At 70.8% G+C, this 47,200-nt stretch carries 48 protein-coding genes and 1 pseudogene; 27 read left to right on the plus strand and 22 right to left on the minus strand.

Annotation, left to right across the window (positions count from 1 at the left end; genetic code table 11):
• Window positions 1-268: 268 nt before the first annotated feature.
• Genes HW578_RS02295 through HW578_RS02305 form a run of 3 tightly spaced genes read right to left on the minus strand, consistent with a single transcriptional unit; the run spans window position 269 to window position 3,334 of the window.
• The gene (locus HW578_RS02295; protein WP_198368913.1) at window positions 269-757 is read right to left on the minus strand and encodes a hypothetical protein; all 489 of its coding nucleotides are present in this window, start codon (window positions 755-757) and stop codon (window positions 269-271) included.
• A 31-nt stretch (window positions 758-788) separates the two neighbouring features.
• Entirely contained in the window at window positions 789-2,528 is a 1,740-nt protein-coding gene (locus tag HW578_RS28365) for a thiamine pyrophosphate-binding protein (protein WP_369407794.1), read from the minus strand.
• Window positions 2,525-3,334: a hypothetical protein gene (locus HW578_RS02305; protein ID WP_198368914.1), complete on the minus strand. Its 810-nt coding sequence runs from the start codon at window positions 3,332-3,334 to the stop codon at window positions 2,525-2,527. The genes HW578_RS28365 and HW578_RS02305 overlap by 4 nt, the downstream gene beginning before the upstream one ends.
• 146 nt (window positions 3,335-3,480) lie before the next feature.
• Between HW578_RS02305 and HW578_RS02310 the strand changes: the two genes are divergently transcribed.
• From HW578_RS02310 to HW578_RS02320, 3 genes are all read left to right on the plus strand, one after another.
• Window positions 3,481-4,461, plus strand: coding sequence for a thiamine pyrophosphate-dependent dehydrogenase E1 component subunit alpha (locus tag HW578_RS02310; RefSeq protein WP_198368915.1), 981 nt, complete (start codon window positions 3,481-3,483; stop codon window positions 4,459-4,461).
• Window positions 4,458-5,423 carry an alpha-ketoacid dehydrogenase subunit beta gene (locus tag HW578_RS02315; protein ID WP_198368916.1) on the plus strand — a complete coding sequence of 322 codons (966 nt, stop codon included), beginning with the start codon at window positions 4,458-4,460 and terminating at the stop codon, window positions 5,421-5,423. The genes HW578_RS02310 and HW578_RS02315 overlap by 4 nt, the downstream gene beginning before the upstream one ends.
• A gap of 162 nt (window positions 5,424-5,585) precedes the next feature.
• Complete coding sequence (locus tag HW578_RS02320) at window positions 5,586-6,248, plus strand: peroxiredoxin (RefSeq protein WP_198368917.1); 663 nt, start codon at window positions 5,586-5,588, stop codon at window positions 6,246-6,248.
• 18 nt (window positions 6,249-6,266) lie between these two features.
• Here the strand turns inward: HW578_RS02320 and HW578_RS02325 are convergent, their stop codons facing one another.
• Genes HW578_RS02325 through HW578_RS02335 form a run of 3 tightly spaced genes read right to left on the minus strand, consistent with a single transcriptional unit; the run spans window position 6,267 to window position 9,112 of the window.
• Window positions 6,267-7,553: a TRAP transporter large permease gene (locus HW578_RS02325; RefSeq protein WP_198368918.1), complete on the minus strand. Its 1,287-nt coding sequence runs from the start codon at window positions 7,551-7,553 to the stop codon at window positions 6,267-6,269.
• The gene (locus HW578_RS02330) at window positions 7,550-8,059 is read right to left on the minus strand and encodes a TRAP transporter small permease (protein WP_369407795.1); all 510 of its coding nucleotides are present in this window, start codon (window positions 8,057-8,059) and stop codon (window positions 7,550-7,552) included. Before HW578_RS02330 ends, HW578_RS02325 begins: the two co-directional genes overlap by 4 nt.
• Before the next feature lie 6 nt (window positions 8,060-8,065).
• Window positions 8,066-9,112 carry a DctP family TRAP transporter solute-binding subunit gene (locus tag HW578_RS02335; RefSeq protein WP_198368919.1) on the minus strand — a complete coding sequence of 349 codons (1,047 nt, stop codon included), beginning with the start codon at window positions 9,110-9,112 and terminating at the stop codon, window positions 8,066-8,068.
• Between the two features lie 154 nt (window positions 9,113-9,266).
• Here HW578_RS02335 and HW578_RS02340 point away from each other — a divergent pair, with 154 nt between their 5' ends.
• Window positions 9,267-10,829, plus strand: coding sequence for an acyl-CoA synthetase (locus tag HW578_RS02340; RefSeq protein WP_198368920.1), 1,563 nt, complete (start codon window positions 9,267-9,269; stop codon window positions 10,827-10,829).
• Here the strand turns inward: HW578_RS02340 and HW578_RS02345 are convergent, their stop codons facing one another.
• Both HW578_RS02345 and HW578_RS02350 read right to left on the minus strand, forming a co-directional pair.
• Entirely contained in the window at window positions 10,830-11,033 is a 204-nt protein-coding gene (locus tag HW578_RS02345) for a hypothetical protein (RefSeq protein ID WP_198368921.1), read from the minus strand.
• Between the two features lie 72 nt (window positions 11,034-11,105).
• Complete coding sequence (locus HW578_RS02350; protein ID WP_198368922.1) at window positions 11,106-11,861, minus strand: SDR family oxidoreductase; 756 nt, start codon at window positions 11,859-11,861, stop codon at window positions 11,106-11,108.
• A 121-nt stretch (window positions 11,862-11,982) separates the two neighbouring features.
• On the opposite strand from HW578_RS02350, the gene HW578_RS02355 reads away from it, so the two are divergent.
• Window positions 11,983-13,224 (plus strand): alpha/beta fold hydrolase, encoded by a 1,242-nt coding sequence (locus tag HW578_RS02355; protein ID WP_198368923.1) that lies wholly within the window; start codon window positions 11,983-11,985, stop codon window positions 13,222-13,224.
• Here HW578_RS02355 and HW578_RS02360 read toward each other — a convergent pair.
• On the minus strand, window positions 13,221-13,964 hold the full coding sequence (locus tag HW578_RS02360; protein ID WP_198368924.1) for an SDR family NAD(P)-dependent oxidoreductase: 744 nt from the start codon (window positions 13,962-13,964) through the stop codon (window positions 13,221-13,223). The two genes, HW578_RS02355 and HW578_RS02360, sit on opposite strands and share 4 nt — an antisense overlap.
• 154 nt (window positions 13,965-14,118) lie before the next feature.
• Between HW578_RS02360 and HW578_RS02365 the strand changes: the two genes are divergently transcribed.
• The 14 genes from HW578_RS02365 to HW578_RS02425 all read left to right on the plus strand — a co-directional run bounded on the left by HW578_RS02365 (window position 14,119) and on the right by HW578_RS02425 (window position 29,234).
• Complete coding sequence (locus HW578_RS02365; protein ID WP_198368925.1) at window positions 14,119-15,123, plus strand: TRAP transporter substrate-binding protein; 1,005 nt, start codon at window positions 14,119-14,121, stop codon at window positions 15,121-15,123.
• 67 nt (window positions 15,124-15,190) lie between these two features.
• On the plus strand, window positions 15,191-15,700 hold the full coding sequence (locus tag HW578_RS02370) for a TRAP transporter small permease (protein ID WP_198368926.1): 510 nt from the start codon (window positions 15,191-15,193) through the stop codon (window positions 15,698-15,700).
• Complete coding sequence (locus tag HW578_RS02375) at window positions 15,700-17,019, plus strand: TRAP transporter large permease (protein ID WP_198368927.1); 1,320 nt, start codon at window positions 15,700-15,702, stop codon at window positions 17,017-17,019. Before HW578_RS02370 ends, HW578_RS02375 begins: the two co-directional genes overlap by 1 nt.
• 51 nt (window positions 17,020-17,070) lie before the next feature.
• The gene (locus HW578_RS27650; protein ID WP_232478497.1) at window positions 17,071-17,607 is read left to right on the plus strand and encodes a hypothetical protein; all 537 of its coding nucleotides are present in this window, start codon (window positions 17,071-17,073) and stop codon (window positions 17,605-17,607) included.
• A gap of 9 nt (window positions 17,608-17,616) precedes the next feature.
• Window positions 17,617-18,495 carry a glycosyltransferase family 4 protein gene (locus HW578_RS28370; RefSeq protein ID WP_369407797.1) on the plus strand — a complete coding sequence of 293 codons (879 nt, stop codon included), beginning with the start codon at window positions 17,617-17,619 and terminating at the stop codon, window positions 18,493-18,495.
• A gap of 35 nt (window positions 18,496-18,530) precedes the next feature.
• Window positions 18,531-20,723, plus strand: a complete 2,193-nt coding sequence (locus HW578_RS02385) for a glycosyltransferase family 4 protein (protein WP_198368928.1) — start codon at window positions 18,531-18,533, stop codon at window positions 20,721-20,723.
• Window positions 20,724-20,811: 88 nt separating this feature from the next.
• A complete protein-coding gene (locus HW578_RS02390) occupies window positions 20,812-22,032 on the plus strand; it encodes an ABC transporter substrate-binding protein (protein ID WP_198368929.1) in 1,221 nt (406 codons plus the stop codon).
• Window positions 22,033-22,035: 3 nt separating this feature from the next.
• Window positions 22,036-22,911, plus strand: coding sequence for a branched-chain amino acid ABC transporter permease (locus HW578_RS02395; protein WP_369407796.1), 876 nt, complete (start codon window positions 22,036-22,038; stop codon window positions 22,909-22,911).
• Window positions 22,908-23,852 (plus strand): branched-chain amino acid ABC transporter permease, encoded by a 945-nt coding sequence (locus tag HW578_RS02400; protein ID WP_198368930.1) that lies wholly within the window; start codon window positions 22,908-22,910, stop codon window positions 23,850-23,852. Before HW578_RS02395 ends, HW578_RS02400 begins: the two co-directional genes overlap by 4 nt.
• The gene (locus tag HW578_RS02405) at window positions 23,849-24,616 is read left to right on the plus strand and encodes an ABC transporter ATP-binding protein (protein ID WP_198368931.1); all 768 of its coding nucleotides are present in this window, start codon (window positions 23,849-23,851) and stop codon (window positions 24,614-24,616) included. The genes HW578_RS02400 and HW578_RS02405 overlap by 4 nt, the downstream gene beginning before the upstream one ends.
• On the plus strand, window positions 24,609-25,310 hold the full coding sequence (locus tag HW578_RS02410) for an ABC transporter ATP-binding protein (protein WP_198368932.1): 702 nt from the start codon (window positions 24,609-24,611) through the stop codon (window positions 25,308-25,310). The genes HW578_RS02405 and HW578_RS02410 overlap by 8 nt, the downstream gene beginning before the upstream one ends.
• Window positions 25,310-25,900, plus strand: coding sequence for a cysteine hydrolase (locus HW578_RS02415; RefSeq protein ID WP_198368933.1), 591 nt, complete (start codon window positions 25,310-25,312; stop codon window positions 25,898-25,900). The genes HW578_RS02410 and HW578_RS02415 overlap by 1 nt, the downstream gene beginning before the upstream one ends.
• Before the next feature lie 63 nt (window positions 25,901-25,963).
• The gene (locus tag HW578_RS02420; RefSeq protein WP_198368934.1) at window positions 25,964-28,267 is read left to right on the plus strand and encodes a xanthine dehydrogenase family protein molybdopterin-binding subunit; all 2,304 of its coding nucleotides are present in this window, start codon (window positions 25,964-25,966) and stop codon (window positions 28,265-28,267) included.
• Between the two features lie 199 nt (window positions 28,268-28,466).
• On the plus strand, window positions 28,467-29,234 hold the full coding sequence (locus tag HW578_RS02425; RefSeq protein WP_198368935.1) for a maleate cis-trans isomerase family protein: 768 nt from the start codon (window positions 28,467-28,469) through the stop codon (window positions 29,232-29,234).
• On the opposite strand, the gene HW578_RS28375 is transcribed toward HW578_RS02425, so the two are convergent.
• Window positions 29,231-30,220: a nitrile hydratase subunit alpha gene (locus tag HW578_RS28375; RefSeq protein WP_198368936.1), complete on the minus strand. Its 990-nt coding sequence runs from the start codon at window positions 30,218-30,220 to the stop codon at window positions 29,231-29,233. The two genes, HW578_RS02425 and HW578_RS28375, sit on opposite strands and share 4 nt — an antisense overlap.
• A 97-nt stretch (window positions 30,221-30,317) precedes the next feature.
• Here HW578_RS28375 and HW578_RS02435 point away from each other — a divergent pair, with 97 nt between their 5' ends.
• The 3 genes from HW578_RS02435 to HW578_RS02445 are packed head-to-tail and all read left to right on the plus strand — an operon-like array spanning window position 30,318 to window position 32,532.
• Window positions 30,318-31,307, plus strand: a complete 990-nt coding sequence (locus tag HW578_RS02435) for a Bug family tripartite tricarboxylate transporter substrate binding protein (protein WP_198368937.1) — start codon at window positions 30,318-30,320, stop codon at window positions 31,305-31,307.
• A 59-nt stretch (window positions 31,308-31,366) separates the two neighbouring features.
• Window positions 31,367-32,071 carry an RraA family protein gene (locus HW578_RS02440; protein WP_198368938.1) on the plus strand — a complete coding sequence of 235 codons (705 nt, stop codon included), beginning with the start codon at window positions 31,367-31,369 and terminating at the stop codon, window positions 32,069-32,071.
• Window positions 32,072-32,097: 26 nt separating this feature from the next.
• Window positions 32,098-32,532 (plus strand): thioesterase family protein, encoded by a 435-nt coding sequence (locus HW578_RS02445; protein WP_198368939.1) that lies wholly within the window; start codon window positions 32,098-32,100, stop codon window positions 32,530-32,532.
• 233 nt (window positions 32,533-32,765) lie between these two features.
• Here HW578_RS02445 and HW578_RS02450 read toward each other — a convergent pair whose 3' ends face one another.
• Window positions 32,766-33,164, minus strand: a complete 399-nt coding sequence (locus HW578_RS02450; RefSeq protein ID WP_198368940.1) for a carboxymuconolactone decarboxylase family protein — start codon at window positions 33,162-33,164, stop codon at window positions 32,766-32,768.
• 50 nt (window positions 33,165-33,214) lie between these two features.
• On the opposite strand from HW578_RS02450, the gene HW578_RS02455 reads away from it, so the two are divergent.
• Together HW578_RS02455 and HW578_RS02460 are read left to right on the plus strand one after the other, a co-directional pair.
• Complete coding sequence (locus HW578_RS02455) at window positions 33,215-33,706, plus strand: flavodoxin family protein (protein WP_198368941.1); 492 nt, start codon at window positions 33,215-33,217, stop codon at window positions 33,704-33,706.
• Window positions 33,707-33,764: 58 nt separating this feature from the next.
• Window positions 33,765-35,351, plus strand: a complete 1,587-nt coding sequence (locus HW578_RS02460; protein ID WP_232478499.1) for an ABC transporter substrate-binding protein — start codon at window positions 33,765-33,767, stop codon at window positions 35,349-35,351.
• Here HW578_RS02460 and HW578_RS02465 read toward each other — a convergent pair.
• The 3 genes from HW578_RS02465 to HW578_RS02475 are packed head-to-tail and all read right to left on the minus strand — an operon-like array spanning window position 35,338 to window position 38,863.
• Window positions 35,338-36,162, minus strand: coding sequence for an amidohydrolase family protein (locus HW578_RS02465; RefSeq protein WP_198368942.1), 825 nt, complete (start codon window positions 36,160-36,162; stop codon window positions 35,338-35,340). The genes HW578_RS02460 and HW578_RS02465 overlap by 14 nt on opposite strands.
• Window positions 36,163-36,164: 2 nt before the next feature.
• Window positions 36,165-37,022 (minus strand): hypothetical protein, encoded by an 858-nt coding sequence (locus tag HW578_RS02470; RefSeq protein WP_198368943.1) that lies wholly within the window; start codon window positions 37,020-37,022, stop codon window positions 36,165-36,167.
• Window positions 37,022-38,863, minus strand: coding sequence for a gamma-glutamyltransferase family protein (locus HW578_RS02475; protein ID WP_456308259.1), 1,842 nt, complete (start codon window positions 38,861-38,863; stop codon window positions 37,022-37,024). The genes HW578_RS02470 and HW578_RS02475 overlap by 1 nt, the downstream gene beginning before the upstream one ends.
• Window positions 38,864-38,943: 80 nt before the next feature.
• Here HW578_RS02475 and phnN point away from each other — a divergent pair, with 80 nt between their 5' ends.
• The gene (gene phnN / locus HW578_RS02480; RefSeq protein ID WP_198368944.1) at window positions 38,944-39,495 is read left to right on the plus strand and encodes a phosphonate metabolism protein/1,5-bisphosphokinase (PRPP-forming) PhnN; all 552 of its coding nucleotides are present in this window, start codon (window positions 38,944-38,946) and stop codon (window positions 39,493-39,495) included.
• Here the strand turns inward: phnN and HW578_RS02485 are convergent.
• From HW578_RS02485 to phnG, 8 genes are read right to left on the minus strand one after another with little or no spacing between them, the layout of a single operon-like run.
• On the minus strand, window positions 39,461-40,141 hold the full coding sequence (locus HW578_RS02485; protein ID WP_198368945.1) for a DUF1045 domain-containing protein: 681 nt from the start codon (window positions 40,139-40,141) through the stop codon (window positions 39,461-39,463). The two genes, phnN and HW578_RS02485, sit on opposite strands and share 35 nt — an antisense overlap.
• Complete coding sequence (locus HW578_RS02490; RefSeq protein ID WP_198368946.1) at window positions 40,138-41,280, minus strand: alpha-D-ribose 1-methylphosphonate 5-triphosphate diphosphatase; 1,143 nt, start codon at window positions 41,278-41,280, stop codon at window positions 40,138-40,140. Before HW578_RS02490 ends, HW578_RS02485 begins: the two co-directional genes overlap by 4 nt.
• On the minus strand, window positions 41,277-41,975 hold the full coding sequence (phnL, locus tag HW578_RS02495; RefSeq protein ID WP_198368947.1) for a phosphonate C-P lyase system protein PhnL: 699 nt from the start codon (window positions 41,973-41,975) through the stop codon (window positions 41,277-41,279). Before phnL ends, HW578_RS02490 begins: the two co-directional genes overlap by 4 nt.
• Window positions 41,972-42,730 carry a phosphonate C-P lyase system protein PhnK gene (phnK, locus tag HW578_RS02500; protein ID WP_198368948.1) on the minus strand — a complete coding sequence of 253 codons (759 nt, stop codon included), beginning with the start codon at window positions 42,728-42,730 and terminating at the stop codon, window positions 41,972-41,974. Before phnK ends, phnL begins: the two co-directional genes overlap by 4 nt.
• Entirely contained in the window at window positions 42,727-43,581 is an 855-nt protein-coding gene (locus HW578_RS02505; protein WP_198368949.1) for an alpha-D-ribose 1-methylphosphonate 5-phosphate C-P-lyase PhnJ, read from the minus strand. Before HW578_RS02505 ends, phnK begins: the two co-directional genes overlap by 4 nt.
• Window positions 43,578-44,681 (minus strand): carbon-phosphorus lyase complex subunit PhnI, encoded by a 1,104-nt coding sequence (locus HW578_RS02510; RefSeq protein ID WP_198368950.1) that lies wholly within the window; start codon window positions 44,679-44,681, stop codon window positions 43,578-43,580. The genes HW578_RS02505 and HW578_RS02510 overlap by 4 nt, the downstream gene beginning before the upstream one ends.
• A 3-nt stretch (window positions 44,682-44,684) precedes the next feature.
• A complete protein-coding gene (phnH, locus tag HW578_RS02515; RefSeq protein WP_198368951.1) occupies window positions 44,685-45,260 on the minus strand; it encodes a phosphonate C-P lyase system protein PhnH in 576 nt (191 codons plus the stop codon).
• A complete protein-coding gene (gene phnG / locus HW578_RS02520) occupies window positions 45,257-45,715 on the minus strand; it encodes a phosphonate C-P lyase system protein PhnG (RefSeq protein ID WP_232478500.1) in 459 nt (152 codons plus the stop codon). The genes phnH and phnG overlap by 4 nt, the downstream gene beginning before the upstream one ends.
• A gap of 87 nt (window positions 45,716-45,802) precedes the next feature.
• On the opposite strand from phnG, the gene phnF reads away from it, so the two are divergent.
• On the plus strand, window positions 45,803-46,534 hold the full coding sequence (phnF, locus tag HW578_RS02525) for a phosphonate metabolism transcriptional regulator PhnF (RefSeq protein ID WP_232478503.1): 732 nt from the start codon (window positions 45,803-45,805) through the stop codon (window positions 46,532-46,534).
• Between the two features lie 4 nt (window positions 46,535-46,538).
• Window positions 46,539-47,200: pseudogene (locus HW578_RS02530) on the plus strand (hypothetical protein); the annotation flags it as partial.

Here is a 47,200-nt window from a genome sequence, read left to right on the forward strand (position 1 = left end):
TGCTCTTCCGACCTGCCCGGCCCGGGCCGCCCCCCGCCAGCGCGCCGATCGTGGCCCCGGTGCCTGCGCCGATCAGCCCGCCGCCCACCGCGCGCTGCGTCGGGTCATAGGGGTTGGTGCAGCCCGCGCCGAGCACGGCAAGCGCGCCGAGGGCCATGAGTGCGGTGCGATGCATGCGCGATCCTCCCGGAACCGGCGAACCGACCAGGTTCTCCCGATTCCCATGCTTTAACCCTGGCCCCGACCTGTGGCGATGGCGTGGCGACGCTCAGCGGCCCGGCGGGCGTCCGTAGAACGGTGCGTCCGGCGCGGCGCCCCAGGGCCGCCCCGGCAAAGGCCGCTCGGGTGGCGCGCTGGGCGGGCGGCCGACATAGCGGCCCTGCGGCAGAGGCGGCTCGAACATGCCGCCCTGGGGCGAGACATAGCGTGGCGGGTTGATCGGTGGCGGTCGGATCGGCCGCGGCGGGCGATCCCAGCCGGGTTGGCCGCCCCACCAGGCCGGCGGCGGAACATAGGCGGGGCCGGACTGGTAGGTCAGGCTCGACTGCGGTGCTTGCGGCGGTGCCGCGGCCGCCGGCGGCGGGGCGGGGCGGGGCGCAGGCTCGGGTGCGGAGGGCGCGCCGTAGAACACCTGCGGCGAGGGCGTGCCGTAGAGCACCCGCGGCAGGCCCTGCTCGGGCGCCTGCGCCGCGACGGGCAGCGCCAGCGCCGCCAGCAGGGCGGTGAGGCAGGCGCGCCGGCGCGGCATCGCGGTCATGCCCCCAATATAGCGCGCCTTGCGGCGGAATTCAGACCGGCCTGTCGCCTTTCTCGACGCGCAGGGTGCGGTTGTCCACGCCGGGGAGCATCCGCGCCGGGTCGCGCGTGACGATCACGTCGAGGATCGTCGGCGTGGCGGTGTTCGCGAGCCCCTCGCGGATGGCGGCGCCAAGCTTTCCCGGGTTCTCCACCCTCACCCCATGGCAGCCGAAGGCGCGCGCGGCCGCCGCATAGTCGGTCTCGCCCAGCTCCGAGGACTGGTACTTGCCCGGCCCATAGACGGCGTGCTGCAGCGCCTTCACATAGCCCGAGGCGCCGTTGTTGAAGACGCAGAGCACGTAGTTGGCGCCAACGCGGCGCGCCGTCTCGATCTCGCCGATCGTCATGTTGAAGCCGCCATCGCCGGTCAGGCCCACCACGCGCCGCGTCGCCCCCGCCGCCATCTGCGCGCCCATCGCCCCCGGCGCCCCATAGCCGATGGAGGCGAAGCCGCGATCGGCGATGAAGTGCCTACCCGCTGCCTTTGTGTCGAACAGCAGCCCACCCCAATGGCCGGCGAAGCCGCCATCCGCCACCAGGATGTCGTCGGCCGCCATGGCGATGTTCAGCTCGTTGATCAGGCGGCCGACATTGATCGGTGTCTCGTTGGATTCCAGCCGGTCGGCGGCGCCCGCGCGCCAGGCGGCCATGCGCGGCGCGACGGTGCCGGCGAATTCGGTGCGTTCGTCGGGCAGGGCGCCGCGTGGCAGCGCCATCAGCAGGTCCGACAGCGCGAGGCGCGCATCGGCCGCCAGCGCCACATCGGCGCGCGTGGTGCGGCCGATCTCCTCCGGCACGATCTCGATATGCACCACGGGCACGCCGGCGGGCATCAGGGAGAAGCGCTTCGTCGCGATCTCGCCGAGCTTGCACCCCACCACGATCAGCAGATCGGATTGCGCGATGAAGTCGTTGGCGATGCGGGAATAGCGGCCGAAGACGCCGAGCGAGAGGCGATGCGTGCAGGCGATCGCGCCCTTGCCCGACATGGTGTGCGCGACCGGGATATTCTGCGCCTCGGCCAGCGCCAGCAGTGCCTCATGGGCGCCGCTGACGTGGATGCCTCCGCCGACCAGCAGCACCGGGCGCTTGGCGCGCGCGAGCAGCGCGGCGGCGCGTTCCACCTCGTCAGGGTCGGGACGCGTGCGGCGGGCCTGCGCCACCAGCGTGCCGGGATCGGCCCAGATCTCGTCGGCAGCGAAGTCGTGTTCGCCGTGGCAGACATCCTCCGGCACGTCGAGCACCACCGGGCCGGGGCGGCCGGAGGTGGCGATGGCGAAGGCGCGGCGCACCAGTTCCGGGATGCGCTTCGTGTGCTCGACGCGGATCAGGTCCTTGCAGGCGGGGCGCAGGATCTCGACCTGCCGCGCTTCCTGCGTCATGTTCTTCCATGCGTGCTCGCGGTTGGCGTCGCCGGTGATGGCGACCATCGGGATGCCGGCATTGAGGGATTCCACCAGCCCCGTGACCAGGTTGGTCGCTCCCGGTCCGAGGGTCGCATCCACCACGCCCGGCCGGTTGGTCACCCGCGCCCAGGCATCGGCGGCGAATGTGCCGCAGCGTTCGTCGTTGATCAGGTGGTGCTTGAGCCCGAGCGCGCGGCAGGCCTCGTAGAAGGGCAGCAGCTGAAAGCCGCCCATGCCGAACATCGGGCCCACCTGGTGGGCCTGGAGCATGCGCGCCAGCGCCTCGCCGCCGGTGATGGTGAGGTTGGTGTTGGATGCACTCACGCGCGGCGGTCCTTCATGCTGGCGTCAACGAGCAGGGTGACGGCATCGCGCACCGTCCCGCCGGGCTTCAGCCCCAGCGAGGCGGCGCGCGCGTTGACGGCGGAGACGATGCCGGTTTCGACAGCGGAGCGCCCATCGCCGATGCGCGCCGTCCAGGCGGAATAGGTGGCGGCCGCGATGCCGCGCGCATCGAGCGCGGGCAGGCGCGTGAAGCCCGCGCCGTCGATCCCGCCATCGGCGTCGTTGTACAGCGCGGCAAAGACGGCGGCGCGAGCGGCGCTCTCCGGCCGGCCGCCGAGCAGCGCGCCATGGCTGCCGGTGACCACCACCGTGCCGTCATCGGCCGGTGTCATCAGGGAGTTGGAATCCATGGCGCAGGCGCGCGGGCCGATGGCGAAGCGGGATTCCACGCTGTCCGGCGCATCGACCGAGGGCAGGGGGGCGGCGGCCAGGCGGCGCGCGGCCTCGCGGCACCACATGCCCGGTTCGATGCCGAGCGTCGCGGCGGCAGCGTTCACCTGGCTGACGATGCCGCGCCCGAGCATGTCGAAGCCATCGCCGATGCGCGCCGAACGGTGGGAGCAGCAGGCGGCAGCGATGCCCAGCGGGTCGAGGTAGTCCAGACCGGCGATGCCTGCGCCCTGCAGCCCGACGCCGGCATCGTTCAGCAGCACGCCGGCGACGCGCGCCTTGGCGGCGAGATAGGCCGCATAGACCCCGCCATGCGAACCGCCGACGATGACGCGCCCTTGCGCCTCCGGCCCCAGCCGGGTGACGCTGTCCACGACGATCAGCCGGTCCAGCATGGCCGCGTTCCTTCTCCCCTTGCGGGAGTAGAGCGCGGCCGGCGCACTGGCAACAGGCCCAGTGGCCCGGTGTGAGCGAAGGCGCCGCGGTTTGCCGCGACGGTCGAGGCCGAACCGGGGCACGGTCGAAGGGGAGGGGGTTCGGCATGTCGGGCACGTCCAACGAGACGGCGCGGCGGATTGCGATGCTGCGCGACATGGCGCGCATCCGCGCCTTCGAGCGCGAGGCCGTGGCGGCGATGCGTTCCGGCGAGGCGCCGGGCGTGGTGCACCCCTCGATCGGGCAGGAAGGCGTGGCGGTCGGGGTTTGCACCAACCTCAGGCGCGCCGACCGGATCACCAGCACGCATCGCGGCCACGGGCACGCCATCGCGAAGGGGGCCGATGCACGGGCGATGATGCTGGAACTGCATGGCCGCGCCGGTGGGTCCTGCGGCGGCAAGGGCGGATCCATGCACATCGCGGACTTCGCGGTGGGGATGCTGGGGGCGAATGGCGTGGTCGGCGCGGGCATCCCCATCGCCTGCGGCGCGGCGCAGGCAATCCGGCTGACCGGCGAGGACGCGATGGTGGCCTGTTTCTTCGGCGACGGCGCGGTCAATCGCGGGCCGTTCCTGGAGGGCATGAACTGGGCCGCGCTGTATCGCCTGCCGGTGCTCTTCGTCTGCGAGGACAACGGCTTCGCCGCCTTCACGCGCAACAGCGCGGTGACGGCGGGCGCTGGCCCGGCGGCGCGCGCCGAGGCCTGCGGCGTGCCCGCCACCGCGGTGGATGGCGAGGACGTGCTGGCGGCGGATGCGGTCACCGCCGACCTGGTGGCGCGCATTCGCGGCGGCGCCGGCCCGCAATTCCTGCATGCCAAGTGCTACCGCTGGGAAGGCCATACCGGCACCGACGCCGCTGCCTATCGCCCCACCGAGGAAGCGGCCGCGGCGCGCGGGCGCGATGCGATACGGCGCCTCGCGGCGGTGCTGGAAGCCGAGGGCGTCACGGCGGCCGAGATCGCCGGCATCGAGGCACAGGCCGCCGTCGAGATGGCGGCCTACCGCGCCGCCGCCCTGGCCGCACCTTGGCCTGATCCCGGCGCCGCCTTCAGCGACGTGCAGGATGCGGGGGCGCCGGCATGACGCGCCTGACGTTTGCCGAGGCCGCGCGCCGCGCGCTCGCCGCCGAGATGCGCCGCGATCCGCTGGTCTGGGCGCTGGGCGAGGACCTGGTGCAGGGCGGTATCTTCGGCCAGTACAGGGGCCTGGCGGAGGAATTCGGCACGGACCGCATCGTCTCCACGCCGATCTCCGAGAGCACCATCATGGGCGCGGGCCTGGGAGCGGCGCTGTGCGGCACGCGGCCGGTGATCGAGATGCGCATCGCCGACTTCACGCTCTGCGCCATGGACGAACTCGTCAGCCAGATCGCCAAGGTGCGCTACATGTTCGGCGGTCAGGGGCGCGCCGCGCTGGTCGTGCGCATGCCGCAGGGCATGTGGCGCAATTCCGCCGCGCAGCACAGCCAGTGCCTCGAGGCCTGGCTCACGCATATCCCGGGCCTGGTGGTGGCCGCCCCCGGCACGCCGGCGGATGCGGCGGGGCTGCTTGTGGCGGCGATCCGCGCGGACGATCCCGTGGTGCTTATGGAACCGAAGAACCTCTGGACCGCGGAGGGCGAGGTGCCGGACGAGGTCGCGCCCGTGCCCTTCGGCGTGGCGCGCCACGCCGCGGCCGGCGATGCGCTGACCGTGGTCACCTGGTCGGCGACCGTGCCGGTGGTCGAGCAGGCGGCGCGCGAGAGCGGCGTGGCCTGCGACGTGTTCGACCTGCGCAGCCTCTGGCCTTGGGACGAGGCGGCGGTGCTGGCCTCCGCGCGGCGCACCGGACGGCTGCTGGTGGTGCACGAGGCCGTCACGGTCTCGGGCTTCGGCGCGGAGGTGGTGGCCCGCGTGGTGGAGGGCGTGGGGCCGGCCGGCCTGCGCGCGGTGGAACGCCTGGGCGCGCCGCGCGCACCCGTGCCGTTCAGCCCGCCGCTCGAGGATGCGATGCGCATCTCCCATGCGCGGGTAGTGGAGGCGCTGCGGCGCGTCGCAGCGATCTAGCGCGGCAAGACCGCCGCCATGGCATGGCTTTTCTTTCATACGCGCCGTCGCAGGGGGCCGTTTGCTATGCTGGGCCATCGGTGCAGCATGCGGGCTGCGTCGCTTGCGCGCCGTGGCGGGCCTGTGCTCCGGTCCGCACCCATTCCAGCAGGAGGGTTCCGCATGTCCATCCAGATCGGCCAGGTCGCCCCCGATTTCGAAGCAGACACCACCCAGGGCCGCATCCGCTTCCATGACTGGATCGGCGCTGGCTGGGCGATCCTGTTCAGCCACCCCAAGGACTTCACGCCGGTCTGCACGACCGAGCTCGGCACCATGGCCGGCCTCAAGCCGGAATTCGACAGGCGCAACTGCAAGATCATCGGCCTGTCGGTGGACCCGGTGGAGAGCCACCACCGCTGGGAAGGCGACATCGCCGAGGTGACGGGGCACGCCGTGACCTATCCGATGATCGGCGACCCGACGCTGCATGTCTCGAAGCTGTTCGGCATGCTGCCGGCGGATGCGGGCAGCACCTCGGACGGGCGCACCGCCGCGGCGAACCAGACGGTGCGCGTGGTGGTCATCATCGGGCCGGACAAGCAGGTGAAGGCGTATCTCGCCTATCCCATGACGGCGGGGCGCAACTTCGACGAGATCCTGCGCCTGCTCGACAGCCTGCAGCTGACCGCGAAGCACAAGGTGGCCACGCCGGCCAACTGGCAGCGCGGCGACGACGTGATCATCGCCGGGTCGGTCAGCAACGAGGATGCGAAGAAGCTCTTCCCGGAGGGCTGGCGCGAGCCCAAGCCCTACATCCGCATCGTGCCGCAGCCGGGCGGCTGAGGGGGCGCGCCGGCCGCGCTACCCGAGCCCCATCACCCGCGGCAGCCACAGCGCTAGGTCCGGCAGCGCCATCACGCAGGCGGCCGCGGCGGTCATGGCGAGCACCATCCAGGCCACCCAGGGGATGGTGCTCTCCATCGGCACGCCGGCGATGCGGCAGGAGACCATCAGGTTCACTGCCATGGGCGGCGTGAACTGCCCGATCGCGATCATCATGGTCAGCACCACGCCGAACCAGGTCAGGTCCCAGCCGAAGCTGTTCGCGATCGGGAGCAGGATCGGCAGCAGGATCAGGAAGATCGAGATGCCGTCGAGGAACATCCCGACCACGATCAGGAACAGCGTCAGCAGCGCGAGCGTGCCGGCCGAGCCGAAGCCGAGGCCCACCACCCATTCCGCGATCGGCCGCACGATACCGAGCGTGCTGGTGGACCAGGCGAAGACCGTGGCCAGCGCCACGACGATGAGGATCACCGCCGATATCTCACCCGCCTCGACCAGCATCTCATAGACGTCGCGCAGCGTCAGGCTGCGATAGATCACGAAGCCGATGAACAGGCCGAAGAACACGGCGACGACCGCGGCTTCGGTCGGCGTGAAGATCCCGATGCGCATGCCTCCCAGGATCACCACCGGCGCCAGCAGCCCCCAGATCGCTTCCTTGAAGGTCTGCCAGACCTGCAGCGCCTCGGTCTGCCGCGCCTTGCCGCCAAAATCCTTGATGATCGAGATCGCGACCACTGCGGCGATGATGAACAGCCCCGCCAGCACGCCCGGTATCATGCCCGCGGCGAAGATCGCCGGCACCGACACGCCCGGCACCAGCACCGCATAGACGATGAAGGCGATCGAGGGCGGGATCAGGATGTCGGTCGCGGCCGCCGCACCGACGGTGCTCGCGATGAAGGGGCGCGGGTAGCCGTCCTCGACCATCGACTTCGTCATCACCTGGCCGACGGCGGCGGAATTCGCCGGGCCCGACCCCGTGATGCCGCCCAGCACCATGGCGACGAGAACCGCGACTGAGGCCAGCGCCCCGCGCCCCGCACCCACGATGGCGCTGGCGAAGCGCACCAGGCGCAGCGCAACCCCAGTGCGTTCGAAGACGCAGCCCACCAGTACGAACATCGGGATGGCGATCAGCGGATACTTGGCGATCCCGGCATAGACATTGGTCGGCATCGCCATGATCGACTGGTCCGCGAGCCAGATTGCGAAGGCCCCCGCCAGCCCGAGGCAGATGCCCACCGGCACGCCTGCCGCGAGCAGCACGCCGAAGCCGAGGAACAGCGTGGCGGCGATCATGCGGCCTCACCCCGCGCGATGTGCACCAGCCGCCCCGCCGCCCGTCCGATCACCAGCAGCGAGAGCAGCGGCAGCCAGCCGGTGTAGAGCCAGTTCGGGTTGCCCAGGCCGTTCGATAGCACATCGAAGCGGTATTCGTCATAGGCGAGTTTCGCGCCGAACCAGGCGAGCAGTCCGAAGCAGATGATCGCCAGCAGCAGCGCCAGCACTTCCATGCGCCGCCGCCAGTCAGGCGGCATCAGATCGGTGAAGTACTCGACCCGGATGTGCCGCCCCGCGGCAGTCGCCAGCGCGGTGCCGACGAAGGTTACGATCACCATCAGCACGACGGAGTATTCCTCGGTCACCGCGAGCGAGACATTGGTCAGGTAGCGCGCCGCCACGTTCGCCGCGGTAATCAGCGCCATGGCGCCCATCGCGAGTGCGAGCAGCACGCGCTCGAAGGACAGCGGCAGGCGTGTACGGGGTTCCGGCTGCGCCGCAGCCGGGTCGAGCTCGGCGCTCACCGGCGATCAGGAGACGGCGCGGGTGATGGCGGCCTGCGCCTTTTCCACCAGCGCGGTTCCGACGGTCTGCGCCCACTTGTCGTAGACCGGGCGCGTGACGCGCGCGAAGGCATCCTTCTCGGCCGCGGTCAGTTCCGTCACCGCCACGCCGCGCCGTGCGCATTCCTCGAGGGCTGAGCGGTCGCCGCCGATGCCGATGCCCTTGCGCGAGGCCTCGATCTGCTTGGCCGCGGCCTCCCGCGCGCAGGCGATCACCAGGTCGCGGTCCGCCGGTGCGAGGCTGTCCATCATCTGCTTGCCCACCACGAAGATCCCGGCATCCGCAACGTAGTTCCAGATTGTCAGGTGCTTCTGCGCCAGCGTGTCCATGCGGAAGGCAAGGAACAGGTTGACCGGGTTCTCCTGCCCGTCCACCGCGCCGGTGGACAGCGCCGGCTGCAGGTCTGCGAAGGACATCTGCAGCGGGTTGGCACCCATGGCGGTGAAGATCTCGCTGAAGATGGCGCCGGCGGCGAAGCGGATCTTCATGCCGCGCAGGTCCTCGGGCCGGCGCACCTCGCGCCTGGAATTCGACAATTCGCGGAAGCCGTTCTCGCCCCAGGCGACCGGGACCACCTCGCGCGTCGCCAGCACGCGGAACAGGTCCTGGCCGACCTCGCCATTGATGATGGCGTCGAAGCCGCGATGGTCGCGCAGCAGGAAGGGCAGGGAGAAGATGTTCATCTCGCGCACCTGCGGCGAGATGTTGATGGTGCTGAACACCGCCATGTCGATCACGCCCTGGCGCATCGCCACCAGTTCGCGCGTCTGGTCGCCGCCGACGAGCTGGCTGCCCGGATAGACCTTCACGTTGATCCGGCCGCCCGAGCGCTGCGTGACCAGGTCGGCCCACTGGAAGGCGCCTTCCGAGAGCGGGATCGGCCGATTGCCGACCACGGAGAGCTTGTACTCGGCGCGGTACTGGCCCTGGCCGTGCGCGACGGCCGGCAGTGCGAGCGCGCCCGCGCCCAGCAGCAGCGTGCGGCGCGTGGCGCGCGGGAAGGTCGTGGTCATCTTGCGTCGCTCCCTCGGGGGTTCGTTGATCTGCACCGCTCACCGGCGCTTGCCGCCAGACTGGCCCGGCCGGGGGCGGGGCTGCAAGCGCCGTCGTCGGCCGCGCTTGCAGGGAACGCCGCCTCGCGGCAGACCGGGACCGGAGGACGCCGCCATGATCCCGACCTCGAACCTCGCGAGCCTGTTGCTGCACACGGCGCGGCGGCTGCCCGACCGTCCGGCGCTGGTCTGGCGGGAGCGGTGCTGGACCTGGTCGGACCTGACCGCGCGGGCCGGCGCGGCGGCGGCGGCGTTGCGCGCGCGTGGCATCGGCGCGGGCGACCGTGTGCTGGTGCATGCCCGCAACGGCAATGCCATCTTCGAATCCGGCTGGGCCTGCTGGCTGATCGGCGCGGTCTGGGTGCCGACCAATTTCCGCCTGAGCCCGCCCGAGGTCGCGTATCTCGCGACGAATGCCGGCTGCCGCGCGCATCTTTTTGATGCCGGCTTCCCCGACCACCGCGCCGAGGCGCGCGCACAGAACGCGGCCTGCATGCTGGATGTCGCGATCGGCGAGGGCGCGGGCCTGTCGTGGGACGACCTTGTCGCCGAGGGCGCGGCCGCGCCGGTGACGCAGCCAGCCGCGGTGGATCGCGACCACCCGGCCTGGCTGTTCTACACCTCCGGCACCACGGGCCGGCCGAAGGGTGGCACGCTGACGCATGGGCAGCTCGCCTTCGTGGTGGTGAACCACATCGCCGACCTGATGCCGGGGCTGTCCGAGCGCGACGCCTCGCTGGTGGTGGCGCCGCTGTCGCATGGCGCGGGCATCCATGCCATGGCGCAGGTGGCGCGCGGCGCGGTCTCGGTGCTGCTGCCGGGCGAGCGGCTCGACGTGCCGGAGGCCTGGCGCCTGGTGGAGCGCCACCGCGTGACCAACATGTTCACCGTGCCGACGATCCTGAACGCGCTGGTGCGCGACGCCAGCGTCGATGCGCACGACCACACCAGCCTGCGCCACGTGATCTATGCCGGTGCGCCGATGTACCGCGAGGACCAGAAGCATGCCCTGCGCAAGCTGGGTCCGTGCCTCGTGCAGTATTTCGGCCTTGGCGAGGTGACCGGCAACATCACCGTGCTGCCGCCCGAATGGCACAGCCTCGCGGACGACCCGAGCTTCCCGATCGGCTCCTGCGGCTATCCGCGAACGGGCATGGAGGTTGCGATCCTCGACGCCGCGCATGCGCCGCTGCCGGCGGGCGAGACGGGTGAGATCTGCGTGCGCGGCCCCGCGGTGATGGCCGGCTATTTCCAGAACGATGCGGCGAACGGGAAGGCCTTCGCCGGCGGCTGGTTCCACACCGGCGACCTGGGCCATCTCGATGCGCGCGGCTTCCTCTACATCACCGGGCGGCAGTCCGACATGTACATCTCCGGCGGGTCGAACGTGTACCCGCGTGAGGTCGAGGAGGTGCTGCTGACGCACCCCGCCGTGGCCGAGGCCTGCGTCGTCGGCGTGCCGGACGCGAAGTGGGGCGAGGCGGGCGTCGCGGTGCTCGTCGCGGCGGCGGGCGAGGCGATCGACCCGGCCGGCGTCATGGCGCATCTCGATAGCCGGCTTGGCCGCTACAAATGGCCGGCGCGCATCGTGGTGTGGGATGCGCTGCCGAAATCCGGCTATGGCAAGGTGCCGAAGGCCGAGGTGAAGCGCCTGCTGGCCGAGCGCGGCGAGGCGTAGTCAACGCCGCTGCGGATGGCGCCCGGCGGGCGGCGTGGGCGTGTCGATCGGGCCCTGGCCGTGCCCATCCTCGCGCTCCTCGGCGGGATCTCGCTCGGGTGCCGGCTTGGGATTCTCGGCGTTCTTGGGCGTGGGTGTCGTGATGGTGCCCTTGCCGGTCGCCTCGGGGTCGGGCGGTGGCGGGGTGTCGGTACGGTCGGACATGGCGGATCTCCTGTGCCGTGGCGGCGCAGGAGGTCAACACGTCGGCCGCGCGGAAGTTGCGCGCGGGTCGATTCAGCCGCGCCCTTCGAAGGGCATTTTCGAGGCCTTGATCGTCATGGTCAGGATGTTCGATTCCAGCGGCAGGTTCGCCATGTGCAGGATCGCCTGGCCGACATGGTTCACGTCCATGGTGGGTTCCACCGCGATCGACCCGTCGCCCTGCTTCACGCCCTTCGACATGCGCGCGGTCATCGGCGTGGCCGCATTGCCGATGTCGATCTGCCCGGCGCAGATGTCGTATTTCCGGCCATCGAGCATCAGGGACTTGGTCAGCCCGGTGATGGCGTGCTTCGTCGCGGTGTAGGGCGCGCTGTCGGGGCGTGGCGTATGCGCGCTGATCGACCCGTTGTTGATGATCCGCCCGCCCTGTGGCCGCTGGTCCTTCATCATGCGGAAGGCGGCCTGGGCGCAGAGAAAGGATCCGGTGAGGTTCACCGCCACCACGCGCGACCAGTCGGCGTAGGTCAGGTCCTCGAAGGGCATGCCGGGCACGTTCTGGCCGGCATTGTTGAACAGCATGTCGAGCCGGCCGTGCTTCGCCTTCACCGCGGCGAAAAGTGCATCGACGGACGCGGGATCGGCCACGTCCGCCGGCACCGCCATCGCACGCGGCGCGGCATCGCCGGCCATGGCGATGGTTTCCTCCAGCGCTTCCTTGCGGCGGCCTGTCAGCACCACGGACCAGCCCCCGCCCAGCAGCGCGAGGGCGGCCGCGCGCCCCACCCCGGTGCCGGCGCCGGTGACGACGGCGATCTTGCTGCTGCTCATCTGCGTTCCCTCCGTTGCGATGCGGGGCGCAATGTGCGCGGGCGCCGCGGCGCTGGCAACGCCGGTTGCCGCGGTGCCGCGCGGCTGACATCCTCCGCCGCGCTGCAAGGGAGCGGAACGCATGGCGGGTTGGCCGGATGGCGCGGCATGGGCGCCCTTCGTCGCGCGTTGGCAGGCGGCGTGCCAGGCCGACGCCGTGCTGGCGGAATGGCGCGCCGGCGCGTCGACGCGCTTCGCCATCGCGAATGGCGTTGCGCGCGCGGAGTTCACCTTCGGCGATGCGCCGGACAGCCCTGACTTCGCGCTGGAAGCGCCCCCGCACATCTGGGCGCTGCACCTGCAACCCGTCCCGCCGCGGCACCATCACGCGATCTTCGCCATGCGCCATCGAGTGCCGGAGTTCCGGATCACCGGCGAGGAGATCGCCTTCCTGCGCCACTGCCACCTCGTACGCCGCGTGCTGGAGGTCGGCCGCTGGCTGGTCCTGCAGGGAGACGGCCCGGTGCCGGCCTTCCCCCGCCCGTCGCTGCCGGCCATGCCCGCGCCCGACGTCAGCGGCCGCTACATCGACGTCACCGCAGAGGGTCGCGGATGGCGGCTCTACGCCGAATCTGCCGGGCAGGGGCGCGACATCCTCTGCCTGCACACCGCGGGCGCCGATGGCCGGCAATTCCACGGCCTCATGTCGGATAAGCGCCTGACCGATCGCTGGCGCCTAACCTCCTTCGACATGCCCTGGCACGGCAAGAGCCCGCCGCCCGCCGAACCTCCGGGCGCCTGGCGGCTGACCACGGACCGCTATGTCGAGCTCATCATGGGCGTGGTTGCCGCAGCGGGGCTGCACAAGCCGGTGCTGCTCGGCGCCTCCATGTCGGGGGAGATCTGCCTCGAGGTCGCGCTGCGCCACCCGGATGCCTTCTCCGCCATCATCGCCTGCGAGGCCTGCGACCATGTTCCGGGCCGCCGCAGCCCCTGGGCCGCCGACACGCGGATCAACCAGGCGATCTTCGTGCCCGAATGGATCCACGGGCTGATGGCGCCGCAGAGCCCCGCCGAATGCGCTGCGCAGATCTGGTGGCACTATTCGCAGGGCGGCTTCGCCACCTTCGATCGCGACATCCGCTTCTACTCGGGCGAATGGGATGCGCGCGACCGGGTGCACCGCATCGACACCTCGCGCTGCCCGCTGGTGATGCTGACCGGCGAGTACGATTATTCCTGCACCGCCGAGATGTCGGAGGCGACCGCGGCGAAGATCCCGGGCGCGCGCTTCACGCGCATGAATGGCATCGGTCACTTCCCCTTCGCCGAGAACCCGCCCTTGTTCCTGGACTACCTCCTGCCGGTGCTCGACGGGCTTTAGTAGGTTGCGCGCCCGCCGGAGATGTCGAAGACGCCGCCGGTGGTGAAGGAGCATTCCTCGCTGGACAGCCAGCAGGCGAGGGCCGCGATCTCCTCCACCGTCACGAAGCGGTCCATCGGGATCTTGGAGCGCATCCAGGCGATCTGCTGTTCCGTCATCTGCCGGAACAGGTCGGTCTCGGCCGCCGCGGGCGTGATGCAGTTCGCCAGCACGCCGGTCTTCGCCAGTTCCTTGCCGAGCGACTTGGTGAATCCGATCAGCCCCGCCTTCGACGCGCTGTAATGCGAGGCATTCGGGTTGCCTTCCTTGCCCGCGATCGAGGCGATGTTCACCACCCGTCCATAGCCCGCCGCGATCATCACCGGCACCACCGCGCGCGTCACCAGATACGGCGCGATCAGGTTCACCTCGACCACGCGCTTCCATTCCGCCACGGGCAATTCCCAGGAGGGCGCATTGCCGCCGGTGATGCCGGCGTTGTTCACCAGGATGTCGATGCGCCGGTGCGCGGCTTGCGTTGCCCCCAGCGCCGCGCCGATCGCGGCTTCGTCCGTCAGGTCCAGCACATGGGCCGAGGCGCGGCCGAGCACGCGCACCGCTTCCTCCGCCGCCGGCCGATCCATGTCCCACACCGCGACGGCGCCGCCCGAGGCCACGATGCGCTTCGCAATGGCGAGCCCGATCCCGCGCGCGGCTCCCGTGACGATGGCGACGCGCCCCTCCAGGTCGATGCGGTTCATGCGTTCCCCCTTGCGTTGCACCGCCAGCATCGGGCAGCGGCGCGGGGCAGGGAAGGGGCGGGTAACCACATGGTTCCCTTCGGCGCGCATCCACCCCTATAGTCGCGCCACAGCCGGCACCAAGCCGGCGATGAGACGAGGGAGAACGCGATCCATGAACCGTAGGCAACTGCTCGGCGGTGCCGCCGCCGGCGCGGCATTCCTCGCTGCCCCGCATGTCGCGCGCGCGCAGCAGGCCATCACGCTGAACGGCGCGGTGCAGTTCAACGACGACCACGTCTTCACCCGCGCCCTGGTGCGCTTCGAGGAACTGGTGAAGCAGTACTACACCGCCAGCCCGGTGAACTTCGTGCTGCACAAGAACTCCAGCCTCGGCCTCGAGAAGCAGTATTTCGAGTACATGTCGGCCGGGCGCGGCGCGGTGGACTACGGCATCGTCTCGCCGGCGCACATGTCGACCTTCTCCCGCGCCGCACCCTTCGTCGACGCGCCCTTCCTGTTCCGCGACCTGGCGCATTGGAACACCGTGCTCGACCAGGACCTGTTTGCCCCGGTGGCGCAGGAGGTCGAGCGCCGTGCGCGCGTGGCGCTGATCGGCTACGCTGGCGGCGGCGTGCGCAACATCTTCGCCAATAAGCGCGTGACCAACATGGCCGAGCTTCGCGGTCTCAAGGTGCGCGTGCAGGGTGCGCCGATCTGGTCGCGCACCTTCCAGGCGGCCGGGATGTCGCCCTCGGTCATCGCCTACAACGAGGTCTACAACGGCATCCAGAACAACGTCATCGAGGCCGGCGAAAACGAGGCCGCGGGCGTGGAGGCGATGCGCTTCTACGAGGTCGCGCCCAACCTCATCATGACGCAGCACGCCATCACCATCCGCCCGATCTGCTTTGCGACACAGACGCTGGCACGCCTGCCCGCGCCGCTGCAGGAGGCGGTGAAGCGCGCGGGCCGCGAGGCGGGCGTCTTCGGCCGCCAGGCCGAGAGCAGCGAGGATGGCCAGAAGATCGAGGCGCTGGAGCGCGCCGGGCGCCTGCGCCGCATCGAGTTCACCGAACGCGCCGCGCTGAAGCGCGCGGTCGATCCGGTGATGCTCGCCTATGCGCGCGAGGTGGATGCCGAGGGCATCTACGCCCGCATCAACGCCATCAGCGCATGATCCGCGACCGGCCGGCGGCCAATGCGCCGCCGGTCGGCGCATCCCTCCGACACATCCGGAGCCTGCCATGTCCCAGCACGGCCTGCGTGGCCTGGTGCGACGGGTGGCCGACGCCTATGCGCGGCTGCTCTCGACGCTGCTCGCCATCTCGGTCCTGATCCTGGTCTTTCCCGTGACGCTGCAGGTCGTCTCGCGCCAGACCGCCCTGCTGCCGCACTACATCTGGACCGAGGAGATGGCCCGCTTCCTGCTGGTCTGGACCATCATGATCGGTGCCATCGTCGGCCAGCGGGAGGGCATCCACTTCATCGTCGATCTCTGGCCGCGGCTGAGCGGGCGCTTCCGTGCCTTCATGGACCTGGTCTCGGGCGTCTTCGTGCTGAGCTTCGGCGCGGTCTTCCTGTGGTTCGGCATCGAGTTCGTCGACTTCGCCTGGTTCCGCATCAGCGAGCTGGCCGAGTTGCCACTGTGGCTGATCCATCTGGCCTGGCCGATCCTGGGCTTCTCCTGGCTGGTCTTCGGCGGCGAGAAGTTCGTTGCCGACCTGCGCGTGCTGATCCATGGGGAGCAGGCCTGATGGGCGGCAATGTCCTCGATGCGGGGCAGGCGGCCTGGATCCTGTTCGGCGTGTTCTTCACCCTGCTTGCGCTGCGCGTGCCGGTGGCTGTCGCCCTCGGCCTCGCCTGCCTGCCGGTGCTGGCGCTGGAGCCGCGCCTCGGGCCCATGACGCTGATGCAGGAGACGTTCAACGCCTACAATTCCTTCATCCTGCTGGCGGTGCCCTTCTTCCTGTTGACCGCCAACCTGATGAACGTGGGCGGCATCACGGAACGGCTGATGCTGCTCTCGCGCACCATGGTGGGGCATTTCCCTGGCGGTCTTGCGCAGATCAACGTGGTGCTGTCCTTCTTCTTCGCCGGCATTTCGGGAAGTTCGACGGCGGATGCCGCCTCGCAGTCCAAGATCTTCATCGAGGCGCAGCGGCGCGAGGGCTACGACGACAGCTTCTCGGTCGCTATCACGGCCGTCTCGGCGGTGCTGGCGGTCATCATCCCGCCCTCGATACTCATGATCGTCTGGGGCGGGGTGCTGACCACCTCGATCGGTGCGCTGTTCCTGGCCGGGATCGTCCCGGGCGTTCTGATCGGCGCAGTGCAGATGGCGACCGTGCATGCCTATGCGAAGCGGCGCGGCTACCCGACCTATCCGAAGGCGGCCTGGAGCGAATTGGCGCGTGCGGTGTTCGTCTCGGCGCCGGCGCTGATGACGCCGCTCATCATCATCGGCGGCAAGGTCTTCGGCTGGTTTACCGCGACCGAGAGCGCGTGCATCGCCGTGCTCTACGCCGGCGCGCTGTCGCTGCTGGTCTACCGCGAGATGGGACTGCGGGAATTCTGGGGCGCGCTCGGCGAGACGGGGCGGCTCGCCGCGGTCACCCTGTTCTGCGTCGGCACCGCATCGGCCTTCGGCTGGCTGCTGGCCTACTACAGGATCCCCGAGGCCATCCTGTCGGGTGTCTCGGCCTGGGGCATGGGCAAGATCGCGACCGGCTTCTTCGTCGCGGCGGTGTTCCTTGTGGTGGGCTGTTTCCTCGACGCGATCCCGGCGATCATCATCGTCGGCGCCATCCTGCAGCCGCTCACCGCCGCGGTCGGTATGGACCCGGTGCATTTCGCCATGATCGGCATCGTCAGCCTGGCATTCGGCCTCGTCACGCCACCCTACGGGCTGTGCCTGATGATCGCCTGCCACGTGGCCGGGATGCGCATGGCCGATGCGCTGAAGGACACCTTCATCATGCTGATCCCGATGTTGCTCGTGCTGATGCTGGTGATCATCTGGCCCGAGGTGACACTGTTCCTCCCGCGGCTCGTCTCGCCGGAGTTCCTTGACTGACGGGCTGGGCCCGCGCGGGGTTGCTTGACCTCGCGCGGGCAGCACCGCAGGTTGAACAGGGACTTCGCCGACGGCATCACGGCCCCGGCGCGGTCCTGGCTCGCCTGGAACGCATCCCCGCCGCCCATGTCCTCCGACCGTCCGCCGCGCATCTTCATCGACGGCTACAACCTTGCCCTGGAGCAGGGGACCGGGGTCGCGACCTACGCGCGCAACCTGTCCTTCTGCCTGCGCGACCTGGGGGCCGAGGTGGGCGTGCTCTATGGCACCAAGACCTCCACCGTCAGCATGAATTCCCTGCTGCGCGAGATCGCCTTCTTTGACCCGCGCGTCGGCAAGCCGCCGAAGATCGTCCAGGCCGCGGGGGCGCTGCGCCGCGCCTTCAGCAGCGCCTTCGGCGAGATCGCGACACAGGTCCCGATCACCGGGCGCGTGGTGCGCGACACCTACAAGTCCCGCATGCCCCATTTCGACCACATGTGGAACGTGCAGAACCTGTTCGACGCGCAGCGCCTTCACTTCAAGATCTACCGCACCCGGATGAACGTTTTCTTCCGGCAGGCGCCGCAAATCATGCACTGGACCTAGCCGCTCGCCATCAAGGTCCGCGGCGCGCGCAACGCGTATACCCTCCACGACCTGGTGCCGCTGCGCCTGCCCTACACGACGCTCGACAACAAGCGCATCTACTATCGCCTCGTGCAGCAGCTGGCACGGCGCGGGGACCACATCATCACGGTCAGCGAGGCGTCGAAGCGCGATATCGTGAGCCTGCTCGGCGTGCCCGAAGAGAGGGTCTCCAACACCTACCAGGCGGTGGATATCCCGGCGCGCTACGCGCAGAAGCCGCTGTCGGACGTGAAATCGGAGATCGAGGGCACGTTTGGCCTGGGCTATCAGCGCTACTTCCTGTTCTTCGGCGCTATCGAGCCCAAGAAGAATGTCGGCCGGCTTATCGAGGCCTACCTGGCGTCGGGCGTCCAGGACCCGCTCGTCATCGTCGGAAAGAAGGCGTGGAAATCGGAGGAGGAACTGCGCCTGCTGTTCGAGAACGAGCACGTGCGCTACCTGCTCACCCGCGACGGAGTGACCGAGCGGCGCTACCGCGTGCAGCAGGTGGACTACGCGTCCTTCCCGCTGTTGGTCAGCCTGATCCGCGGCGCCAAGGCCGTGGTGTTCCCATCCTTGTACGAAGGCTTCGGCCTGCCGGCGCTGGAGGCGATGCTCCTGGGCACGCCGGTGCTGACCTCCAACACCTCCTCCATGCCCGAGGTGGTGGGTGATGCCGCGATCAAGGTCGATCCCTACGACGTGCGGGCGCTGGTCGAGGGGCTGCGCGCGCTCGACACGGATGCCGACCTGCGCGGGCGCCTGGCGCAGGCGGGGCCCGGCCAGGCCTCGCTGTTCTCGCCGGAGCGCTACCGGGTGCGGCTGCGCGACGCCTATGCCAAGATGGGCGTGAACATCGGCGCTTGATTCCCGGGCCAGGCCCGGGCGCAACGAGGACATTCATGGACGGTCAACGGCACGAAGGGGCCCCGGACGAGCGGCTGCGGCAGGCGGATGCATTGCGTGACCAGCGGCTCTGGGACGCCGCGGCGGCGGCCTATCGCGCGCACCTCGCGGCCCATCCGGCGGACTGGCGTGCGCAGATCCAGCTCGGCCACTGCCTCAAGGAATCGGGCGACCCCTCGGCGGCGCTGGTCGCCTACCGTGCGGCGGAGGCACTCGCGCGCAACAATGCCGACGTCCATCTCCAGATCGGCCACGCCCTCAAGCTCACTGGCAATGTCGAGCAGGCCTGGCGCTCCTATGCCCGCGCCCTTGAGCTCGACCCGTCGAACGAGGAAGCCTCGCGCGAGGCGGCAGCGCTGTCGCGGCTCGCCTCGCCGCTGGCACGCTCGGCGCGCACGCCGGGCCAGGCGGTTCAGGTGGTGTTCGATACCTCGGACCTGGTCGCCTATTTCCGCTCCGACCGCACGCCCACCGGTATCCAGCGCGTCCAGCTCAGCATCACGGCGCGTGCGCTGCTCGACCCGATCGAGGGGGCAGCGACGGTCGCGGTCGCCTTCGATTCGCAGTCCGGCGGCTGGCGCGAGATCGCGCGCGACCTTTTCCTGCGGCTGTGGCGGCTCTCGCGCACCGGCGGCGACCCGCTGGCGCCCGACTGGGTGGAGGCGGTCGCGGCGCTCGATGCGGCGCTGAGGTCCGGCGACGACTTCGTCTTCGCCCCGGGCGCGAGCCTGGTCAACCTTGGCACCTCCTGGTGGATCCCGGACTACTTCCTGCGCGTGCGCGACGCCGTGCGGCTCTACGGGGTACGCTACGTGCCGCTGATCTACGACTGCATCCCGTTGGTCGCGCCGGAGCATTGCCACCAGGGCCTTGTCGATCAGTTCGCCGAATGGTTCTCGGCCATGGCGGCGCTGGCGGATTCCGCGCTCGCCATCTCGGAATGGTCGGCCGCCGATGCGCGGCGCATTGCGCGCGAGGTGGTGCCCGAGCGCGACCTGGCGGTGACGGTGGTGCGCCTGGATGCCGACCTGCGGCGGGACCTCGGTACGGCGGTCGAGGATGCCTGGCCGGAACGCTCCGACCTGCCGGGGCCCCACGAGCCCTTCGTGCTCTGCGTCGGCACCATCGAGAGCCGGAAGAACCACCTGTTGCTGTTCCACGCCTGGCTGACGCTGCTGCGCAAGCACGGCGCCGCACGCGTGCCGCGCCTTGTCTGCGTGGGCAAGGCCGGCTGGCTGGCGGATGCGGCGATGACGCTGTGGCGCAACTCGCCAGCGCTGCAGGCCAAGGTCTCGGTGGCGCATGGCGTGCCCGACGTGGCGCTGGCCGCGCTCTATGGCCGCGCGATGTTCACCGTGACCAACAGCTTCTACGAGGGTTGGGGCCTGCCGGTGACGGAAAGCCTCGCCTTCGGCCGGGTGCCGCTGGTGGCGCGCAACACCTCGCTCACCGAGGCCGGCGGCGAGGCGGCCGTGTACTTCGAGCCGATGAACGAGCCCGACCTGGTGGCGAAGCTCGAGACCCTCATCTTCGACGAGGCGGAACGCGCGCGGCGCGAGGCGATCGTCGCGAGCACCACGCGCCTGCGCAGCTGGGGCGAGATCGCCGACCAGGTGATGCGCGAGGTCTTAGACCGCGCCGACCGTCCCGACCGCACGCCGCGCCTGCCCGTGGCGCTGGGCGAGACCTACGTGCTCGGCCTGCCCGGTGGCGGGCAGGCCGACCGCGCGAAGGCGGTGGCCGACCTGCTGCGCGACGGGCTGAACTGGAACGCGCGCGAGCCCTGGGGCGTGTGGACAAGGCCCGGGATAGCGCGGCTGCGCCTGACCCTGCCGGAGGATGCCCCGGCTGGGCCGCTGCGGGTGTATATCGGCCTCCTGGCGCCGGGCGCTCCGGTCACGATCGGGCTGCGCGCCTTCGGGGCCGATGCCGGGCCCCCTGGCTTCGCCACCGTCGCGGCGCCGGCGAATGGCGCCTTTACCTGCGTGCTGGACGTGGCGCAGCGGGGTCAGGAGGTGCTTGTGGAGATCGACGGGGGCAAGGGCGTGCAGCTCGGCACGTGCGATCTGCCCGATGGCCGTATGGCCGGGATCGGCGTGACCTCGTTGATGATCTGCACGGCCGGCGATATCGCCGCGCGTGTCGGCTTCCTGGAACAGCAGACCTTCCGCGTGCTGCGCCCGACCTAGCGGCTGGCTTGCGCGGCGACGGCCGAGGCGTCAGATATCGGCGGTAGCCCAGCCTGGTTCGGCGAGGGGCAACCCAGGGAGCAAGACCATGGCCAGGTATGAGATTGCGCGGCGCAGCCTGATGCTCGGCAGCGCGGGCGTGCTTGGGGCGCCGCTGGTGGCGGGCGCTCAGGTGCCGGCGGTGAAGCTCGGCATCCTCCAGCCGGTGACCGGCGCGCTGTCCCAGGATGGCGAGTATGGGCGTCTCGGCGCCGAGCTAGCGATCAACGAGATCAACGCCGGCGGCGGCATCCGCGCCCTGGGCGGCGCGCGAATCGAGATGGTGTTCGGCGACGCGCGATCGAACCCCGAGGGTGGCGTCGCCGAGGTCGAGAAGATGCAGTCCGAGGGGGTGGTCGCGGTGGTGGGCGGCTTCGCCAGCCCGATCTGCCTCGCGGCCTCGCAGGCGGCGTCGCGCTACGACCTCCCCTATGTGGTCGATGTCGGCGTGTCGGACCAGATCGTGAGCCGCGGGCTGACCAACACCTTCCGCTTCGGCCCGGGCTTCGGCGTGGTCACGCAGACCGCGCTCGATAACCTGGTGGCGCTGAACGACGCGGCGGGCAAGCCGTCGCGCACCGTGGTGATAGTCCACGAGGACGGGCTGTTCGGCTCGGGCATGGCGCGGCTGCTCAACACCGAGCTGCCCAAGCGCGGCTTCGAGGTGCTCGAGACCATCGCCCACCCGACCCCGGCGCGCGACATGAACAACGTCGCGCTGCGCATCCGCTCGCTGCGGCCGGACCTGGTGATTCCGTCGTCGTACTACGCGGAGTTCGTGCTGCTGAGCCGCACCATGCAGCAGCAGCGAATCCGCCCCAAGGGCATCTACTGCGTGCTGAACGGGGCGGCGTCCAACTACCGCTTTGTGCGCGAATTCCCGGATGCGGCGAACCTGGTGATGGACTGCAACCACTGGCCCGACCCGCGCAAGCCCAGGACCGCCGAGCTGCGCCGGACGGTCGAGGCGCAGAACCGCTTCTGGCTCTACAACACGCCGCTCAACTATTCGGCGGTGATGCTGGTGGCGGATGCGCTGGAGCGCGCCGGGCGCGCCGGGCGCGCCGATCGCGCCGCGCTGACCACGGCACTGGCCGCGACGGACGGCGCCTTCACCCGCCACATCATGCCCTATGGCCCGACGCGCTTCGTCAACGGCCAGAACCAGGCCGGCGCGCCGGTCAATACCCAGGTGCAGGGCGGCGACATCAAGGTGATCTTCCCGCGCGACTTCGCCGACGCGCAGCCCGTCTACCCCGTCACCGGCTGACGCGTGGGATTCCCCCCGGACATCATCCTGGAGGCCGTGCTGAACGGCCTCCTGACCGGGGCGGTCTATGGCCTCGTCGCGCTGGGGCTGACGCTCGTCTACGGCGTGCTGCACATCATCAACTTCGCCCATGGCGCGCTGCTGACGGCGGCGATGTATGCCGCCTATGTGGCGCGCACGGCGCTCGGCATCGACCCCTACATCGCCGCGCTTCCGCTGGCCGCGCTTTTCTTCCTGCTGGGCTACGCCATCCAGCGCCTGGTGATCGGGCCGGCCAGCCGCGGCCGCGATGAGAACATCCTGCTCGTCACGCTCGGCCTGTCGATCATCATCGAGAACCTGATGCTCGCCGTCTTCCGCTCGGACACGCGCAGCATCGACGTGCCCTATGCGATGGAGGTGGTGGAATTCGGCCCGGCGCTGCTCTCCTACCCCCGCCTGGTCGGGTTCGGCGCGACCTTCCTGGTCGGCATCGCACTCTTTGTGCTGATGCGCTTCACGGCCACCGGCAAGGCGATCCGGGCTGTGGCCAAGGAACGCACGGGGGCGGCGCTGGTCGGCATCGATGTCGCGCACATCTACGCCGTCACTTTCGGCATCGGCACGGCGTGCCTCGCGATCTCGGCGGCGCTGCTGCTGCCCTCCTTCTACGTCTCGCCGCGCGTGGGCAATGCCTTCGTGCTGGTGGCCTTCACCATCGTGGTGTTGGGCGGCATGGGGAGCGTGGTCGGCGCGCTGCTGGGCGGGCTGGTCATCGGCGTGGTGGAGAGCCTGTCGGGCCTCTATCTGGGCGAGAGCCTCGGGCAGATCGGCATCTTCCTGATCTTCATCCTGGTGCTGCTGGTGCGCCCCACCGGGCTGTTCGGGGCGCGGGCATGACGGCGCGGGACCTGCTGCCGATCGCGGCCTTCGCGCTGCTGGCCGCCTGCGTGCCGCTGTTCGTCACCAGTAACGTGGTGCTGAACTTCCTGGTCTTCACGCTGATCATCGCGCTGGCGGCGCAGGGATGGAACCTGCTGGGCGGATATGGCGGGCAGTATTCCTTCGGGCATGCAGCCTTCTTCGGCACCGGCGCGTATCTTACCGCCATCCTGCAGGTGCGCTACGGGATGAACGCCTACCCGGCCTTCGCCGCCGGCATCGCCCTGGCCGCCCTGGTCGGGCTCGCGATCGGCTTCATGGCCTTCCGGTCGGGACTGCGCGGGTCCTATTTCGCGCTGGTGACGCTCGCCTTCGCCGAGGTGTTCCGGGTGCTGGCGAATGCCTCCGAGGTCACTGGCGGCGCGGCCGGCATCCTGATCCGGCTGCAGGCCAACCCGGCCAATTTCCAGTTCGCCGAGCGCGGCACCTTCCTCTGGGTCGCGGCCGCGCTGGTGACGCTGGCGCTGGTCGCCACCCTCGCGCTGGAACGCTCGCGCCTCGGCGCGCAGCTGGTCGCGGTGCGGGAGAACGAGGCCGCCGCGCAGGCGCTCGGCGTCGACGTGCTCGCGGTGAAGCTGCGCGCCATCGCGCTGTCCGCCGGCATGACGGGCGCGGCGGGCGGGCTCTACGCGCAGTACTTCCTGTATCTGGATTCCACCATTGCCTATGGTACCTGGATCTCGGTCGAGGCGCTGCTCGCGCCCATCGTTGGCGGCGCCGGCACGGTGTTCGGCCCGCTGCTCGGCGCGGTGATCCTGCACGGCCTGGCGGAGGCGACGAAATCCATCGCCGGGCGCATCCCGGGCATCGACCTCGTAGTCTTCGGCATCGTGCTGATCCTGGTCGTGCGCTTCCCCCCGCGCGACATTCCTGGCTTGTTGAAGCGGTGGCGGCGATGACCGGCACCGGCCCCGATCCCGCCATCCTCGCCGTGCGCGGCGTGACCAAGCGCTTCGGCGGGCTGGTGGCGGTCAACGATGCCACCTTCGATGTCGCGCAGGGGTCCATCACCGGCCTGATCGGCCCGAATGGCGCGGGCAAGACCACGCTGTTCGCCCTGGTGGCGGGTTTCGAGACGCCGAGCTCCGGCCTGGTGCTGCTGGAGGGCGAGGACATCACCGGCCGCAAGCCGCATCACCTCGCGCGCATGGGCCTCGCACGCACCTTCCAGATCGTGCAGCCCTTCGCGGGGCTCTCCGTGCGCGAGAACATCGCGGTCGGCGCCTTCCTGCGCGAAACCAGGCGCAGCGCCGCCCTTGCCGTGGCGGAGGAGATCGCCGCGCGGGTGGGCCTGGCCGACCAGCTCGACAAGCCCGCCGCCGCGCTGACGGTGGCGGGCCGCAAGCGGCTTGAGGTGGCGCGCGCGCTCGCCACCCGCCCGAAGCTGCTGCTGCTGGACGAGGTGCTGGCCGGGCTCAACCCCTCCGAGGTGCGCGACATCGTCCCCGTGGTGCGCGCCATCCGCGAGTCCGGCGTGACGGTGCTGATGATCGAGCACGTCATGCAGGCCGTGATGAACCTCTGCGAGCGCGTGCACGTGCTCGCCCAGGGCCGCATCATCTGTTCCGGCACGCCGGCCGATGTCGTGGCCGCGCCGCAGGTGGTCGAGGCCTACCTCGGCCACGGCGCGGCCGCGCGGCTGCAGGGTGGCGCGCATGCTTGAGATCCGCGGCCTCGAGGCCGGCTATGGCATGGTGACCGTGCTGCGCGGCGTGGACCTGACCGTGCCGGCCGGAAGGATCGTCGCGGTGCTCGGCGCCAACGGCGCGGGCAAGACGACGCTCAACATGACCATCAGCGGGCTGGTGAAGCCGCGCGCGGGAAGCATCACCTTCGAGGGCCGGCGCATCGATGGCCTCTCGCCGCCCGTCATCGCCGAGGCCGGGTTGGTGCACGTGCCGGAGGGGCGCAAGATCTTCCCGAACCTGAGCGTGCGGGAGAACCTCGACCTCGGCGCCTATCGCCGCGCGCGGGGCAACCGTGCGCGTAACCTCGAGCGTGTGTTCGAGACCTTCCCGCGCCTGCGCGAACGCGCGCGGCAATTCGCCGGCACGCTGTCCGGCGGCGAGCAGCAGATGCTCGCCATCGGCCGCGGCATGATGGCGGAGCCGCGGCTGCTGATCCTGGACGAACCCTCCCTCGGCCTCTCGCCGCTGCTGGTCGAGGAGATGTTCGCCCTGATCCGCCGCCTGCACGCGGATGGCCTCGCGATCATGCTGGTCGAGCAGAACGTGGCGCAGAGCCTCGATGTGGCGGATGACGCGCATGTGCTCGAGAACGGCGCCTTCGCGATCGGCGGGACGGCGGCTGAGGTGCGCGCCAACCCGCATCTGCAGCGCACCTATCTGGGGCTGTGATGCACGAGACCACCGCGCTGCTGCTGTGCGACCTGCAGAACGACTTCATCCATCCGGACGGCGCCTATGGCCGCGCGGGACAATCCGCCCCGGCCATCGCCGCACTGCCCGCGCGGCTGAAGCCGCTGGCGGATGGCCTGCGCGCGAAGGGAGGATGGATCGTCTCCACGCATTTCACGCTGGTGCCGGGGAAGGGGGGCGAGCCCTTCATCGCCGACCATCTGCGGCAGCTGCGCCCCTTTCTCGGCAAGGGCGATTTCGCCCCGGGCACCTGGGGGCATGCGCTGGTGGACGTACTCGCGCCATCGGATCTGTCGGTCGAGAAGCTCGGCTACGACGCCTTCTGGAACACGCGGCTGGAATGGGTGCTGCGCCGCGCGGGCGTCACGCGCCTGCTGGTGGCGGGCATCGTGACCAATGGCGGCGTGGCCTCCACCGTGCGCGGCGCGCATGTGCGGGAATTCGAGGTCACGCTGCTCGAGGATGGCTGCGCGGCCTTTACCCAGGCGATCCACGACGCGGCTGTCGAAGGGCTGCGCCCCGTGGCCGAGGTCACCACCGTTGCGCAGGCGATCGCGGCGCTGCGCTGAGCCCCTGGACAAGTCGTCACGGCCTGTCATCTATCCGGCGCTCTCACTCGCGGGACATGCACCATGGACAAGTTCGGCATCGGCCAGCCCGTGCGGCGGAAGGAAGACCTGCGCCTGCTGACCGGGCGCGGCACCTATACGGACGACATCGACAAGCCGGGCCAGGCGCATGCCGCGGTGCTACGCTCCCCGCATGCCCACGCACGCATCGTCTCGATCGACGTGGCGGAGGCGCTCGCCGCGCCCGGCGTGCTGGCGGTGCTCACGGGCCACGACGCGGATGCCGATGGCATCGGCCTGCTGCCGGTGCAGATCGACGTACCGGGCAAGGACAAGCCGATGTTCTGCCCGCCGCGGCGCATCCTGCAGACCGACCGGGTGCGCTACGTGGGCGACCCCGTTGCGCTGGTGGTGGCGGAGACGCGGGAGCAGGCCATGGATGCCTGCGAGCTCATCGCCATCGACTACGACATCCTGCCGAGCGTGACCGATACCGCGCGCGCGCTCGACCCCGATGCCCCGGTGATCTGGGAGGAGAACGGCACGAACCTGTGCGTGCTGTGGGACAGTGGCCGCGGCGAGCGGGCCGATGCTGCCTTCGCCACGGCGCATCGCACCGTCAACGTGTCGCTCGTGCAGAACCGCCTGGTCGGCAATCCGATGGAACCGCGGGTCGCGATCGGCGAGTGGGATGGTGCGCGCTGGACGCTGACCTCGCCGACCCAGGGCGTGATCAAGGTGCGCGAGTCCCTGGCGAAGTACGCCTTCAAGGTGCCGCTCGATGCGATTCGCGTGATCTCGCCGGATGTCGGCGGCGGTTTTGGGCTGCGTGGCAAGCTGTTCCCGGAATCCGCCATGGTGCTCTGGGCGGCCAAGCGCCTCGGCCGTCCCGTGAAGTGGCGCGCGGGCCGCACCGAGACCTTCCTGTCGGATCCGCATGGCCGCGATCACGTCACGCGCGCGGAGATGGCCTTCGACGCGAATGCGAAGATGACCGGCGTGCGTATCCGCACCACGGCGGCGATGGGCGCCTATCTGCTCGATTTCGGGCCGCGCATTCCCACGCTCGCGGGCGCACGGATCAACGGCACGGTTTACGACATCCAGGCGTTGAACGTGCAGGTGGCCTGCGTGTTCACCAACACGGTCTCGACCGATGCCTATCGCGGCGCGGGGCGTCCGGAGACCGCCTATGTGCTGGAACGCCTGCTCGACCAGGGGGCGGCGGCGTTCGGGATCGGCCGCGAGGAGATCCGCCGGCGCAATTACGTGAAGCCGGAGCAGATTCCCTACGCGAATGCCGCCGGCAACGTGATCGATTCCGGCCGCTTCGAGGAGACGCAGGAGATGGCGCTGAAGCTCGCCGATTGGGCGGGCTTCGAGGCGCGCCGGGCCGAAGCCGCGGCGCGCGGCAGGAAGCGCGGCATCGGCCTCGGCTACTTCATCGAGGCCTCCGGCGGGCAGCCCTTCGAATGGGCGCGCGTGGCCCTCACGGCCGAGGGCCGCGCGAAGCTGACCGTCGGCACCTTCAGCCATGGCCAGGGCCACGAGACCGCCTATGCGCAGGTGCTGAGCGAGAAGCTCGGCATTCCCTACGACAGCATCGACCTGATCCAGGGCGATACCGAGGTGGTGCAGAAGGGCGCGGGGACCGGCGGCTCCCGTTCGTCGCAGATGGGTGGTGTCGCCATCAGCCGTACCGCCAGCCTGGTGCTGGACAAGGCGAAGCGCATCGCTGCCCATCTGCTGGAAGCCGCCGCCGCCGACATCGAATTCGCCGATGGCCGGTTCAGCGTGGCCGGTACCGATCTCAGCGTGGACTGGCCCGCGATCATCGCCGCCGCACATGACCCCGCGCGCCTGCCCGAAGGTGAAGCGCCCGGCCTCGACGAGAACCTTACCTACACCCGCGATACCGAGTGCAACTTCCCCAATGGCTGCCACGTCGCGGAGGTCGAGATCGACCCCGACACCGGCGAGGTCGCGCTGGTGAACTATGCCGCGGTGGATGACGTGGGCGTCGTGATCAACCCGATGCTGGTGCACGGCCAGTGCCATGGCGGCATCATGTCCGGCATCGGCCAGGCCATGCTCGAGCACGCGCGCTACGACAGCGAGAGCGGCCAGTTCCTCACGGCCACCTTCCAGGACTACTGCATGCCGCGTGCGAACGACGCACCGTCCTTCAGGCTCGGCCTCAACATCGTGCCGAACCCGTCGAACGACCTCGGCGTGAAGGGCGCAGGGGAGGGCGGGGCCTGTGGCGCGCCGCCGGCCATCGTCTCGGCGGTCTGCGACGCGCTGGGTGTGGCGCATCTCGACATGCCGCTGACGCCCGAGGCCGTCTGGCGCGCCCTGGCCCGTTGATCCGCCTGCGCGACTGACACCCACGCCGCCTGCGTCGCCACCGGGAGATCCCGCCGGCGCCGCGCGACGTCCTGCGCCGCGATCGCGGCGGCGGCCTTGTCCGGACCCGGCCGGCGCCGATGACGGGTACGGGCTCGCGTTCTGCCCGCATGCGCCTATCCTCGGCGGCGCGGGCGGCGTGGCGAAGGGGGCACATCCGATGTCAGTGGAGTATGGCGCGGAGGGCCTGCTCGGCGTGTTGACGCCGCAGGCCAACACCACGGTGGAGCCGGAGCTTGCGATCCTGCTGCCGCCGCGCATGGCGATGCTGAATGCCCGCCTGACCAGCCCGAAGGCCACGATCGCCGAACGCCTGGTCGATTATGTGGACGGGCTCGATGCGGCCGTGACGCAATTCGCCAATGCGCCGCTGGGTGCCATCGCCTTCGCCTGCACCGGCGCTTCGTATCTCGTTGGCGCACCGGCGGAAGACGCGGCGGTGGCGCGCATCGAGGCGCGCCGCGGCGTGCCGTTTGTCACAGCCGCGCGCGCCGTCTGCGATGCCTTCCAGGCGCTCGGCGCGCGGCGGATCGGCCTGGTCTCGCCCTATCCGCCCGACCTCACCGAGGCCTCCGCCACCTACTGGGCCTCGCGTGGCTTCACGGTCGGGCGCATCGTCGCCGTGGCCGCGCCGGCTGCCGCCTTCCACCCGATCTATGCCATGTCCGCCGGTGGCGCGGCCGAGGCGCTCTCCGGCATGGTCGGCGCGGGGGTGGAGGCGATCGTCATGCTCGGTACCGGCATGCCGACGCTGAAACCCATCCTCGACCATCCCGCGGTGGATGGCGCGCCGGTCATCTCCTGCATGACGGCGCTGGGATGGCGAAGCGTGACGGCGCTGCGTGGCGACGCCCCGGATGGCGCCACGCTGCGTCGCTGGATCGCCGGCGAGGGCTGGCGCGAACGCTATGCGCAGCGCATGGGCTAGGGGCTGCGGGCCGGCGTCACGCCGATCATGGAATCGCGCGTGACCAATGTCGCGAGCCGCGCCTCGTCCCAGCCCTCCGTGCCGGCGGGGCGCGCCGGGACGACCAGGTAGCGCAGCTCCGCATTGCTGTCGTGCACGCGCAGTTCCACGCCGTCGGCCAGGACGGTGCCGAACTCCGCCAGGACGCCACGCGGGTCGCGCACGGCCCGCGCACGATAGGCGCGCGACTTGTACCAGGCCGGCGGCCGGCCGAGCACACTGCGCGGGTAGCAGGAACACAGCGTGCAGACGACGAGGTTGTGCAGCCGGTCGGTGTTGAACAGCGCGGTCAGCACGGTCTCCCCGCGCGCGAGGCCGAGCTCCTCGACGGCAGATCCCGCATCGGCCGCGAGCCGCGCGGCAAAGGCCGGGTCCGCCCAGGCCTTGGCCACGACGCTCGCGCCATTGTGCGGGCCACGTGAATCCATGCGCTCGATCTCGGCGCGGATCTCCTCGGCGGTCACGACGCCGCGGGCCAGCAGCAGGTTGCGCATGGCCATGCCGCGCAGGCGCAGGGGCGGGATCTCGGCGAGCCCGGCGTCGTCATCCTCCTGGTAGGGATGGTCGTCGTGGTCGTGATCGTGGTCGTGATCATGGTGGTGATGCCCCGCGGCCTCGCCCTCCACGCGGTGTGCGCCTTCCGCGCGCAGACGCGCTTCCTCCGTCTCCAGCTCCGCAAGGCTCAGCACGCCCTTCGCCACGATCAGCGACGACGTCGCATGGATCCAGCGTTCGTAGTACGGCAGCACCCAATAGGTCTCGCCGTCGAGCTGTTCCTGCACGAAGCGGCTCTCGTCCGTGGTGAAGAAATGCCGCCGGCGATCGGCCAGCAGCATGCGCAGCGCATCGGCTTCCTTCTCCCAGTGCGCGGCCTGGTGTTCCTCCGGTGCGATCGGGGCATCAAAGCGGCCGCCGACATCGTGCGGCGCGTGGTCAGGGCGGGTCATGGCATCCTCCGGATGGCGCATGGTGCCAGCCAAATCGGCGTCTCGACAGGGGGCGCCGAGGCCAGCATCCTCCCCGCGCTGACCGGGAGAGCAGATCATGACGCAGATGACACGGCGTACCGCCATGGGCCTGGCGGGCGCGGCAGTCGCCACCGCCGGCGCAAGGGCCCAGGCGCAGTGGCCCGCGCGCGATCTTCGCCTGGTCTGCCCCTTCCCGCCGGGCGGCACCACCGACGTCGTCGCGCGGCTGGTGGCCGCGGCCATGCGCGGGCCGCTCGGCCGCACCGTCGTGGTCGAGAACCAGCCCGGCGCCGGCAGTACGCTCGCGGCGGGGCGCTTCGCGCGCGAGGCGGACGACCATGCGCTGTTCCTCAGCCAGATCGCCTCGCACGCCATCGGGCCCGCGCTGTATCGCAACCTGCCGTATGATCCCGAGGCGGATTTCCGTGCCGTGACGCTGGTCGTGACGGTGCCGAACGTGCTCGTGGCGAATCCGCGCAAGGTGCCCGACGGGGATATCCGCGCCTTCCTGCGCGAGGCGCGCGCGAAGCCGGGCGAGCGCAACTTCGCCTCCGCCGGTAACGGCACCTCCACGCACCTCACCGGCGAACTCATCGGCCAGCTCGCCGGCGCGCGCATCACGCATGTGCCTTATCGCGGCGCCGGCCCGGCCATGACGGCGGTGATCTCGGGCGAGGTGGACACGCTGATCGACAACCTGCCCACCGCCCTGCCGCAGATCCGCGGCGGCACGGTGCGCGCGCTCGCGGTCACGGCCCGCACGCGCGTGCCCGACCTGCCCGACGTGCCCGCGCTGTCGGAGCTCGGCGCCGAGTTCGGCATGGAGGGCTTCGAGGCCGAGGCCTGGTTCGGCCTGCACACGCATAAATCGGCATCGGATGCCGTGGTCGCGCGCATGGCCGCGGCGGCCCAGGCTGCACTCGCGGACCCTGCGGTGCGCCAACAGCTCGCCGAGCGCGGCACCACGCCGCGCGGCGGCCCGCCCGCCGACTATGCCGCGCTGGTCACCGCCGAGCGCGCCCGCTGGCTGCGCGTGGTGCGCGACGGCAATGTGCAGGCCGACTGACCCCCTTTGACCGCGATCCGCCGGCGGCCGATGCTGCCGGCCACGGAGGAAACGACACCATGACCTATCCCTTCACCGCGGCCGATCTCGAGGCGCTGCGCCAGTGGGATACGCCCACCATCTGCAACGCGCTCGAGGTCGTGGCCCCGCACCGCCGCGGCCACGGCTTCACCGTGCGTCCGATGACGGCGGTCGACCCAAAGCTGCCGCCGATCTGCGGCCTCGCGCGCACCGGCACGCAGCGCGCCGCCTTTCCCTCGGGCCGCAGCAAGGATGCCGACAAGGCGATGCGGATCGCCTGGTACGAATACGTGGCCGATGCCGCGTTGCCGACCGTGGTCTGCCTGCAGGACCTCGACGACACGCCGGGTGTGGGCGCCTTCTGGGGCGAGGTGAACAGTGCGGTGCACCAGGGCCTCGGCGCGCAGGGCGTGGTCACCAACGGGTCGGTGCGTGACCTCGACATGTTCGCCCCCGGCTTCCAGGGGATCGCCGGCGTGGTGAACCCCTCGCACGCCTATGTCCATATCGTTGCCTTGAACGTGGACGTCACGATCCATGGCATGCAGGTGAGGCACGACGACGTGGTGCATGCCGACCGCCACGGCGCGGTCGTCGTGCCGCATGACGTCGTGACCAAGATCCCGGCGGCAATCGACCTGCTCACGCGCAAGGAGAAGGTGATCCTCGACATGGCGCGCTCGCGCGGCTTCAACATCGAACGCCTCAAGGAAGCGCTGGCGAAGTCCGAGGACATCCACTGACCGCCGCGCGCCGGCCGCTCTGCACCGTGCTGCCGGGGTGGGTGGACCACTACCGGCACATGAACCTCGCCTACTACCTCGTGGCATTCGACCTGGCGACGGATGCGCTGTGGCCGTCGCTGGGCCTCGGTGACACGTTCCGCGCGCGCGGCCTTGGTACCTTCGCTGCCGAGTCCTGGCAGGCCTATACGCGCGAGGTGACCGAGGGCGCCCCGCTCGCCTTCGACAGCGAGGTGCTGGCCTATGACGCCAAGCGCCTGCTGTGCCGGCACGTCATGTTCCATGCGACGGAGGGCTGGCAGGCGGCGGAGAACGAGGTGCTCTACCTCTGCGTCGACCTCGAGGCGCGCCGGGTCGGCGCCTGGCCGGAGGATGTGCTGGCGCGCTTCGCCGAACGCGCCACGGGTGGCGTGGCGAAGCGCCTGGCGCTGAGGCGCCGGTCGCTCGATCCCACGGATTGATGGTGCGGACTTTCGACGCGCCTGGAGCGGCGGGCGATGGGACGGGTCCTGCAGCGGAGCGCCCGCGCGACACGGGCGGTCCGTCGCGCGGCCGGGCAGGGTCAGGCGAGCAGGGGGGAACTGGCGCGACGCCTCGACGCGAACGCGGGAAGCATCGCGAGGTGGCGCCGCCCGGGACCTCGATCGGCCACTTGCCTCCTCGCCGAGGCGGCGCGGGCGACCGCGCGATGAGGTCAGCCCGGCGCGGCGATCTCGCGCAGCACCTCCTCCGCCGTGCGCATCGCCGCAATCGCGGCGGGGAAGCCCGCATAGGCGCAGGCATGGGTGATGACTTCGGCGATCTCCTGCTCGGTGCAGCCATTGTTGATGGCGCCGACCAGGTGGCCACGCAGCTCGTGGTGCTGGCTGAGGGCGACCAGCATGCCGATCGTGACCATGGAGCGCTCGCGCCGCGTGAGCGTGCCGCGCGTCCAGAGCGACGCGTAGGGAAATTCCTCCGACAGGTGCCGCAGCGCCTGGTTGAGCGGCGTGGTGCTGGCGTCGCGCTTCGCCATGTAGGCTTCACCGAGCACCTCGCGCATGGCCTGGCGGCCGGTGGCGCGCAGCGCGTCGTGGGCGGGTTCGTCGGTCATGGGGCTTCCTCCTGCAGCTGTGCGCACGAGCATAGGCGGGTCACGCGGCGATGACGAAGACGCTGCTGGTCGTGTGGCATTCCAACACCGGTGGCGCGCGCGCGATGGCCGAGGCGGCGGCGACGGCCGCGGCGGAGCAGGGCGTGCGGGTACGGCTGCTGCACGCGGGGGATGCCGCGCCGGACCTCGTGCTGCAGGCGGATGGGTACATCTTTGCCACCCCCGAGACTCTCGCCGCGATTGCGGGGCCGATGAAGGACTTCTTCGACCGCTGCTACTACCCCGTGCTCGGTCGCATCGAGGGGCGGCCCTATGCGGCGATGGTGTGTGCGGGCAGCGACGGGTCCAGCGCCGCGCGGCAGATCGCGCGCATCGCGACGGGCTGGCGGCTGCGCGAGGCGGCGCAACCGCTGATCGTCTGCACGCGCGCACAGACGCCGGAGGCGATCCTGGCACCCAAGACCATCGCTGCCGAGGCGCTCGCGCGCTGCGCGGAGCTCGGCGCCACGCTCGCGGCGGGGATGGAGATCGGCGCCTTCTGAATTGCGGCGCCGGCGGGTTGGCGGCAGAGTTCCAGGATCGGAAACGGAGACGAATGGCATGACGAAGTGGCGCTGGATGCTGGGTGGAGCGATTGCCACGGTGTTGGGGGCGCAAGCCGCGGTGGCGCAGGCGCCGCAGCCGCGGGTCTTCCGCATGGCGACCAGCGTGGATGCCGCAACGCTCGACCCGCATGCGACGAATGCGCTCTTCACCTTCCTGGTGGTGCACCAGGTCTATGAGGGGCTGACCTGGCGCGGCGACGACCTGCGCGTGCATCCGGGCCTGGCCACGCGATGGGAGCAGGTGGAACCGACGCGCTGGCGCTTCCACCTGCGCCCCGGCGTGCGCTTCGCCGGCGGGGAGGCCTTCGAGGCCGACGACGTCGTGTTCTCCATCGAGCGCGCGCTGGCGCCGACCTCGAACTACGGCATCTTCGTCGACACCGTCGTCTCGGCCGAGGCGCGCGACGCGCATACCGTGGACATCGTCACGCGGGTGCCCGATCCAGTGGTGCCCGACAAGATGACGCGCATCATGATCATGGATCGCGGCTGGTCCGAGGCGAACCGCGCCACTGTCCCGCAGAACTTCGCCCAGCGGGAGGAGACCTTCACCGTCCGCAACGCCAATGGCACCGGGCCCTTCGTGATCCGCTCGCGCGAGGTGGACCAGCGTACCGTCATGGTGCGCAACCCCACGTGGTGGGGGGCGGCGGAGGCGCGGGGCAACGTCACCGAATACCATCACGTCACGCTCACCTCGGACGCCACGCGCATCGCGGCGCTGCTCTCCGGCGAGGTGGACATGGTGCATGTGGTGCCGGTGCAGGATGTCGCGCGCATCCAGCGCAATCCGCGCCTGCGCGTGCTGGAAGGGCAGGAGAACCGCACTGTCTGGCTCGGCATGCGGCAGGATGTCGATGAGCTTGCGGGCAGCGACGTGCGTGGACGCAACCCCTTCCGCGACCTGCGCGTGCGCCAGGCGGTGGCGCATGCCCTCGACCTCGATGCGCTGCGCCGGACCACGCTGCGCGGGCAGGGCGTGCCCACCGGGAGCATGTGGACGCAGTATGTGAATGGCTGGTCGCAGGAAGCCGATCGCCGCACGCCCTATGATCCCGACCGGGCGCGGGCGCTGCTGGCGGAGGCCGGCTATCCGAATGGCTTCTCCGTGCCCTTCGAATGCCCCGTCGGTACCTATGACGAGGCCTGCCAGGCGGTGGCCGGGATGCTCGCGCGCGTGGGCATCCGCGCGGCGCTGACCATCCACCCGAATGCCGTGTTCTCGCAGCGCGTGCGTCGGCAGGAGCCGATGTTCTACGCCTTGTCCTGGGGCGTGCCGACCTTTGATGCGAGCTACACGCTGCGCGCAATCATGGCGTCGCGCGCCGTGGGCGGGGCCGCCACCTGGAATGCCGGCGGCTGGAGCAACGCGGAATTCGATGCGCTGCTACCGCGCATCGATGCCGAGCAGGACCCCGAGGCGCGGCGCGGCCTGATCCGCCAGGCGCATGCGCTGCACAATGCGGAGCTGGGACACATCCCGATGTACCACATGATGATCCCCTGGGCGCACCGCGCCGGGGTCACGGTAGCGCATCGGGCCGACAACCAGGTGCAGGTGCGCGAAATCAGGCTGGACTGACGCGCCAGCCGATCCAGTCGCAGATGGCGCCGCCCATCACGCGCGCCATCTGCGGCCCCTGCAGCCAGGGCAGTTCCTCGGTGAACAGGGTGATGCACTGGCGCCAGGAACACGGCATGCGCGTGATGTCCGTGCCCCAGAAGAAGCGGTCCGGGCCGAAGGCATCGAACAGGCGGTGCAGCCCGTCATGGATGTCGCGGAAGGGATATCCCTCGCGCGAATAGCCGGGCGCGCCGGTGGCCTTCAACGCGACATTCGGGAAGCGCGCGAGGGCAGTCACGGCATCGATGTCGGCGAAGGCCGCTGCACCCTTCTCGTGCCGGATCAGGCCGCAGTGGTCGATGATGAGGCGCAGGCGCGGATGGCGTTCGGCGATGCGCGCGAATTCCGGCAGGAAGCGCCAGGCCATGGTGGCGACGGGAAGCACCGCTTCCTCCGCCGCGGGCCAAAGCCAGTCCATCGTGCCGTCGAAGGGCCAGGATTGCTGGTCGGTACGCACCAGTGGATAACGCAGTCCGCACTGGCCGGGGCGTTCGCGCCAGCGCGCGAGCAGCGGTCGGCTCGTCTCCGGTTGGTCGAGAGGAACCTGGCCAAGGATGCAGAGGCGCTGCGGATGCAACGCGGCGGCCGCCTCGCAAAGCGCGTTCGCGTCAGGGTCCCAGGAGACCGGCGGGTGCAACACCGCGGCGTCCACGCCCGCTTCGTCCATCTCCGCGAGCAGTTGGTCCACCGTGAAGGACGACACCTGGCGATGGTCGCCCGACGGCGTGCCGCTGCCCCAGATATGCACCTGCGCATCGATGATCCGCATGGTCAGCCTCCCGAAAGCTTCATCGAGGAGAAGCGGGTGTCGAGGTGCTCGATCTCGAAGTGCCCGGCATCTGGGCCGAAAGCCTTGTAGATCGGGAAGGTCTTCATCACGCCGAGCGTGGCCGCACTTTCGAGCGGCGAGACGAAGCCGCAATCCATGTCGAGGAAATGCGGCTGGCGCGACCAGTAAGCGAGCTGCGGCGCGGTGACGGCACAGAAGCCGCTATGCGGGTTGCCGGCGCGCCGGAACACCAGCGCGCCGCGGCCGGGCAGCGGCTGTTCCAGCAGTGCCTCGTCGGGCAGCGCATCGACCCAGCGCGCGATCGCGCCCGGGCGGAGGTCGCCGTCGATCCAGGTCTTGAGGCTTGGGCCCGCCGGGTTCCATTCGAAGCGGTTGGGCATCAGCAGCCGCTTCCAGCCGAAGCGGTCCTGGAAGGCCATGATCTTGCCGAAGAAGCCAGGATCGGCCACGCGCAGGTCGTCCTCGGCCTGGCAGAACAGGTCGTAGCTGTTGCGTGTCTCGGCGAAGATGCGCTGCGCGGCGAAGCCCAGCATGCGCGGGTTGTCCACCTGCCCCTTGATGTGCCGCACGTTGCGGGCGCGCAGCTGCGCCTCGTCCAGCAGGTGGTCGGTGCCGTTGGTGACGACGGCGATGTCGAGGGCATCTACCGCGCCGCGGATGCGCTCGAAGCGCTTGTGCTCGATGTTCAGCGTCGTGGTGGGGCCGAAGGTCCCGCGCCAGGCGTCGATCACGCCGCGCAGCGCCGCGGCGCGCTGGTCACGGCGGTGCGCGTCGGTCGACGAGTGCGTCGAGCCTTCCTCGGCCTTGAAGTAGTGGATGATGACGAGCAGGACGCGCATCAGCGCCCGACCGCATAGCCCTGCATGCCGCGGGGGTTGGCGCCGGCGCGGATGGTCCCGTCGGGCTCGCGCCGTGCGCCCGTCAGGCGGCCCTCGGACCATTCGCCGCCCATCTCGGCGGCATGGCCGCGGGCGACGAGGTCGACCAGCACCCCCGGCGCGTAGCGGCCCTCGATAACCACCTTCCCGGGCTTGGCGCCGCGCGGCCAGAAGCTGCTGATCCAGTGCTCGGAATGGAAGGAGGGCAGGTCGATCGCCTGCTGGATGTTGAAGCCGTGGTTCACCATGCGCAGCAGCATGATGGACTGCCACTGGTCCTGCTGCTCGCCGCCCGGCGTGCCGAAGGACATCCAGGGCTTGCCCTCGCGCAGCACCATGGAGGGCGAGAGAGTGGTGCGCGGCCGCTTGCCGGGCTTGAGGCCGTTCGGCAGCGACTCGTCCAGCCAGAACATCTGGCAGCGCGAACCGAGGCAGAAGCCGAGTTCCGGGATGGCGGGCGAGGATTGCAGCCAGCCGGCCGAGGGCGTGGCGCTCACCATGTTGCCGTGGCGGTCGATGACATCGACATGGCAGGTGTCGCCGCCCGAGGCGCCGAGGCGCGAGACGGTCGGTTCGCCCGACCCCATCGCCGCCGCGAGGTCCTGCGACCGGCGGATGGCGGCGGCGTAGTCGGTGCGCGGCGCGCGGCCATCCGGGCTGCCGGGGCGGAAGTCGTTGTTCGCCGTGGCACCGATCAGCGCGCGGCGCGCCTGCGTGTAGGCGGGCGAGAGCAGCGTCGCCATCGGCACGTCGGTGAAATCCGGGTCGCCATAGAAGGCCTCGCGGTCCGCGAAGGCGAGCTTCATCGCCTCGATCACGTGGTGGATGAAGTCGGCGCCGATCGGGTCCATGGCGGCGACGTCGAAGCCCGACATCAGCGCGAGTGTCTGGAGCATCGCCGGGCCCTGGCTCCAGGGGCCGCATTTCAGGATGGTGTGGCCGCGGTAGTCGAGGGTGACCGGGGCCTCGATGCCGGCGCGCCAGCGGGCCATGTCGTCGGCGGTGATGACGCCGCGGTGGCGCCGGCCGGAGGTATCCATCGCCTCCGTGGTGGTGGCGAAGCGCCCGATCGCCTCGGCGACGAAGCCGCGATACCAGGCGTCGCGGGCGGCATCGACCTGCTTCTCGCGGCTGCCGCCGGCGGTCTCTGCCTCGCGCACCACGCGCTCGTAGGTGTCGGCCAGCGTGGGGTTGGCGTAGAGGCCGTTCGGCTCCGGCCCGCCGTTGCGCAGCCACAGCGCCGCCGAGCTCGGCCATTCGGATTCGAAGAGTGGGCGCACGCTCTCGATGGTGGCGCGCACGCGCGGCACCATCGGCGCGCCGTGCCGCGCATAGCCGATCGCGTAGGACAGCACGTCGCGGACCGACCAGGTGCCGTGGTCGCGCAGCATCAGCATCCAGGCATCGAATGCGCCGGGCACCGGCGTGGCCAGCAGGCCGGTGCCGGGCATGATCGATTGCCCCAAGCCGTCACGCACATGTGCCACCGTCAGCCCCGCCGGCGCCGGCCCCTGGCCGCAGATGACCTGCTGCGAGCCGGTGCGCGCGCTGTGCAGGATGATCGGGCAGTCGCCGCCCGGCCCGTTCAGGTGGGGTTCGACGATCTGCAGCGCGAAGCCGGCGGCGGCCGCGGCGTCGAAGGCGTTGCCACCGCGTTCCAGCACCGCCATGCCGACCTGGCTGGCGACCCAGTGGGTGGAGGCGACGGCGCCGAAGGTGCCGATGATCTCGGGGCGTGTGGTGAACATGCTGGGCGGCTCCTTGGCCGGGAAGCCGATCGTCGCCATGCGGTCGAAAGGCATCGGGTGACGTCCTCGGGGGGCTTGCGTGGCGTGTCGTCGCGCAGCACAGGGGGCGCGTCAATCCTGCGGGAGCGAAGACGATGCTGCTGGCCGTGGTCGGGCCGTCCGGGGCGGGAAAGGATACGCTGATCGGCCTGGCGCGGGCGCGGCTCGCGGGCGATGCGCGCTTTCGCTTCGTGCAGCGCGCCATCACGCGGCGAGCCGAGGCCGGCGGCGAGGCGCATCGGGCGTTCGACGACGCTGCCTTCGCCGCGGAACGGGAGGCCGGCCGCTTCGCGCTGTGGTGGCAGGTGCACGGCCTGTCCTACGGCATCCCCCGCGACATCGAGGCGGACCTGGCGGTGCGGCGCGTGGTCGTGGCGAATCTCTCGCGCGGGGTGCTGGTGGAGGCGGCGTCGCGCTATCGGCTGCGGGTGCTGGTGGTGACCGCGCCGCTGCCCGTCCTGGCGGCGCGGCTCGCGGCGCGCGGGCGCGAGAGCGCGCAGGACATTGCCGCGCGCCTGCAGCGCGAGATGGCGCTGGCGCCAGGGCTGGACGTGGAGACGGTGATGAACGACGCGACGCCGGAGCTCGGCGCTGCGCGCGTGGTGGCCGCGCTCAGCCGCGCAGCGGAAGACGCTCTGCGATCGTGAAGGGCGCGCCGGGGGCCGGCTGGACAAACAGGCTGATGGCCTCGACGCGCCGCGGCCGCGCCGGCGCATCGCCGAGGAAGGCCGTGACCGCAGGCATCAGCACCGCCTTTTCCTCGGGCAGGAGCCGCCGCGTCAGCGTGACGTGGAACCGCCATTCCTCGAACACATAGGGGTAGCCCCAGCGGTCGAGATGGGCGCGCTGCGAGGGCGACATGCGTTCGGGGCGACGGCGGGCAATCTCGGCGGCGTCGGGCGGCGTGCGATGGTCGTCGAGCGCCGTGACGCAGGCATCTGCGAAGGCGTGCAGGGCAGGGCAGGGCGCCGTCTCGCGCAAGGCGAGGAAGCCATCGAGGTCGTGCACCGCCAGCGGCGGCAGGGCGAAGGGCGCGGTGCGCGCAGCCAGCGCGGCCGCCTGCGCGCGCGCCGCCGCATAGCCCTGGCGCAGGCGAAAGGGCGGCTTCAGCGTGGCGTGGAGCCCGTAGCCGCGCGGGTCGGCGGTGACCTGCGCGATGTCGATGCCATCGACCGCCGGCTGCGGAACCGCTGCGCCGGTCGCGGCATCGCGGCCGAGCCAGGCGGAGCCGCGCGCATGCAGCGGATCCGCCTCCTCGGGCGCCCAGTACAGCGCCAGGCGATGCGGCGTCATGCGACGCGTCGGCCCTCGCGCCAGACGCGCCTCACAACCGGATGGCCTTGCAACGGGCGGACCTGCACCAGGTCCGCGCGCATGCCGGCCTCGAGGCGCCCGCGATCCGCCAGCTGCGCCATGCGCGCGGGGCGGTCGGTGATCATGGCCACCGCCGCGGAAAGCGAGATGCCGGTCTCCTCCGCGGTGCGCCAGGCGGCTTCCACCATGGAGGCCGGGACGTAGTCGGAGGCGAAGGCATCGGCGGCCCCCGCACGCACCAGGTCGGCCGCGGCGACATTGCCCGAATGGCTGCCGCCGCGCACGATGTTGGGCGCGCCGGCGATCACCTCGACCCCCGCATCGTTCGCCGCCTGCGCGGCGTCCAAGGTGACCGGGAACTCGCTGATGGTGATGCCGTCCGCCAGGTTGGCGCGCACCTCCTCCGGCGTGTCGTCGTCATGCGAGGCGAGCGGCAGGGCGCGGTGGCGTATGCGGTCCAGCAGCCAGGCGCGCTGCTTGCCGCGCAGGCGCTCGCGCTGGTCGAGCAGGAAGGCGATGCGGTCCTGAACCTGCGCCTCGGTCATCTGGGTCTGGCGCACGCGCATCGCGACATAGCGCGGGATGTCGCGGTACTGGCCCACGCCAGGCGAGTGGTCCATCAGGGAGACCATGCGCACCAGGGGGTGGTCCGCGACGGGGTCCAGCGCCGGCACCATGTCGGGCGCGGGCAGTTCGCAGCGCAGGTGCAGGAAGTGCTCCGACCGCAAGGCGCCGGTATGCGCAAGGGCGTCGAGATCGGCCACGCCGTCCAGGAAGGTCTGCCCGCGCCCCTGGTCGAAGCCGAGGTCGCCGAGGCAGAGCGCATCCAGCACCGTGGTGACACCCGCCGCGGCGCACTGCGCGTCATGCGCGATCATCGCGGAACGCGAGGGCCAGCGGGCATTCTGCCGCGGCTGCACCTGGCGCTCGAGATTGTCGGTGTGCACGTCCACCACGCCGGGGATCAGGTGGTCGCCCTCGAGATCGCGCGCGCCCGGTGCGTAGCTCCGGCCGGGCGAGATTTCGGCGATCCGGCCATCGCGGATCAGCAGCGTGCCCTGTAGCGTGGCGTCGGGCAGCACCAGGATGGCGTTGGTCAGGATGGTCTCGGCGGTCATGCGGCGTCCTGGTGGGGGTGCACGTCATAGAGGCGGTCGGCCACCGCCTCGCGGACCTCGGAATCGTGGAAGATTCCGATGATGGCGCTGCCTTGTGCCTTGGCCTCGCGGATCAGTCCAATCACCACGGCGCGGTTGGCGGTATCGAGGCTGGCGGTGGGTTCGTCGAGCAGCAGCACCGGGTAGTGCGGCGCGAAGCCGCGCGCGAGGTTCACACGCTGCTGCTCGCCGCCCGAGAAGGTCGCGGGCGGCAGGGCGTGCAGGCGTTCGGGCAGGTTGAGGCGGTGCAGCAGGGCGGTGGCGCGCGTGGCCGCGTCCTCGCGCGACATGCCGCGGGCGATCAGCGGTTCGGCCACGATGTCGCGCGTGGCGACGCGCGGGATGACGCGCAGGAATTGCGATACATAGCCCAGCGTCTCGCGCCGCGCCGCGATCACCTGCTGCGGAGTCGCGGCGGCGAGATCGAACTCCGCGTCGCGATGGCGCAGCAGGATGCGCCCCGCCCCCGCGCCGTAATTGCCATAGAGGCAGCGCATCAGGGTGGATTTCCCCGCCCCCGATGGCCCCCACAGCGCTACGCATTCGCCTGGATGCACGGCGAGATCGACGCCGCCCACCACGGGGATCCGCACCCCGCCCTGCAGGTGCAGCGTGAAGGCCTTGCCCAGCCCTTCGGTGCGCAGCGCGGGGCTCATGCCGCGAGCACCGAGGAGACGAGGAGTTGCGTGTAGGGATGCTGCGGGTCGTCCAGTACGCGGTCGGTCAGGCCCTGTTCCACAACTTCCCCCCGACGCATCACCAGCATGCGGTCGGCCAGCAGCCGTGCCGCGGCGATGTCGTGCGTGACGATCAGCACCGCGAGGCCCAGTTCGCGCGACAGGCCACGGATCAGGTCGAGCAGCCGCGCCTGCACGGACACGTCCAGACCGCCGGTCGGCTCGTCCATGAAGACCAGGCGCGGGCGGGTGACCAGCGTGCGGGCGATCTGCAGCCGCTGCTGCATGCCACCCGAGAAGGTGCGCGGCAGGTCATCGATGCGCGCGGCATCCACCTCCACGCGCTTCAGCCATTCGATCGCCTGGGCGCGGATGTCGCCGTAATGCCGCGCGCCCACGGCCATCAGGCGCTCGCCGACATTGCCGCCGGCGGAGACATTCAGCCGCAGCCCGTCGCGCGGGTTCTGGTGCACGAAGCCCCAGTCGGTGCGCATCAGGCGCCGGCGCGCGGCCTCGCCCATCGCGTGCAGGTCGTCGCCGAGCCAGCGCACCGTACCGGCATCCGGCGCCATCATGCCCGACAGCACGCGCAGCAGCGTGGTCTTGCCCGATCCGGATTCGCCCACGATCGCGACGACCTCGCCGGCGGAAATGTCGATGGAAACGTCGACCAGCGCGGGGATCGACCCGAAGCGGAGGTTCAGGCCCTCGGCGGTGAGCAGCGGCGCGGTCATTCGGCAGCTTCCTGCGCGGCGGATGCCTGGCGCTCGCCGCAGTAATCGGTGTCGGAGCAGACAAACATCCGCCCGCCGGCATCGTCGGTGACGACCTCATCGAGGTAGCTCTCGGTGCTGCCGCAGAGTGCGCAGGCATGCGGCGCGCGGATCGGGCGGAAGGGATGGTCCTCGAAGTCGAGGCTGCGCACATCGGTATAGGGCGGGATGGCGTAGATGCGCTTCTCGCGCCCGGCGCCGAACAATTGCAGCGCCGCCATGCGGTGCATCTTCGGATTGTCGAAGGCGGGAATGGGGGAGGGCGACATCAGGTAGCGGCCGTTCACCATCACCGGATAGTCGTAGGCCTTGGCGATATGGCCCAGCCGCGCGATGTCCTCGTAGAGCCGCACATGCATCAGCCCGTAGTCGGCCAGCGCGTGCAGGCGCTCGGTCTCGGCGCGGCGCGGCTCCAGCTTGAACAGCGGCTCCGGCTGCGGGACCTGGTAGACGATCACCTGGTCCTCGCGCAGCGCGCGTTCGGGGATGCGGTGGCGGGTCTGCACGATGGTTGCCTCCGCCGTGCTCTCGGTGGTGGCCACGCCGGCGACGCGGGTGAAGAAGCGGCGGATCGAGATGGCGTTGGTGGTGTCGTCCGCGCCCTGGTCGATCACCTTCAGCACGTCGGCTGGGCCAAGGATCGACGCGGTCACCTGGATGCCGCCCGTGCCCCAGCCATAGGGCAGCGGCATCTCGCGCGCGCCGAAGGGGATCTGGTGCCCCGGGATCGCCACCGCCTTGAGGATGGCGCGGCGGATCATCCGCTTCGTCGCCTCGTCGAGATAAGCGAAATTGTAGCCTTGCTCGATCATTCGGCGGCCTCCGCAATGCCGGCCCGCGCGCCCTCCGCCGCGACGGCGCTGCGGCGGATGGTGCGCAGGTTCTCGAGCTCGGACTGGAAATCGACGTAGTGCGGCAGCTTCAGGTGCTCGACGAAGCCGGTCGCCTCGATGTTGTCGGAGTGATAGAGCACGAATTCAGGATCCTGCGCCGGGGCAGTCGCATCCTCACCGAGCTCCTCAGCCCGCAGCGAACGATCAACCAGCGCCATGGCCATGGCACGGCGCTCGCCATGCCCGAACACCAGGCCATAGCCGCGGGTGAACTGCGCGGGCTCGGTGCGGCTGCCCTTGAACTGGTTCACCATCTGGCATTCGGTCACGGCGATGTCGCCGATGTCGATCGGGAAGCCCAGCTCCGGCGGCGTGAACTCCACGCTGACATGCCCTACGCGGATCTCGCCCACGAAGGGATGCGCGTTGCCGTAGCCGCGCTGCGTCGAATAGCCCAGTGCGAGCAGGAAGCCCTCGTCCCCGCGCGCGAGGTTCTGCAGCCGCACCGGCCGTGCCGCGGGGAAGGCGAGGGGCTGGCGCGTCAGGTCGCCGGGTTCGGCGTCGTCGGTCGCCTCGCGTTGCATCAGGCCCTCGCGCGCCAGCATCTCGGTCACGCGCGGCACCGCGCCGACCGGCGCGGGCGCTTCCGGGGCGGCGGCGCGCGTCTCGCCTTCCGCCGCCAGCGCGAAATCCAGCAGGCGATGCGTGTAGTCGAAGGTCGGTCCCAGCACCTGGCCGCCGGGCAGGTCCTTGTAGGTGGCGCTGATGCGCCGGCGCAGGCGCATCGCGGAGGTCTCGACCGGCTCGGACGCGCCGAAGCGCACCAGCGTGGTGCGATAGGCGCGCAGCAGGAAGGCGGCCTCGATGAGGTCCCCCTTGGCCTGCTTGATCGCCAGCGCGGCGAGGAAGCGGTCATGGCACGACCCCTCCGCCATCACGCGATCGACCGCGAGGCCCATCTGCTGCTCGATCTGCGCGACGGAGAGCTCCGGCAGCGCCGGGTCGCCGCGCCGCGTCTCGTCGAGCCAGGCATGGGCGGCGCTGATCGCCCGCCCGCCGCCCTTGACCGCGACATACATCCCTCAGCCCTCCGCGATCGCAACGCTGCGCGGCAGCGCCGCCAGCCGGTCGGCCGCGCAGAGCACGACATCCACGCCGCGCGGAAAGCGCGCGTGGTTCGCGGCCCAGGCGCCGATGAAACCGTCCGGTGCGCCGGCCACGGCCAGGCGGTGCTCGTGCTCGATGCCCGGCCCGGTCAGGCGCCAGCCGCGCCCAGGCTCCAGCCCGGCCACCTGCAGCACCAGCGTGGCACCGTGCTGCGGCTTCTCCTCGGTCCCCGCCTGCAGCGTCTCCAGCGTCGGCGGCGCGCCGGTGACGAGCACGAAGGCGGCGTCTCCCGGCGCGGCGGCGAAGGGCGCGCCGCAATGGAAGCGCAGCCAGGCCTCGGCATCGGCACCGGCATCGGACCAAAGCGGGGTGTCGGCATCGGCCAGGGTCAGCAGCACCGCGGCGGCGGCCGGCATCAGCGGGGCGGGCGGGCGCAGCGCCGCGCCGGCGGTCACCACGCGGCCCGGGCGGCTCATGGCTTCGAGCACCGCGCGGAAGCAGGCCTGCGCGTCCAGCACGGGATCGGCGAAGCCGGGGGAGAGCGCGCTCATCGCATCGTCGCCATGGTGAAGAACTCCACGCGCGTCGCCGCCGCGCGGCGCGCCTCCGCTGCGCGCGCCGCCTGCTGGGCCGCCGACAGCGGCGCGATCACTGCGGCCATCAGTGCATCGTGTCGCGCGGGGTCCTGCAGCGCGGCATCGACGAGCGCGGCGAGCTCCGCCTGGCGCTTGTCGCGCCCCGCGACATAGGCGTGGCCGACCGCATCGCCGAGCCGCACGGCGCAGCGCGTGACGGTCATCTCGCCGAGGTTGAAGGGCGCGCCGTCGCCGCCCGCACGCCCGCGCACCATGACGAGGCCGGTCTCCGGCGCGCGCAGGCGCTCATGCGGCGGCAGGGTGGGCAGCAAGGCTGCGATCTCGTCGGCGCCGGCACGCGCCAGGACAGCCATCCAGGCGCGGCGTTCGCCAAGGGGGTCGGATGTGGGGTGGGGGGTATGCTGGGTCATGGAATTTGTCTGGACATGTAGACGTCCATGCCCGAAAAAGTCCACACGGATATCCCACGGACCTGACTGCTCATGGTTGAAGTTTCGATGACAGGAGACGCCATCGCCCGCGGCCAGGGGGTGGCACTTTGGCGTCAGATCGCCGCGACAATTGAGAGTGAGATCAGCCGCGGCGGCGCTGCCGCGGGCCAGCGCCTGCCGACCGAGGCGGTGCTGACCGCGCGCTTCGGCGTGAACCGCCACACCGTGCGCCGCGCCCTGGAGGATCTCGAGGCCCGCGGCCTCATCCGCGTCGAGCAGGGCCGCGGCGCCTTCGTGGCCGAGGACGTGGTGGATTACCGTCTCGGCCCGCGCACGCGCTTCTCCGAACTGATCCGCCGGCAGAACCGCGAGCCCGCCGGGCGCATCCTGCGCGTGACGGAGATGCCGGCGGAGACGCAACTGGCGGAGGCGCTCGGCATCCGCCGCGGACGCCTGGTGCTGCGCGCGGAGCGGCTCGGCCTGTCGAATGGCCGGCCCATCGTGCTCGGCGTGCACCATTTCCCGCTGCCGCGCTGCGCCGCGGCGGCCGAGGCTCTGGAGCGCGATCCCTCGATCACCGCCGCGCTGGCCGCCTGCGGCATCCCGGACTACCGGCGCCGCGCCTCGCGCATCACCGCGCGGCTGCCCACGCCCGAGGAAGCGGCGCTTCTGCAGCAGTCGCGCGCGCGCCCCGTCCTTGTGGCGGAATCGATCAACGTCGACCCGGAGGGTCAGCCGGTCGACTGGACCCAGGCGGTCTATGCCGCGGGGCGCGTGCAACTGGTGGTGGAGCCCTGAGAGCATGGACTGGATCGTGACCGGCGGTGCCGTCCTCAGGGACGGCGCGATGGCGCAGGACGCGCTTGCGCTCACCGATGGTGTGGTGGCGGAGCGCCCGGCGGACGGCGCGGCGCGCTTCGACGCGTCGGGCCTGCTGGTGCTGCCGGGCCTGGTGGACATCCATGGCGACGCGCATGAGCGGCAACTGCAGCCGCGCCCCGGGGTGGACCTGCCGGTCGGCCTCGCGCTGCGCGACTCCGCCGCGCAACTCATCGCCTGCGGGATCACCACCGCCTATCTCGGCGTGACGCTGTCCTGGGAGCCGGGGCTGCGGTCCCTCGGCGCCTGGCGGGCGCTGAAGGCGGCGCTGCCCGAGGCGCGCGCGCGCTCCGCCACCGACCTGCGCGTGCATCTGCGCTTTGAGGCCGACAATCTCGATGCGCTGGAGGATGCGCTGGCGGGCATCGCCGACGGGTCGGTGCATCTGCTCGGCTTCAACGACCACACGCCGGGCATCGTGAAGAAGCTCGGCGACCCGGTGCAGGTGGCGAAGTACGCGGGCCGTGCCGGCATGGCGGCGGAGGAGTTCGCGGCGCTGGCGCGCGCCATCGCGGCGCGGCGCCACGAGGTGCCGGCGGCACATGCGGGCCTCGGCGCGGGCGGGGGCGCGGCGGGGAGCCCGGA

This window comes from Roseomonas rosulenta, assembly GCF_016106005.1.
Lineage (GTDB): Bacteria > Pseudomonadota > Alphaproteobacteria > Acetobacterales > Acetobacteraceae > Neoroseomonas > Neoroseomonas rosulenta.

Coding starts and splice junctions, on each gene's coding strand:
- phnF (WP_232478503.1), top strand. CDS start 45,803: ATGACAGGAGACGCCATCGCCCGCGGCCAGGGGGTGGCACTTTGGCGT.
- HW578_RS02465 (WP_198368942.1), bottom strand. CDS start 36,162: ATGCGGATCATCGATGCGCAGGTGCATATCTGGGGCAGCGGCACGCCG.
- HW578_RS02460 (WP_232478499.1), top strand. CDS start 33,765: ATGACGAAGTGGCGCTGGATGCTGGGTGGAGCGATTGCCACGGTGTTG.
- HW578_RS02325 (WP_198368918.1), bottom strand. CDS start 7,553: ATGATCGCCGCCACGCTGTTCCTCGGCTTCGGCGTGCTGCTCGCGGCA.
- HW578_RS02455 (WP_198368941.1), top strand. CDS start 33,215: ATGACGAAGACGCTGCTGGTCGTGTGGCATTCCAACACCGGTGGCGCG.
- HW578_RS02510 (WP_198368950.1), bottom strand. CDS start 44,681: ATGTATGTCGCGGTCAAGGGCGGCGGGCGGGCGATCAGCGCCGCCCAT.
- HW578_RS02415 (WP_198368933.1), top strand. CDS start 25,310: ATGCACGAGACCACCGCGCTGCTGCTGTGCGACCTGCAGAACGACTTC.
- HW578_RS02505 (WP_198368949.1), bottom strand. CDS start 43,581: ATGATCGAGCAAGGCTACAATTTCGCTTATCTCGACGAGGCGACGAAG.
- phnN (WP_198368944.1), top strand. CDS start 38,944: ATGCTGCTGGCCGTGGTCGGGCCGTCCGGGGCGGGAAAGGATACGCTG.
- HW578_RS02490 (WP_198368946.1), bottom strand. CDS start 41,280: ATGACCGCCGAGACCATCCTGACCAACGCCATCCTGGTGCTGCCCGAC.
- HW578_RS02390 (WP_198368929.1), top strand. CDS start 20,812: ATGGCCAGGTATGAGATTGCGCGGCGCAGCCTGATGCTCGGCAGCGCG.
- HW578_RS02470 (WP_198368943.1), bottom strand. CDS start 37,022: ATGCGCGTCCTGCTCGTCATCATCCACTACTTCAAGGCCGAGGAAGGC.
- HW578_RS02435 (WP_198368937.1), top strand. CDS start 30,318: ATGACGCAGATGACACGGCGTACCGCCATGGGCCTGGCGGGCGCGGCA.
- phnK (WP_198368948.1), bottom strand. CDS start 42,730: ATGACCGCGCCGCTGCTCACCGCCGAGGGCCTGAACCTCCGCTTCGGG.
- HW578_RS02315 (WP_198368916.1), top strand. CDS start 4,458: ATGACGCGCCTGACGTTTGCCGAGGCCGCGCGCCGCGCGCTCGCCGCC.
- HW578_RS28375 (WP_198368936.1), bottom strand. CDS start 30,220: ATGACCCGCCCTGACCACGCGCCGCACGATGTCGGCGGCCGCTTTGAT.
- HW578_RS02440 (WP_198368938.1), top strand. CDS start 31,367: ATGACCTATCCCTTCACCGCGGCCGATCTCGAGGCGCTGCGCCAGTGG.
- HW578_RS02295 (WP_198368913.1), bottom strand. CDS start 757: ATGACCGCGATGCCGCGCCGGCGCGCCTGCCTCACCGCCCTGCTGGCG.
- HW578_RS02450 (WP_198368940.1), bottom strand. CDS start 33,164: ATGACCGACGAACCCGCCCACGACGCGCTGCGCGCCACCGGCCGCCAG.
- HW578_RS02385 (WP_198368928.1), top strand. CDS start 18,531: ATGGACGGTCAACGGCACGAAGGGGCCCCGGACGAGCGGCTGCGGCAG.
- phnL (WP_198368947.1), bottom strand. CDS start 41,975: ATGAGCCCCGCGCTGCGCACCGAAGGGCTGGGCAAGGCCTTCACGCTG.
- HW578_RS02365 (WP_198368925.1), top strand. CDS start 14,119: ATGAACCGTAGGCAACTGCTCGGCGGTGCCGCCGCCGGCGCGGCATTC.
- HW578_RS02475 (WP_456308259.1), bottom strand. CDS start 38,863: ATGCCTTTCGACCGCATGGCGACGATCGGCTTCCCGGCCAAGGAGCCG.
- HW578_RS02485 (WP_198368945.1), bottom strand. CDS start 40,141: ATGACGCCGCATCGCCTGGCGCTGTACTGGGCGCCCGAGGAGGCGGAT.
- HW578_RS02340 (WP_198368920.1), top strand. CDS start 9,267: ATGATCCCGACCTCGAACCTCGCGAGCCTGTTGCTGCACACGGCGCGG.
- phnG (WP_232478500.1), bottom strand. CDS start 45,715: ATGACCCAGCATACCCCCCACCCCACATCCGACCCCCTTGGCGAACGC.
- HW578_RS02350 (WP_198368922.1), bottom strand. CDS start 11,861: ATGAGCAGCAGCAAGATCGCCGTCGTCACCGGCGCCGGCACCGGGGTG.
- HW578_RS02355 (WP_198368923.1), top strand. CDS start 11,983: ATGGCGGGTTGGCCGGATGGCGCGGCATGGGCGCCCTTCGTCGCGCGT.
- HW578_RS02375 (WP_198368927.1), top strand. CDS start 15,700: ATGGGCGGCAATGTCCTCGATGCGGGGCAGGCGGCCTGGATCCTGTTC.
- HW578_RS02310 (WP_198368915.1), top strand. CDS start 3,481: ATGTCGGGCACGTCCAACGAGACGGCGCGGCGGATTGCGATGCTGCGC.
- HW578_RS02305 (WP_198368914.1), bottom strand. CDS start 3,334: ATGCTGGACCGGCTGATCGTCGTGGACAGCGTCACCCGGCTGGGGCCG.
- phnH (WP_198368951.1), bottom strand. CDS start 45,260: ATGAGCGCGCTCTCCCCCGGCTTCGCCGATCCCGTGCTGGACGCGCAG.
- HW578_RS02345 (WP_198368921.1), bottom strand. CDS start 11,033: ATGTCCGACCGTACCGACACCCCGCCACCGCCCGACCCCGAGGCGACC.
- HW578_RS02320 (WP_198368917.1), top strand. CDS start 5,586: ATGTCCATCCAGATCGGCCAGGTCGCCCCCGATTTCGAAGCAGACACC.
- HW578_RS02410 (WP_198368932.1), top strand. CDS start 24,609: ATGCTTGAGATCCGCGGCCTCGAGGCCGGCTATGGCATGGTGACCGTG.
- HW578_RS02425 (WP_198368935.1), top strand. CDS start 28,467: ATGTCAGTGGAGTATGGCGCGGAGGGCCTGCTCGGCGTGTTGACGCCG.
- HW578_RS02420 (WP_198368934.1), top strand. CDS start 25,964: ATGGACAAGTTCGGCATCGGCCAGCCCGTGCGGCGGAAGGAAGACCTG.
- HW578_RS02360 (WP_198368924.1), bottom strand. CDS start 13,964: ATGAACCGCATCGACCTGGAGGGGCGCGTCGCCATCGTCACGGGAGCC.
- HW578_RS02405 (WP_198368931.1), top strand. CDS start 23,849: ATGACCGGCACCGGCCCCGATCCCGCCATCCTCGCCGTGCGCGGCGTG.
- HW578_RS02370 (WP_198368926.1), top strand. CDS start 15,191: ATGTCCCAGCACGGCCTGCGTGGCCTGGTGCGACGGGTGGCCGACGCC.
- HW578_RS02335 (WP_198368919.1), bottom strand. CDS start 9,112: ATGACCACGACCTTCCCGCGCGCCACGCGCCGCACGCTGCTGCTGGGC.
- HW578_RS02400 (WP_198368930.1), top strand. CDS start 22,908: ATGACGGCGCGGGACCTGCTGCCGATCGCGGCCTTCGCGCTGCTGGCC.